This is a genomic window from Synechocystis sp. PCC 6714, assembly GCF_000478825.2.
GTDB lineage: Bacteria > Cyanobacteriota > Cyanobacteriia > Cyanobacteriales > Microcystaceae > Synechocystis.
Window position 1 is genome coordinate 2762848 of the sequence record NZ_CP007542.1, and the last position, 57671, is coordinate 2820518.

The following is a 57671-nucleotide window of genomic DNA, read 5'->3' on the forward strand; positions in this document are numbered from 1 at the left end:
CCTGTGCTCCTAGCTTTTCCAGCTTTCAAATGAACCATTCTGCGGCCCTGGCCCCAAGCTCCAGGGGGATGCTAACAGCTTTACCTAAGCGGGGTTTCTCTTTAGTTTGGCTAATAAATTTCTGCACTTGGTCTGCCCCTCCCCAGGCCTGGAGATACTGGGCGATCGCCTCTAGGTTAGCGAAATAATCTTCTTCCGAGAGGGGAAAGGATGCCTGTTCCAGGTACCGCCACATAATCTGTAGAAAAATACGATCTTTGATGCGCCGCAACTGCACATCGAAGGAGTAGCCCCATTTATCCACAATCCATTGGTGTAACTGTTTACCGGTCATAGTTCCACACCGAAATTGCCCCAGGCGATCGCCGCTTGATGCCCACGCCTAGACAGGTTTGGATTTTTCAGCGACAATTTTCCCTAGTCCCATTAAAGCATTCCATGACTGTCAGCACCGCCACCCCTGCCCCCACCCCCATGAGCCAGGTCGTCAATGGACTATTGGCTGTCAAGCCTTTGTGGAATGTGGCCAAATGGCAGGCCCGCTCCATGATGATCAAACGGGCGGAAAGATTGGGCATTCCCTGGCGGGAAACGGTGAAACATTATCAACAGCAGGACTGGCAAAACCATTGGCGATCGGTGGTGGATGAAGATTTAACCTATCCTGATTATTACAACGCTTCCTTCCATGGCTACGACCAGGGACATATGTGTTGGGACGCGGCCTTTGAATTTGAAGTGGCGGCCAACGCTGTCCACTCCAGCCTTTACCCAGAAGCAGGGGCCCAGGGGGACGCCGAGTTACGACGTAGTTACCACGATGTTTTATTGGCCCAATTGCCCCAAGCCCCCGAAACTATCCTTGATTTACATTGCACCGTCGGCCTGAGTAGCTTTACTTTGCAGAGCTATTATCCAGAGGCAAAATTAACTGGGCTAGATTTCTCCCCCTATTACGTCACCCTCGCCCATCACCATGGCCAGGAAAAGGGAGCAACGATAAACTGGATCCATGCTTTGCCCGAGGCCACTGGGTTAGAAACCCAAAGCTTTGACCTAGTTTCAGCTTTTCTACTGTTCCACGAAATGCCCCAGGAACCCACCCGCCGCATTTTCCGGGAAGCTCGGCGCTTAGTCAAAACCGGTGGTCATTTTACTTTTATGGATATGAATCCCCGTTCCCAAGCCTATCTGACCATGGCTCCCCACATTATGACCCTGCTCAAAAGTACGGAACCATTTATGGACCAGTATTTCGCCTTGGATGTGGAACAGGAGTTACTATCCGCCGGTTTCGACCAGGTGACCATCCAGCCTAATAGTCCCCGGCACCGCACTGTCATCGCTTCCGTACATCCTTAGGGACTATTCCTAACTTCGACCCGTCCTAACTTGCTATGGAAGAAACTTTTGTCGCACCGAACGGAGATAGTGATAGCAATTTTGGCTTGGCTCTGGCCGCACTGACCCAGTCTTTGCAAAAATTGCAGACCCGTTACGACGAAGTTCAGTCCCAAAGGGCCAAGCAACAGCAGATCCAAGAGTATCGGGCCGATGTGGAAACTAAGCTTCAGGAATCCCCCCAGGTGGAGTTAGAAGAGGAATTGGCCCGCATTCAGTCGGAATTAGAAGCGTTATCCTTGGAATTGGAAAGTGAACTGTTAACCGATCGCCAGTTGCAAAAAATGTTTTGGGATGGTCTACGGCGAGGCCTGATGGGGGATGTGTTTTGGCAGATCATTCGCTTTGGGGGCCTGGGTTTAATCCTTGGCTGGGGCCTAAAAAGTTGGTTGGGGTGAGTCTGAAACCGAATAAATCGTCCCATGTGCCCACCCACAACGGTTAACACTCAATTGACCTAGTGGAGGAAATGCCGCACTCCGGTGAAAATCATCACTAAACCCAATTCATTGGCCGCTTGGATGGAATCCTTGTCCCGTAAAGATCCCCCCGGTTGAATGATGGTGGTAATGCCAGCGGCGGCGGCGGTGCGGACGGAATCGTCAAAAGGAAAAAACGCATCACTGGCTAGGCAAGCTCCCTGGGCTTCTATCCCTGCTTGTTTAAGGGCAATTTCCACGGAGCCGACCCGATTCATTTGCCCTGCCCCTACCCCCAGGGTGGTTTTGTTTTTGGTGATGGTGATGGCGTTGGATTTAACGTGTTTGCAAACTTTCCAGGCAAAAGCTAATTCCGCCAACTCTGCCGCACTGGGTTCTTTTTCGGTCACCACCTGCCAAGTGCCGGGATCTTCCCGTTCATCGTCCGCTGACTGCACCAACAATCCCCCGGCGATCGCCTTAATGGTTTGGCTGGGGCCAGTGGCCAGATCGGAGAGGATCAATACCCGCAAATTATTTTTCTTCGCTAAAATTTCCCGGGCTTCAGCATTACAACCAGGGGCGACAATACATTCCAAAAAGGTTTTGACCATGGCCGTCGCCGTGGGGCCGTCCAGGGGTTGATTTAGGGCCACAATGCCCCCAAAAGCGGAAGTTGCATCGGCATTAAAAGCCTTTTGATAGGCTTCTACCAATGTGGGAGCCAAGGCTACGCCACAGGGATTGGTGTGCTTTAGAATCACTGCCGCCGGTTCACTGACATCGAATTCGTTGATAATACGCCGGGCCGCTTCCAAATCCACCAAATTGTTATAGCTCAGTTCCTTGCCCTGGAGTTTCTCCGCCTTAGCCCAACCCGTCGCCTCCCTGCCCGTTTGATACCAACCTGCACTCTGGTGGGGATTTTCCCCGTACCGCAATGGTTGCCGCAATGTACCGCTAATGCCAAATCGGGCCGCACTATCCCCGCTTAAGGTACTGAAATAATTGGCGATCGCCTGGTCATAGGCATTGGTCAGGGCAAAGGCTTCCCCGGCAAATTGTTGGCGCAAAGCCAAGGGAATTTCTCCCTCTTCTTGCAAGGCCCCTAGATAGGCTTCGTACTGGTTAGGGTTGGTAAGGACAGTGGTATGGGCGAAGTTTTTCGCCGTCGCTCGAATCATGGCCGGCCCACCAATATCAATCTGTTCCACTGCCTCGGCAACGGTGACCCCCGGTTTAGCAATGGTGGCTTCAAAGGGATAAAGATTAACCACCACCAAATCTAAAGGCCGAATATCGTTGGCTTGTAAATCCGCCTGGTCGCTGGGCAAATCCCGCCGGGCTAAAATGCCCCCATGGATGCGGGGATGTAACGTTTTGACCCGTCCACCCAAAATTTCCGGCGCCCCGGTGTAATCACTCACTTTAGTGACGGGAACCCCTGCTTCTTTGAGGGTTTTGGCCGTACCACCACTACTGATCAGGTCAAACTGAAATTCATCCACTAGCCGTCGGGCCAGTTCCACAATGCCACTTTTGTCGGACACACTCAGCAGGGCTAAACGGGCCATTGCCTTCTCCTCTTGGTAATTTTTCCATCCCCCATTATCCCCCAGGAGTTTCGTCTGCCCTAAACTTTCCCTAGACTAGGCGGTTGGAAGTGATACACCGCCTCGATCGCCTGGCGACAACCATCGGCCAGACAATTGAGTAAAACCTCTCCTTTTTCCCTAGTGGCTACGGTGGCATCCCCCATCACCCCACTGCGACTAACTTCTTTAGTCAACCAGGCAAAGGGCAAACTTCCCTCCATGCTCAGCAGTTCTCCGTCGGCGGGAATGCCCTGGGGAAACTCCTTAACTAAACGATTTTCCCGGACCAGCTCCGGCCAGAGGGCCATCATCAAACTGGTTTCCGCGTCCCCCGCATGGATGCCATGGGTCATTTCTTTTTTGGTGAGTACATCCGCCGCACAGTGGGGCATCCGCCAGGTAAAAAAGGGGAAAATTTGTAGGTCTGGATAAATTTGGTGCAGATCCCTGGCCGCAATTTCCAACACCTGAATCTGACCACCGTGGGAATTGAGCAGAATCCATTTACGAAAACCTGATTGATACAAACTAGCCGCTACTTCCCTGAGAATACCCAACAAGGTTTCCGCTCCGAGGGTAATGACCCCAGGAAAACCTATGTGTTCATTGGATTTTCCATAGTACAAAGTCGGGAGCACGTAGGCGGGAATTTCCGTTGTTAAAGTCTGTAATGCTTTACCCAAAACCCCTTCAGAAATGGCCGCATCCACCATCAATGGTAAATGGGGGCCATGCTGTTCAATGGAACCCAGGGGTTGAATAATAATGGTTTTGTCCTTATCAGGCAGAGCCTCAATGTCCGTCCAAGTTAGGTAAGCAAAATAACGCTGGGGGGGAATGGCCGCGGGATGGAGCATGGTCTAGCTTTTAGGTATTCTTTAACCTTAACTAAATTTGTTGGTCTTGTCGGCCCTGTGCCTTTATGGCCAAAGTCTCCGTAACATCAACAACGTTTACTCACCAAAGAATTTTTGTCGGCACGATTAGCAATTTTCACTGGTTTCATGGTCAGATTGAATCACTTTTTCTGGATTTTTTTAGGGGAAGAATAGCAGAAAAACGACTACCAATCCCAGGAGTTGAAGTTAATTCAATGTCACCGCCATGGAGTTGGGCCAAACGACGGGAAAGGGCTAATCCTAGGCCAGTACCTTTTTCAGCAAAACCAGGGGGATGGTAAAATTGTTTGAACGGCTGGAATAAATTCTTTTGATCTGTTGGGCTAATGCCGATGCCAGTGTCAATCACAGAAAAGATTAGTGCTTTTTCCTTGGCTTCCACGGTAAGGGTGACGCTCCCTTGGGGAGTAAATTTAATGCCGTTGGAGAGGAGATTGATTAGGATTTGTTTCCATCTTTTTTGGTCCACATAGCAAAAATCAACCCCGTCAGCAATTTCTAAATTTAAATCCAGTTGTTTTTCTTTAGCTTTAGTGTGCACCATGGAAATCACCGAAAGGCACAGGTCTTCCACTGCCACTAATTCGCAGAATAACTCTTCACAATTGGCCTCAATTTTAGACAGATCAAGAAAGTCATTTACCAGAGATAGTAAATGATCGGCAGAGTTTAAAATTCCCCCCACATATTGATGTTGTTTAGGGTTTAAATTGCCATAGAGTTCATCCTCCAACATCCGGGCAAAACCGATAATTGCGCTGAGAGGTGTTCTAAATTCATGGTGGATGTGGCTTAGGTTCATCACCATGGGGGAATGGCGTTGGTCGGAGTCACAATTTTCCCTGGAAGACCATACTTTTGTCGTATTCCGGTGCTGGTAGGCAAACACTTTTCCCACTTCTTGTAAAAAAAAGTATTGATCAAGGTTCCATTGACCATTGGGTAACCCCAAGCAAATACCTCCCACATATTGATCCTGTTTAAAGACGGGTAATAAAAGATAGGGCAAACTACCATTAACTGACCCTAAGTTATGGGAGGAAGCAACATTGTCCACAGTTAACGATCGCCAGTCCCAGTTAAAGTCCGTTACTAAAATCTTTCCCCCTTGAAAATCTTGCTGGCGATCGCCGATAAATTTCTGACAGTTTTCTGGCACCGACCATGGGGGAGGCCCAGATTGGAGAGCAATGGAAACGGTGGGGAAAGTTTCAGCTTTGTCTGAATCAACACCTAGATACCAATAATAAATTTCCGTTGCCGGGATAATGCTCAAAATTAATCTAGATATGGATTGCTCGAATCCATGCCCTGTTGTTGGCAAATCTTTGCTGATGGGGGCATCGGGACCCATAGTCATGATCAGAGCAAAAAAATATTGGTGCCATGAAGCGTACTCGGCGATCGTATCTATATTAACCAATTATCTTGATTTCCGTTCATTATCCCTCCCCTAGCCGCTTTTCCTAAAGAGCGAATGAAAAACAAAAAAACCGCCCCCGGAGGGACGGCTGTAACTAAATCTGTTTATTCAGTTTAGGTAAACTACACCAAACTAAGCTTCGATATATTAAACATTGAATTGACGAACCTCGAAGTTTTCAGTGAGAGGAATTGCACCACCGAAGGTACCGGTAATACCGGTGATTTCCGCGAGGAAATCATCTTGGGTGTTAACTTCACCGACGCCATCGTTGATGAACAAGAACTGACGTCCTGCCAAAGCTCCAGATGTAACATTGATTTGCTGCATCTGAAGGTTGGAAGCCGTAACACCAGCAAAGGCGAAGAATGGGAAGCCCACTTGGGGAACAAATACGGGGGCACCACCAGAGCTAGATGCCGTTGTATTTGTCACTGCCTCAAATACGTTGTTCAAATTATTCGCGAAGGCGTTGGTCACCGTCGGAGCAATATTGAAGGTAGTACCATTGACAGCGATTGGGGAGGGAACAAGGGGCACAAAGGGCAGGGGAGACCAACCAATCACCGTCTCAGCAGGAGTAGCCTGGAGGTTGAGGTTAGCCAAGAAGTTCCCCGCACCAGAAGCAAAGACAAACTGGTCATTGATGGTGTTGAAACCAGTGATAACGTCAACATTAGCGCCGTTACGGGCTGCGTTTTCGGAAGCACCGTTCATGTACCAGAGTTCATTGTTGCCGTTGAGACCTTCCCCAAAGGGATCGGTGATGTTGTTGCCAAGAAGAATGGTGTCTATGCCGCCACCACCGTAATAGATGTCGTCACCTTTACCACCATCTAGTAGGTCTTCACCACCAGCCAGGCTGAATTTGGCAGCGTTGGAAAGGCTAACAAGGTTAGCATCGCCGAAGTCCGCACCGTCATCAATTCGGAAGGCAAAGTCACCAACCAACAGGTCTTCACCATCGCCACCAAGAATAGTGTCGTTACCGCCAATTAGGGTGAGTTTGGTGACAGTTGCAAGGGTAGGAAGATTGTCCGTGCGGAAGAACAAGTCACCAAAGATATTGTTACCAGCATCGCCACCAATGATGAAATCGTTGCCGACAGTAACATCACCAGTATCTAGATCAAATTTACCGAACTTCAATCCATTAATAGTGAGGTCGTCAGAGTCAACAAAGGCATCACCAAATAGGAATTCACGGTTGATGGCTTGACTTACTATCAGGTCATTGCCACCGAACAGGGTGTAATCGGTCAGGGTCACTAACCCGCCAGAACTGATCGACAAGTCACCAAAGATGTTGTTACCACCATCGCCGGTACCTCCCTCAATGATGTCGTCACCACCGGTAAGGGTACTGTTAGTAATTGTGACCGTGCCAGCGCCGATCATGACATCACCGGCAATTTCGTCACTGCCGATACCGCCGACAATACTGTCGATACCACCAGTAAGGGTGCTGTTCGTAATAGTGACAGAGCCAGCACCAATCATCAGGTCACCAGCAATTTCATCATTGCCGGAACCACCGTCGATGAAGTCGTTTCCACCGGTAAAGCTACTGCCCGTAATGGTGACTGCACCAGCACCAAGCCTTACATCACCGGTGATTTCATCATCATCAGCACCGCCGAGAATACTGTCATTTCCGCCGATAACGGAGCTATTGGTGATTGTGATGTTCCCGGCGCCAATCCAGAGGTCACCAGCGATTTCGTCTTCCCCAGTACCGCCATCAATGGTGTCATTGCCACCAGCAAAAGCAAGACCATTTGCATTAACCGCAGCACCGCCGAGGCGCAGATCGCCGACTAGTTCGTCGTCATCAGCACCACCACTGATGATGTCATCACCAAGACCGCCATCGATTTCATCTTCACCAATGCCACCAGATAGAGTGTCATCGTCAAGACTACCAATGATGGTGTCATCACCCACGTTGCCCACAACTGTAAAACCGAAGGTGGGAGGAGGAGTCGCAATAGTGTTAGCGTCAGACAAGTCGACAAGAAGGCCAAGAGGACTAGCAATCTCTAGATTTGCGGTTCCCTTATTCCATGTACCGTTGATGCCACCAGTAGCCACAAAATCGCCTACTACGGCAATGTTGGCAATGGCATTCACAGAAACTTGGAAGCGGTCGTCGTCGGGATTTGTGCTGTTGCCCAGGTCGCCGATGAAGTCAATACCAGCATCAACAATAAACAGGTCAGCACCTTCGTCACCGAACATGGTGTCGTCACCTTCGCCGCCGGTCAGGGTGTCGTCGCCGTCACCACCAATCAGGAAATCATCGTCGTCACCACCAGAGAGGACATCATCACCAGCCGCACCAACGAGAGTATCCTCGCCGTCGCCACCGAAGAAGCTAACGTCGCCGATGCCAGTCATAACGATGAGGTCATCGCCATCATCGCCAAAGGCAATGTGATCGCCATCGCCACTGAGCAAGATTTCATCATCACCAGATCCACCGGTGACAAAGTGACCACCGAAGGACAGAACATCACCGCTAATATCAATGACGTCATTGCCTTCGCCACCATTGACTGTATGACCAGCAAAATCAAATCCGCCAACTGCCTGAGCATCGCCGCTAATATCAATGATGTCATCACCATCACCACCATCAACGCTGTGACCAGCGAAGGCATCACCAAGTGCAGAGAAAGCGATAGCATCGCCACTAATGTCAATGATGTCACCACCACCACCACCATCAACGCTGTGGCCAGCGACCGCAACATCGCCTATAAGAGCAGTTGAAGCATCAGCATTACCAGTAATCAAAACAATGTCATCATCATCGCCGGCATCAACTACGTGACCAGCTTCGGAGTTGATCGCAATGGCATTACCACTGATGTCGATTAAGTCTTCACCTTTACCACCGAAGACAACGTGCCCAGCAGACGAGCCAATGGCATCACCTTCAATGATGATAATGTCGTCACCATCACCACCAACTTCAGCAAAGACGCCACCACCGATATCAAAGCCGTTGACAACGTGACCAGCAATGGGGCCATCAGCAACACCTGTGAGAAGAATAAAGTCGTCTCCCTCACCACCAATAACGGTGTGACCAGCATCAAATGCGCTAAATGCGTCACCAGTGATAGTTAATAAATCATCGCCGGCACCACCATCGAGAATGTGACCAGCGGTTAGAGCGTCCCGAGAGATGGAAATCACATCGTCGCCGGAGCCACTCAGGAAGAGCATGTCACCGCCAGGAGTATCAACGAAGGCATTCAAATCACCTTCGAAGTTAGAAGCATCAACAACGGTGGTAGAGCTTATGAGGGAAGTAGCCAGAGTGAGATTTTCATTTCCAGTGATGCCGATGAATTCAACTGCGACAATGCCGTCAATTTCTACCGTGTTGGTAATGCCTTTCGACGTGGTGCTAACACCAGACTGAATAAGCAAGTTTTCATAGCCACCTGTACCAGAGAAGTCACTGACATTAACGCGGGTATTGCCACCTTTGCTAGCTGTAACTTGGTCAAGGGTTAGCCCCAGAACATCATCATCCCCAGCGAGGAAAGGATCACCAATGGTAACGTTGACATCATCACCAAAGAAGTAATTCTGAACGGTAATGGTTTCCAGAGTGCTTTGGAGATCAACGATAGAAAAGTCGCCGTTGACACTACCACTGGCTTTCAGATTCTTCACATCTGTGACGGTAACGCCACCGGGATTATTCGCAAAGATAAAAAGGTCATCTTGGAGCAAAGTGACGTTGAGGTCTTCCACCCCTTTCATCTGCAATTGGACTAGGTTACTGCCAAAGGTACTTGCCACCCAGCTCACGGTCAGGCTTGTATCTTCACCAATACCAGTCAATCTGTCGCCGGTGTTTAAAGTATTTGCAGTGAGACCACCGATGGCCAACTCAGGAGCAGCAATGAACGTTGTGGCAGAAACGATGTCATTACCAATGGTGAGGTTAACAATACTGCCATCACCGGGACCATCCAGAATAGCGAGACCACCTAGGTCAAACACAGCACCGGCAGCGGAACCGGAGATGGTAACAACAACGCTGAACCCTTCAGTCAACTCAGCAATACCGTCCAGGAAGGGAGAGTAATCGACGGATGCCGAAAGCTCACCAGCAGGAATAATCACCGTAATGGGATTGAACTGACCACCAATGAAGTCGTTCGTGTTGGACTCATCGGTGCCAGTGTCAGGAGCCGTGGGGTCACCAGGAGTCAAGAAGAAGGTTACGGTTGTATCTGTTGCCTGAGCTTCGCTCAAAGTAACGAGAATTTCAGTTACGGAACCCTCATTCACCTGGGGACGGGAAGCCGTAATGTCAACGGTGGTGAAGGTAAAGTCAGCGGCATTAATGGCATTCTGAACCAAGATCTGTTGTTCGTCAGAAACAATGCCGAGATTACCTGGAGCATTGGTCAACTCATAGCCAGTGGAATCAATCAACAACTGGGAAGGAGCATCAGTGAGATTAGCCAAAGTGTCGGCAATGGCATAAATGCCGTCGAAATTGCCCAGACCTTGCAGAGTTTCAGCACCGGCAACGGTCACACCTACACCGGGGTCAGATAGGGAAACACTGGTGGCATCCAGTACCACAGGGGAAGAAGCGTCAGCCAAAATATTCGCCGAAGTATCTTCAATCGCGTAAACACCATCAAACCCAGGAATACCCAGAAGAACTTCAGCCTCAGCAATGGTAACGGGAGTACCAGCATTGGACAGTTCAACACTGGTGGCATTAAGGACCGCAGGGGTAGTAGCGGCAGCCAAAATGTTGGCAGAGGTATCTTGGATGTGGTAGGGACCAACGAAGTTGCCCAAACCTTGGAGGGTTTCGGCACCGTCAACAGTTACAGGTACACCGGGGTCAGACAGAGTCACGCTATCAGCATCCAGTACCGCACCAGTGGTGGCAGCAGCAAGAATAGCAGCGGAGGTGTCTTCGATGTTGTAGGGACCAACAAAGTTGCCCAAACCTTGGAGGGTTTCGGCACCGTCAACAGTTACAGGTACACCGGGGTTGGATAGCTCCACACTTGTGGCATCAAGCACCGCAGGGGTAGTAGCCGCCGCCAGAATGTTGGCGGAAGTATCTTCAATGTGGTAGGGACCTTCAAAGTTACCTAGACCTTGGAGAGTTTGGGCACCAGCAACACTTACGGGTACGCCGGGGTTGGATAGCTCCACACTTGTGGCATCAAGCACCGCAGGGGTAGTAGCCGCCGCCAGAATGTTGGCGGAAGTATCTTCAATGTGGTAGGGACCTTCAAAGTTACCTAGACCTTGGAGAGTTTGGGCACCAGCAACACTTACGGGTACGCCGGGATCGGATAGGATGACACTCTCGGCGTTGAGTACTGCAGCGGAGGTGGCATTACCCAAGATGGCAGCGGAAGTGTCTTCGATGTTGTAGGGACCACCAAAGTTACCAAGATCTTGCAGGGTTTTTGCATCGCCAACGGTTATGGCCACATCGGGGTCAGACAGAGTTACGCTGGTGGCATCGAGGACCGCAGGGGACGTAGCAGCGCCCAGAATGTTAGCGGAGGTGTCCTCAATCGCATAGGGACCTTCAAAGTTACCCAAGCCCTGGAGAACTTCAGCATCAGCAACTGTTACGGGAACCGAGGAATTGGACAGGGTAACGCTGTCAGCACCGAGCACTGCGGGAGAAGTAGCCGCTGCCAGGATGTTGGCAGAAGTATCCAGAATGTTGTAGGCACCACCAAAATTCCCTAGTCCCTGAAGAACTTCGGCATCAGCAACAGTTATTCCCACAAAGGGATTAGAAAGAACTACACTGTCAGCACCAAGTACTGCGGTGGAGGTTGCCGCCGCCAAGATATTGGCGGAAGTGTCCAGGATGTTATAAGGACCCTCGAAGTTACCCAAGCCTTGGAGAGTTTCAGCGCCGGCAACGGTAACGGGGGCAGATGGGTTGGACAGAATGATGGTGTCAGCACCCAGAAGTACAGGAGAAGTGGCGGCAGCCAAGATATTGGCAGAGGTATCGGCAATATTGTAGGGACCCTCAAAATTTCCTAAGCCCTGAAGAACTCCAGCTTCAGCGACAGTGACGGGAGTGGAGGGATTAGACAATACAACACTGTCAGCAGCCAATAGAGCAGGGGATGTTTCTGCAGCCAGAATGTTAGCGGCAGTATCGGAGATGTTGTAAGGACCTTCGAAGTTACCTAAGCCTTGTAGAGTTTCGGCATCAGCAACGGTGACAGCTACTTCGGGGTCAGTAAGCGTAACACTAGTGGCACCAGCCGCAACTTCAGTGTTGGCAAGGATAGCTGCAGAAGTATCCTCAATGTTGTAGGGACCTTCGAAGTTGCCTAAGCCTTGTAGAGTCTCAGCATCAGCAACGGTGACAGCTACTTCGGGGTCAGTAAGCGTAACACTAGTGGCACCGCCCGCAACTTCAGTGTTGGCAAGAATAGCCGCAGAAGTATCTTCGATGGCGTAGATACCGTCAAAGTTGTCTAGACCCACCAATTGCTCGGCAGTAGCAACATCAACAAAGGTGTCGGTGATGCCTACACTAGCGGCACCAGATACAGCATCACCACCATCAAGGACGGCGGTGGCGGAATCGAGAATATCCCAGGTAACACCAGGAGCTAGAGAATCAGCGGTAGCAAGCAGTGTTTCTGCGTCTTCCACGCTCAAAGGAGCGGCTGGGGATTGGTCAGCAATGACAGCGGTAGCTCCAACCACAACGGGGTCAGCAGTGCCAGCAATTAAATTATCGGCGCTGTCACTGATGGTGTAGAGAGGAGGAAGGTTGGGGGTAGCCTCGGCTTCGGCGATGGTAAAGACATTTACGCCAGCCGCTAACTCGATAATTTGGGCTTCCGCAGCCAGAACACTTTCAATGGTGCCATCAACGCCGGAAATGATTTCACTAGCTTCAGCGTACTGTTCGGGAGTGAAGGTGTTAACACCAACACTGGAGAAAACTTCGGCAAAAGACAGGGAGACATCAGTCTTGTTGGTCAGCGCTTCCAGACGGTCAGTCAGACCAGCAGCAGCGGAAGCATTGTTCAACGCGTTAGGAAAGTCTAGGTAGTTGTCCGGAGACAGTGACAACCAGTTGATCCAGTAATCCAACTCTTCCGTGGGGACCAGATCGGTATCGTTAATGTCAATGTTGTAGAGATTGGCAAAAACTTCAGCAATGTACTGCAGCTTGTCCGCTGTCTGGGGTGCTTGAAAAAAGGGATACTTAGCGGCGGCATCGGCGCTGTTGGCAAAGAGGGCAACGGCTTCCTCGTAGGTGATATTTGCTCCCTCCGTGGCCCACCAGTTCAGGTCACTCGCGGATACACCACGGCCGGTGTACATAATCTGCAGAGCCGCAATTACGTTAGGACTTAGTGCCATAGGACCTCTTAAAACTCCTCAGTTTTTACGGTAAAAAATATACAAAACAAGGTCCATCTATGTGTGTCTCGGAGTTGCTTAGGGTAATCATAGCAAGGATTGCCCTACTGTCAAGACTGAAAACAAAGGAATACCGACGGACGGTCCTTCGCCCTCGACTGACATTGTTTTACGGGGAGAAACTTTGCGTTCTTCTCAGTAAATAGGATTAGCAATCCACTGAATCACACACTAGAATTGCTACTTGAGGCAAATTATAGCCTAAGAATCAGGAAATGCAGAGATATTTTTCCATCCAGCGTCTGAAAATCGAAAATGGCTGGATCGGTAGCCAGCGAATTCAGTCCCACGGGAGTTAATTTTACCTAATTCCCCTTGATAGGACAGAAAAACTAGCAAGCTAATAGTACCAACTTGGACTTAGGCCGGCCGCAGTGTTGATAAAAATACAATCTAGGGTGGTCAATTCCCCCTGGGGACCGCGGTAGGGTTCAGAAACGTCCCAGAGACGAAAATTGAGGGGCAATAACCAATGGGCAATTTCAGTCAATAGGGGAGTGGCAGGGCCATAACCCCGGTAGAGCCAGCACTCCAGAAATAAAACGTCAACTCTGGTCAACGTTTGGGTGGCCCCCTGGAGGATGGACAACTCATTACCCTGGGTGTCAATTTTAATGACCTGGGGTTGGGGCAAATTGAGCTTGACTAGGGCCGAATCCAACGTAAGCATAGGAACTGACACCGGTGTGGTGGGGGGACAACCTTCTGGCATGGGTAAGGTAGTGCTACTGGCCGGGTCGTTAAAAACATTGACTGTTACAGTGCCGTCACGATCGCCGAGAGCATATTTATGGAGATGGAATGAGGGATAAACCCGCAACACCTCTGCCATTAAACCTTGATAATCCGGCACATGGTCCACCAAAGGTTCGAACAAGTGGAAATCCGCCTCCTTCACCACTTGGCTCATATAGTAGGACCAGCCGCCATTGGAAGCACCCACATCAAAAATCACCTGGGGTTGGTAACCCAAGCGGGCTAGGCGGCGAAATACCTGGCGGTCTAGCTGGAGCACCTGGCCATCCAGATAATCAAGCATTTTTTGGTAATGGGGAGCAAGGCTGGGGAAAGACATATTTGAATGGGGAGAACCACACTCCCGCCACTGTACAGCCAGTTTGGCCATGGGGGGTACCAAGTTTAAGGATTAGACTGCGCCAAAGGGCAGGATTTTTCGACCCATTTTTTCGATAAAGTGTTGGAGCGGATATTTTTCTAGGGAAGTTCAGTGAATTCTGACATCAGTAATAGTCGTGGGTTGACAACTCCCCGCCCAAGGGAAACGTTGCTTAATCTGGCCCTCTACCGGGGTTTAAAGTGGGGCGTAGTGCGGCCACTGCTCCATGGACTGTTCCAAGCTAAGGTGTACGGACAAGAATTGGTTCCGTCCCAAGGCCCAGCATTGGTGGTAAGCAACCATGCCAGTTACTTCGACCCACCTTTTTTGTCCTGTGCCATGGCCCGCCCCGTCGCTTTTATGGCCAAAGAAGAATTATTTAATGTGCCCCTGTTGGGGCCTGCCATTCGTCTCTATGGAGCTTACCCAGTCAAACGGAGCAGTGGTGATCGGGGGGCGTTACGGGCAGCATTAACGGCCTTGGGGGATGGTTGGTTAGTGGGGGTATTTTTGGAGGGAACCAGAACTGATGACGGCCGCATTCACCAACCAAAATTGGGGGCGGCAATGATTGCGGCGAAAGCCCAGGTGCCCATTATTCCGGTCAGTCTGGGGGGGGTGGAAGGAATTTTTCAGCCCGGTTCTGGCTGGCCTCATCCAGTTCCTTTAACCATTCGCATCGGCCAGGCGATCGCTCCTCCGGCAAAGAATAAGAAGCCTGAATTGGAAGCTGTCACCAGGATTTGTCAGGAGCAAATTAACCAGATGTTGGATCTGGGACGCAATTAGCAGCGGTACCCGAGGAATTTTTTCTGTGGAAAACCACTGCTGAAAATGTGGAAAAACTTACTTTTGTGGGGAAATAGACCGGGGAAATTTTTCTTGGGCTAACCTTGGAGGCTTGCCAATTGTTCGGGGGCAACGGCCCCTTGCTCTGTGATAATGGCGGTGATCAGACTGGCGGGGGTGACATCGAAAGCGGGATTATAAAATTCGGCCCCCTCCGGAGTGATGCGAGTTTCCCCCAGTTGATAAACTTCCGCTGGATCCCTTTCTTCGATGGGAATTTGGGTACCATCGTCCAAGGCAAAGTCCACCGTGGATAGGGGGGCCGCCACGAAAAAGGGGATGGCATGCATTTTTGCTAACACAGCTAGGCCATAGGTGCCGATTTTGTTGGCCGTATCACCATTTCTGGCAATGCGATCTGCCCCTACCACCACAGCATCAATACGTCGTTGTTGCATACAATGGGCGGCCATATTGTCCGTAATTAGGGTAACGGGAATGCCTCCTTGTACACATTCCCAGACAGTCAACTTAGCCCCCTGTAACCTAGGCCGGGTTTCGTCGGCATAGACCCTGGCTAATCTGCCGGCAGACCAAGCGGCCCGGATGACCCCGATCGCCGTACCGTAACCAGCGGTGGCCAAGGCACCGGCATTACAGTGGGTCAAAATGGTCAGCTTTTGGGGATAATCTGGTAATACTTTTAAACCTCTAGCTCCAATGGATTGACAGGTGCGGAGATCATCGAGTTGAATTTGTTTGGCTTGGGTCAGCAGGTTAGCCTTAACCTGTTCAACATTTTCCCCACTTTGATAAGCCACATTTAGCATTTGTTCAATGGCCCAAAAGAGGTTTACCGCAGTGGGTCGGGTTTGGCGCAATTGATCCGCCACAAACTCCAAATGGGCCACAAATTCTCTCAACTCCGTGGTTTGAATTCTCCGGGCGCTCAAATATATACCATAGGCCGCCGCTACCCCAATGGCCGGTGCCCCCCGCACTACCATGGACTTAATGGCATGGCCCATCGCTTCATAATCGGCGATCGCCACCTCCCTATATTCCGCAGGTAAACGGGTCTGGTCAATGAGAATTACCTGATCGTCCCGCCACTGTACAGGATAAATATCAGCAAAATTGGGCGGTTGGGTTTCAGTCATGGACAGCTTTAATTTTGGTCGCGGAAAAAATCCAGAAAACTAATCGTTTTCCCGTCCTAATCATACCTTTCAGCCTTTGATTGAGACAGTCTCTGGTAACTGAACTTTGCCCACAGAATCATCAAGGGGGCACCGCCAGGGATACCATTAAGAATTGTGAAAAGCGCCCGAGAAATTTCCCCCGGGGAAAGCATTGCGTCAGCCAAATCAAATTTTCAGTTCACCTTTGCCCATTCAGTCAACCATTGCCATGGAAAAGCCACGCATCCTTTCTGGAGTCCAGCCCACAGGAAATCTTCATCTGGGCAATTATCTGGGGGCTATCCGTAGCTGGGTTGAACAACAGCAAAACTACGATAACTTTTTCTGCGTGGTCGATCTCCACGCCATCACCGTCCCCCACAATAGCCAAACCTTAGCCCAGGACACCCTCACCATTGCGGCCCTATACCTGGCCTGTGGCATTGATTTGCAATACTCCACTATTTTTGTCCAATCCCACGTGCCCGCCCACAGTGAGTTAGCCTGGTTGCTTAATTGCATCACCCCCCTCAATTGGCTAGAACGAATGATTCAGTTCAAAGAAAAGGCTGTCAAACAGGGGGAAAATGTCAGCGTGGGGCTATTGGACTACCCTGTGCTGATGGCGGCGGACATCCTACTCTACGATGCCGATAAGGTGCCCGTGGGGGAAGACCAAAAACAACATTTAGAACTAACCAGGGACATTGTCATTCGCATCAACGATAAGTTTGGCCGGGAAGATGCTCCGGTATTGAAGCTCCCCGAACCTCTAATTCGTAAAGAAGGAGCGAGGGTAATGAGCCTCGCCGATGGCACAAAGAAAATGTCCAAGTCCGATGAGTCAGAGCTGAGCCGCATTAATCTTTTAGATCCGCCGGATGTGATTCAAAAGAAAATTAAAAAATGTAAGACCGATCCCCAGCGGGGTTTGTGGTTTGATGATCCAGAACGGCCTGAGTGCCATAACTTACTAACTTTGTACACACTGTTGAGCAATCAAACTAAGGAAGCGGTGGCCAAGGAATGCGCCGAGATGGGTTGGGGTCAATTTAAACCTCTCTTGACTGCAACGGCGATCGCCGCCCTGGAGCCAATTCAGCAAAAATATGCAGAGATTCTGGCCGATGCGGGGGAATTACAACGCATTATCCAAGCGGGTAACGCCAAAGCTAACGAAACAGCCGACAAAACCCTCACCAGAGTACGGGATGCCCTGGGCTTTCTAGCCGCTCCCTAGGGAGTGCCGACTTTCCGCTAATTCCTTTAACTGTACTGTGATGTGGAAACCTTAGATTGTGAAGTCTAAAAATCTCCATCCTTTGGGGCGGCAAAAGGTGTCAATTGCTGGTGAAATTGACTGAATTTTTCCCCGTTTGCAATAACCATACCCCCGTAGTGGTTACCCCCGAATTATCCGGTTGGAGCCAGAGAAAATGTAAGCCTTTTGCTTTTTGTTGCCGTTGGCTAAATATCCCCGCCGCGGTGGCCATTTCCCCATCTTTAAAAGTAACCATTACCCATCGATCGCCGCTTTGGCTGTGAAGAACTAGACCCCCGGATTGGCGGGGATCTTCAGCAATATAAACCAGGCTCTTTGGTTTTTGTTCCGTTAACCATTCACCGATGAAACGGCATTGACGACCGCCGTAAATCACCACCCCTGGAATGGGTAAATCCGCCGCCAAACCCAACTCTAGGGGAGATAAATGAATGGGCATGGATTGGTAACGCATGGGGCGATCGCCAAAGTAGGGCCAGAGATCCTGGGCTGGAAGAGCGATAAATTGCCAACTTTCCCCCAACAGGCGATCGGGCAGGGGTTGGGGCGGAGCAGGAAGATTATTGGCCATGGCTTGGATGGGATTTCAAGAAAGCAACTATTGCTTGCCGGTGATTGAGGTGGGCAAGGTGGAGGGCAGTTTGGCCCCCGTTGTTTTTCACGTTAACGTCCATAGCAGGAAAATTATCCAGCAAAGCTTTAACCACTTCCAGGTGTCCCCGATGGCAAGCCCACATTAAAGCCGTGGAACCCGATGGATCAGTTTGGTTGGGGTCAGCGCCGTGGTTCGCCAGCAAGGAAATTAGGTCGGCCAAATTTAAGTTAGCCGCCACCATTAGAGGGGTTTTATCTTCCCATAGGCATTGATTTGCAGAAACCCCCGCCTTGAATAAGGCCTGGACAATTTCCCTTTGGACTTGGCTGCCTAAGCTGTCCATCGTCAAAGCGGTCATTAGAGGCGATTCCCCAGTCACCGAAAAATTGGGATTTGCCCCAGCTTTTAATAACTGCCCCACAATGGCCAATTGTCCCTGGGCGATCGCCAAGATCAGAGGAGTATCCCCAGCCTGATTTACCACATCGAGGGGAGCTTGATGGGCTAACAATATCTGCACCATCTTTTCATAACCTTCCAAACAAGCAATGTGCAGAGCAGTATCTCCCGTGTCCCCAGGCTCTGTTATGGGGTAACCAGCTTCAATCAAAGCTTGCACCGGGGCAATTTTTCCTTCCTCCACAGCGGTAAACCAACTCTCTTGATCCCAGGGAGCGCCGGCCCTGAGCAAACTATCAACGATGTCGTGGTCATCTATTTTGATGGCCAAAGTTAGGGGCAAATTACCGTCCCCATCCCGGAGGTCCAACCGGGCTTGTCCTTGCAAGAGTGCTTGCACCATAGCTAAATTCCGGTGTTTAATCGCCCACTCTAAAGCCGTTGTGCCTTGCCGATCCTGAACTTGGCAGTCCGCTCCTCCCGCCAAGAAGATTTGCACCAATGGAAGGTTATTGCGATAGGCTGCCATCATCAAAGCAGTGGTGCCGTCGTCGTTTTGCCGATTTACCTCTGCCCCAAATTCCAGCAATATTTTGGCCATGCCGCAGAGATTTTCTCGCCTCTGCTCCTGTTTATTGGAGTAATTTAAGTCATTGGTATTATTATGAGGAAGTCCCGCCAGCAACATCAGCGGAGTAATGTCGTGGGGCGGTCGGGACAAATTGGGGTCAACCCCAGCTTGCAGCAATTGTTTGACAGTGGGAACTTCTAGAGCTGTTACGCCATACATCAAAGCTGTTAAACCCCGTTCATCCCTTTGATTAACCTGGTCTAGCGTGGCAGTAAACAAATGTTTTTGCACTAATTGCCATTGACCCTGTTTAGCCGCCACCACAATGGGATTGACCATGGTTTTGTCAATTGTTTAGTAAAAGAGTTTTGATTTTTGGTCAAGTTAAATTATCCATAACCATTTTAGGTCAAGTGGAGAAACCTGCCTCTGGCCCCTGGCTAGTTGATAATATTATCAACTAAATTGAAAGCTATTCTCAATTGTGATAGCCTGCTAAAAGTTCAAAATCAAATAGTTAGCATTGATCTCTGTGTGGGGAGTAAAATTTATGGGAATAATTTCTCAGGGCTTTTTGCGCCCAAATTTAGCATTTCTGGCAATTTTGTTGGCTTTTACCCCAGATGTGAAGGCTCAAAATTTTAATTCGGCAGCATTTGTGGATGATTTCAAGAAAAATCTTTTGCAACAGCAGTTTCCCTATTTGACTGAGACTAGTAACTTGTTGTCAAACTTGGATACCTCCCAGGGAAGCATGGCTCAAATCACCAATGTGTCGGAACTAAGGGATGTGTCTCCCAATGCCTGGGCCTATGAAGCCTTAAAAAGTTTGGTGGAACGCTATGGTTGTATTGTGGGTTATCCAGACCGCACTTTCCGTGGCGATCGGGCCCTCAGCCGTTGGGAGTTTGCAGCGGGTTTAAACGCCTGCCTCAACACGATGGAAAGGCTATTGCAGGAAAATATTGCCATCGTACAAGGGGATCTAGATGCTCTCAAGCGTCTGGCTCAGGAGTTCCAGGGAGAATTGGCCGCTTTGGGGGCCCGGGTCGATAATTTGGAAATGCGCACAGCCTATTTGGAGGACCACCAATTTTCCACCACCACCAAGTTGAATGGGGAAGTAATTCTCGCCCCCGCCAATGCCTTTGGTAGTGAGATGGCCAATGCCGCCCAAAGCCCTTTAGAGAGTCAGTTTACCTTGGGCTACCGTGCTCGGTTGAATTTCGATACTAGCTTTACGGGCAAAGATCGACTAAGAACCCGTTTACAAGCTGGCAATTTGCCTAACTTTAGCCAAGTCACTGGCACTGATATGTCTCGATTATCCTTTGACACCAACACCAACAATAGCGTTGTGGTGGACGAGTTACAGTACCGTTTTCCGATTGGCAATCAAGTGACTGCTTGGGTGGGAGCAAGGGCCCTGAACCTAGACCATATTTTCCCGGTTCTTAATCCTTACCTAGAAAGTGACTCCACCGGAACATTAACCCGCTTTGGCCGCCGTAATCCATTGGTTTATCGGGGACCTGAAGGGGCTGGGGCCGGTATCCGTTATGCTCCTAATCGTCAATTTCACTTTGCGGCCCTATATTTGGCTGATGGAGATACAGCTAATAGCCCGGATGAAGGTCGGGGATTATTTAACGGTTCTTTTAGTACTGGGGCTCAGATTGGCTTTAAGCCCTTTGACAATTGGGAATTGGCGGCCACCTATGTTCACAGCTATCAAACTGCGGAGCGGGTTAACCTCACCGGCAGTACCGGCAGTCCTATTTCCAACCGTCCCTTTGGCCGAGTGCCCACCACAGCGGATCGTTTTGGACTTCAGACCACTTGGCAAATTACCTCCAGTGTCAACGTAGCGGGGTGGGTTGGTTATGCCAATGCCACAGCCCAGGGGGGCAACCGTCAGGGGGATAATGCTGACCTCTGGACTTGGAATGCCAATGTTTCTTTTGTGGACGCATTTACGGAGGGGGGAGTGCTCTCATTAGGTGGGGGAATGCCGCCCCGCGCTCGGGGAGTGGATGGGGGACCCAGTGATCCGGGCACATCCTATATTCTGGAAGCTCAATACCGTTATCCTCTGAGCAAAAATATCACCTTGACCCCTGGCTTTTTTGTGGTGCTTAATCCCAATAACAACAACGACAACAGTGCTATTTGGGTGGCAACAGTAAGAACGACATTTAAGTTTTAGAACAATCCGTGGGATAAAGCCAAAGGCTCACACCAAGATTCCTCGCAACTATGCCCTACCTAAAAGGTAGGGTTTTTTCTGCTCCTTTTTACCGTTTCCCTAATTTCATTTAGTTTTAGTATAGGGATCTACAGAGACGGTGATTAGAAATGGCTGGGATCAAAATTAGGGAATTGTTTGTAACAAAAAGCAACATTGCCACCAAATCTCGATAAAAGTTGCCCTCTATTACTTAGGAACTGCTTTAAACTAGGCTTAATGTCTAATTTTATGGCGATCGCACTCCACCACGAGAGGTAACTACGAGCATGGGCAAACCCACTGGTTTTCTGGAATATACCCGCGAAATTCCCCAAGAGTTAAGCCCCGGCGATCGCCTGAGAAATTGGGATGAATTTCACCTCACCATGCCGGATAAACAGGTGGAAACCCAGGGAGCCCGTTGTATGGACTGCGGCACTCCCTTTTGTCATACGGGAACTTTAATTAGTGGCATGGCCAGTGGTTGTCCCATCAATAACCTAATCCCCGAATTCAATGACCTAGTCTATCGGGGGCTATGGCGAGAAGCTTTGGATAGACTTCACAAAACCAACAACTTTCCTGAATTTACCGGCCGAGTTTGCCCTGCCCCTTGCGAAGGGTCCTGTGTATTGGGCATTAATAATCCCCCGGTGACCATCAAAAATATTGAATATTCCATCATTGAAAAGGGCTGGCAGGAAGGTTGGGTTACTCCGGAACCGCCCGCAAAACGCACGGGTAAAAAAGTGGCCGTGGTAGGGTCTGGCCCCGCCGGTTTGGCCGCCGCCGCCCAGTTAAATAAAGCCGGCCATTGGGTAACGGTGTATGAACGGGAAGACCGCCCCGGTGGTTTGCTCATGTACGGCATCCCCAACATGAAGTTGGACAAGGAAGAAGTGGTACTCCGGCGGTTGAATGTGCTGGAGGCAGAAGGGGTGACCTTTGTTTGCAGTACCGAAATTGGCAAGGACCTTCCCCCAGAAACTTTGCTCAAGGATTACGATGCAGTGGTGCTTTGTACCGGAGCCACTAAACCCAGGGATTTAGCTATTGAGGGACGGGAATTACAGGGCATTCACTTTGCCATGGAGTTTTTAACCGCCAATACCAAAGCTATTTTGAATAAAACCCCTGGCCCCGATTTTATTAGTGCCAAAGACAAAGACGTGGTGATCATCGGTGGAGGAGATACAGGCACCGACTGCGTGGGCACTTCCCTGCGCCACGGTTGCAGAAGCTTAGTGCAACTGGAAATTATGCCTAAACCACCGGAGGAAAGGGCCGCTAACAATCCCTGGCCAGAATGGCCTAAGGTGTACAAAATGGATTACGGTCAGGAAGAAGCCGCCGCGGTCTATGGCCATGACCCCCGCAGTTACCTCACCACCGCCACCAAAATTGAAGGGGATGACCAGGGTCGGGTTAAAGCAGTCCACACTGTCGATGTCCGTTGGGAAAAAGATGATCAAGGGCGATTCATCCCCCAGCAAATAGCAGGTACCGAACAGGTCAGGCCGGCCCAATTGGTACTGCTGGCCATGGGCTTTCTCGGGCCAGAAAGTCAACTTTTGGATGCGATGAAATTGGATAAAGATGCCCGGGGCAATATCAAAGCAGAATATGGCCAGTATGAAACCAGCATTCCCGGGGTATTCGCCGCTGGGGATTGTCGCCGGGGGCAAAGTTTGGTGGTTTGGGCGTTTAACGAAGGTCGAGGGGCGGCCAAAGCCTGTGATCTTTACCTGATGGGAGAAACGGATTTACCCTAAATTTTTGTCCAGTTGACAGTTATTAACCAATATGACGGCCGCTATCCCCCTGGTTATCTTCTGGCTGGGGGATCTTGATGCCAAGCAGCCTGGCAATGGCAGACGTTTGATTAGTAATGTTGAATAATCGAATTAAAAAATATCATAATCCCTTATATTGTCAAAGGGCCCAAGGTTTCCTATGCTTTTCATAGGGTAGATAATCAAATTTTTATTTATCTTCACCAACTTAACCTCAACGGCAGGAAAGGCTATCAAGAGCCGACGCTCAATGTGTCGGGTGTTTGCCCTGGGTTCCTAAAACTCGTTCTGCATTCTCTTGATTTTTCCGTTCACCAAGCTGTTACTGTGGACTGTTAGGCAATCAATCGGGTTCTGGGTTTTGCTCCCTTAGTGGGAATGGCCAGATCCGGCTCTGCCCCTGACCACAGTCAAAATCGCTTGCTAACTTTTACCCGAACTTTCACGATTCTAGGAGACTATCCCCCATGTCCATTGCAGTTGGAATGATCGAAACCCGTGGCTTCCCCGCTGTTGTAGAAGCAGCCGATTCCATGGTTAAAGCCGCTCGGGTTACCCTGGTGGGCTACGAGAAAATTGGTAGCGGTCGGGTCACCGTTATTGTGCGGGGGGATGTGTCCGAAGTACAAGCTTCTGTTTCCGCTGGTATTGAAGCTGCCAACCGAGTCAACGGTGGGGAAGTGCTTTCTACCCACATCATTGCCCGTCCCCACGAAAACTTGGAGTACGTCCTTCCCATTCGCTACACCGAAGAAGTTGAGCAGTTTCGGACATATTAATTCCCTTCCCCTTGGCGATCGGTAGTCAACTACACGGAATGACCGGGACTGCCGAGCTAGACCGAGAGAATTAGATGGGCTTAATTTTAGTTTTTTGATTTGATATTCCCTGGGAGTAACTTAAACCTATGTCAATTGCAGTTGGAATGATCGAAACCCTTGGGTTTCCCGCCGTTGTGGAGGCCGCTGACTCCATGGTGAAAGCCGCCCGGGTTACCCTGGTGGGCTACGAAAAAATTGGTAGTGGTCGGGTTACCGTCATTGTGCGGGGCGACGTGTCTGAAGTTCAAGCCTCTGTTACCGCTGGCATTGAAAATATTCGCCGGGTCAATGGTGGTGAAGTTTTGTCTAACCACATCATTGCCCGTCCCCACGAAAACTTGGAGTATGTCCTTCCCATTCGCTACACCGAGGCGGTGGAGCAGTTCCGGGAAATTGTTAATCCTTCTATTATCCGCCGTTAATTTTCCCTATAATTTGAGCTCAATTAAGCCATGCAACTTGCCAAAGTTTTAGGGACTGTGGTCAGCACCTCGAAGACACCGAACTTGACTGGCGTTAAGCTGCTCCTAGTTCAGTTTCTCGATACCCACGGCCAACCCCTAGAGCGCTATGAGGTGGCCGGTGATGTGGTGGGAGCAGGCTTGAATGAATGGGTGCTGGTGGCCCGGGGAAGCGCCGCCCGTAAGGAACGGGGTAATGGCGATCGCCCTTTGGATGCCATGGTGGTGGGCATTATCGACACGGTTAATGTGGCTAGTGGTTCCCTTTACAACAAAAGGGACGATGGGAGATAGCATTCTCTCCTGATCCCCTTTTATCCCCGACCCAGGGAATGGGGTTTTGCTTGGGACTTATTTTGAACCCGATGCAGTGCTAGCAGTGCCACTAGGCTGGTTTTTCGCTGTATCTAGGAGGAATAATTGCATGGGATCTCGCACCGCCTTGGCTTCCAGGCCTTGGTCTAAACATTTGGCAGACCCCCAGATTGACCCGGCGGCCTACGTTCATTCGTTTGCCAATGTGGTGGGGGATGTGCGTATTCAGCCTGGGGTCAGTGTTGCCCCCGGTAGCTCCATTCGGGCGGACGAGGGAACACCCTTTTGGATTGGCAGTAATGTACTGATTCAACATGGGGTGGTGGTCCATGGTCTAGAAACTGGTCGAGTGCTGGGGGATGATGACCGGGAATATTCCGTTTGGATTGGGCCGGGCACCTGTGTGGCCCATTTGGCGTTGATCCACGGCCCTGTGTACCTGGGCAATAATTGTTTCATTGGTTTCCGTTCCACCGTGCTTAATGCCCGGGTGGGGGATGGGGCGGTGGTGATGATGCATTCCCTGGTGCAGGATGTGGAGATTCCTCCCAACAAGTTGGTTCCTTCCGGTGCCATGATTACCCAGCAACACCAAGCGGACAGTTTGCCCGATGTCCAGGCTGGTGATCGCCGTTTTGTGCAACAGATTGCTTCCATGCAGGGGCAGAGTGCTTCTCCAACCCAGGGAACTAATCCCACCGTGTGTGTTTTACCGGAGTCCCTCCCCGCTGTTACCCCCGTTACCGAAACTCCCTATATAAATTCCATAGACAACATGACTATTAATTCTGACATTACCAACCAGATTCGCTCCCTCCTGGCCCAGGGCTATGGCATCGGTGCAGAGCACGCCAACGAACGGCGTTTTAAAACCAAATCCTGGCAGAGTTGTGGCACAGCTGAAGGTTTCCGCCCCGACCAAGTTATTGCCACAGTGGAAGGTTGGCTCCAGGAGTTTGCGGGGGAATACGTACGGCTGATTGGCATTGACCAGGGGGCTAAGCGCAGGGTAGTGGAAGTGATTATCCAACGCCCCGGCGATGTGCCCGGTTCCCCCAGTCGGGGTACCACCACCACCAAAGCTTTGAGCAGTGGCGGTAGCGGCCGTAGTACCGCTGGCCAGGCAGGCAGTTTAGCGGGAGACGGTGCTAATCAGTTGCGGGCTTTACTCCACCAGGGTTGCAAAATTGGCTTGGAATATGCCACCGCCCGTCGCTTCAAAACCGGTTCTTGGCTCACTGGGGGCACCATCACTAGCCATCGGGAAGGGGAAGCGCTCCAAGAATTGAATCGGTTTTTAGCTGATCACAGTAATGAGTATGTCCGCATTATTGGCATTGATGCCAATGGAAAACGGCGGGTGGCGGAAATTGTGGTGCAGCGGCCCAACGGTAATGGAAATGGTAAATCTTCGGGTTCCAGCAGTTCCATTGGCCATAAATCTACCTCCGTGGGCTCCGCCGGAGGCTCTAAGGCTGGTGGCTTGACTCCGGAGGTGGTGGAAACAATCCGGGGATTACTGGCCAGTGGTTACAGTATTGGCACCGAACACACGGATAAACGTCGCTTTAAAGCCAAATCTTGGGATACTTGCCCCACCATTGACGGCGGCCGGGAAGCGGAGGTTTTGGCGAAATTGGAAACTTGCTTAGCAGACCATGCTGGCGAATATGTGCGGATTATCGGCATTGACCGGGTCGGTAAACGACGGGTGTTAGAACAAATTATCCAACGTCCCGGGGATAGTGTTGCCGCTGGGCGATCGTCATCTTCCGCCAGCACCAGCGCGGCCAATAACTCCCCTAGCAATGGCTTCGGTGGTGGCAATGGTGGTTACAGCAACTCCGCTGTGCGCCTAGATAACAGTGTGGTTACCCAGGTGCGGTCCCTCCTGGCCCAGGGCTACAAAATTGGCACCGAGCACACGGATAAGCGCCGCTTTAAAGCTAAATCCTGGCAAAGCTGTGCCCCCATTACCAGCACCCATGAATCGGAAGTGTTGCGGGCATTGGAGGGTTGCTTGGCAGAGCACAATGGCGAATACGTACGTTTACTGGGCATTGATCCTGCAGCTAAGCGACGGGTGTTGGAAACCATTATTCAGCGTCCCTAGTAGCAACTAGTTGACCAGCCTCCGGATTTTGCCATGCAGTTACCGCCCGTTCACAGTGTTAGTGTTTCTGAATATTTTGTGAGTGGTAACGTGATCATTCACGAAACGGCGGTGATTGCTCCGGGGGTTATTTTGGAAGCGGCTCCAGATTGTCAAGTTACCATTGATGCTGGGGTCTGTATTGGTTTGGGCAGTGTGATTACAGCCCATGCCGGTGATGTGAAAATTCAGGAGCAGGTGGCGATCGCCCCTGGTTGTTTACTAATTGGACCAGTAACCATTGGGCAAGCGGCATGCCTTGGTTCCCGTAGCACCATTTTTCAGCAAAATATCGATGCCCAGGCTCTCATTCCCCCAGGCTCTCTATTAATTAATCCCATTGCCGATATCCGGACAGAAACGGAAACTGTTAACCGAGAAAACCCTCCTCCCGCTCCGGAAGCCATTGATCCCATTCCTTCCCCCTGGGATAGCGAAGCTCCTGAAAAAGAGAGAGATTGGCGGAAAAAGAGACAAAAAGACTCTATTTCCAGTGGCCTCAAGGACTCTGATAAATCTCCAACAGCAGGGCCAACATCCCCAGCTCAAACAGAAAAACAACCTCCACCCGGTCAAAATACTGAAAAACTAGTTTCCACTTCCCCAGTGGTAATGGATACCGCACCGTTAGTTGAAGAAATACAGGAAAAACCCCCAGTGGTGGGGCAGGTTTATATTAATCAGTTGTTATTAACTTTATTTCCGGAACGTAAATATTTTAGTTCTTAATCGAATTCCCAGCTAAGCATAGTTGGCAGTACAAAAGCAAAATTGTTCATTACCATACTATCCACTGCCCATTGTGTGGTTGTGCAGGTGAGGTAATTCCCACAAAAATAGAGTTGGTTGAGGCAGTGTCGAATTTTTGAGCTAAGGTATTTACCATGGGAGGGAATAACCTTTAAAAGTTACTATCTCCCTAAAAATTAATCCCCGTTCGCCGATAGTCATAATTTCCGCATCGGCCCATCACTGTTCTTTGTTTTATGGGCAAAGTGGGTCAATTTCGAGAAAAACCGGTAGTTGCCGGCACTGGTTACCGCAGTCCATTGCGTCTTTCCTGAATTATGTTAATTTGTCCCCAATGCTCCGCCGAAAATCCTAACCGTAACAGCATTTGCCAAAAGTGCGGTGCATCCCTAAAGGAACATCCCTGTGGGCAATGTGGAGAGACGGTACAGTACGGAGAGGCCTATTGTCCTCACTGTGGGGCGATCGCCGGCCGGGTGCTAACGGTGTTGGTTAAGGTACCGGTGGCGGTGGGACCAGACGGAGAACCGGAGCAGGAATTTGCCCCCCAACATATTAAGCTGTACGAAAATTGCATTGATGTAGGACAAAGATATCAGTTGCTGGCACCAGGGGAAGAAAGTACCTTTACCATTGATGACCCTGGCAATGGAGACCAGATTACCTTCCACAGTAGGGTGGTAGATTGCCAACCCCTACAACCGTCAGTTCTAAAAGTGTTGCTTTCCCAACAGGGGGAATTTTTAGCCCAGTGGCCCCAAATGTCCAATGGGGAAATTATTGCCAAGGACATCTGGTCCAGCCTAAATTTACCCAAGGAAATTATTCCCTATTTCCGTTTCCCTGAATTGGTGCCCAAAATTCCCGAAGTCTATGATGCTTGGTGTGATGGAGACCATAGTTTTCTCTTGTTAGAGGATCGCTCCGAATGGGATTTGTTAGTAGACATTTTGCATGACCAGGGTGATTCTCTACCGGGGTTGGAAATTGTCTTTTGGATTAATCAACTCTTCCAACTTTGGCATCAGTTGGCCCCCGCGGGTTGGGCGCGGAGTTTGTTACTAGAGCAAAATCTCCGGGTGGATGAAGACCAAAATATTGCCTTGGCACAGATTTATAGCGATTGCCATACCGAAGTTTCCCTAGAGGAATTTGGCCATTTGTTGCACGGATATTTCAGTCCGGTGCCTTCCGCTGGGGAAGAACTGCTGGCCATATTGGAAAAAGCCGCCCAGGGTCAGTATCAAAATATGGACGATTTATTTACGGAAATTGAAGATTTAGTAATTACCGTAGAGGAAGAAACGGAAGATTTCACTGTCCATGAAGTGGATTTTGAGCAGATACCAGAGGAAGTGTTTGCGGCGATCGAAAGTAGCGAAAATAGTCTATCGAGGGATGAAGGAAACCCCGGCAGTAACCCAATAACCATGCCCGATGTCAATGTATTTGACTCGGAGGAAGTGGATGACATACCCACCGCCGTACTCCCCATGCAGTTAATTAGCTTGGTGGATGCGGGCTACACCGACCGGGGTAGTCACCGGCAACATAATGAAGACTTTTTTGGCATTGCCACTAGTGTGGAAACCCACCGCAATAACCACGGTAAAACCATTAGGGCCCAGGGGATTTATGTGGTCTGCGATGGCATGGGGGGCCATGCCGCCGGAGAAGTGGCCAGTCAAATGGGGGTGAAAAGTCTGCTGGAATATTTTCAGATTGTTATGGCCAGCAAGTTCCCCGATAAAAACACCATTGCTGAGGGCATTAGTTTAGCCAACCAAAAAATTTATGAGGTTAATCAAAGTAATTCCAGTTCCGGTAGTGGCCGCATGGGCACCACTTTGGTGATGATGTTAGTCAAAGACACTACCATGGCGATCGCCCACGTGGGGGACAGTCGTATTTACCGGGTCACCCGCAAGAATGGTTTGGAGCAACTGACGGTGGACCATGAAGTGGGTCAACAGGCTATCCTCAACGGTTTGGAGCCGGAGGTGGCCTATGCCCGCCCCGATGCCTATCAATTAACCCAGGCTCTGGGGCCCCACAGTAGCAGTTATGTCCAGCCAGATGTAAAAATTTCAGAAATCGAAGAAGATTGTCTTATTCTGCTCTGTTCCGATGGCATTTCCGACAATGATTTCGTTGAAGAACATTGGCAAGAATTATTGTTGCCCTATGTTAGCTCCGGTCAAGATGTGGATCGGGGACTAAGGAAATTAATGGAAGCGGCCAACGAGTACAACGGCCACGATAATTTAACCGGCTTGTTAGTGCGGCTTAAAGTTCGTCCACAAATTCCGTTGGATGTCTGGTAGATTCCTCTGTTGCCAATATTTCTGTTGGATTTTTGACCGGGGAAAATTCATCAATCGCCCTAGTGAGAACACAGGCATAGATCAAGGCTTCTTCTAACCGTTGAAAAGAAGGAATAAGTAAACTTTTATTGGCAGATAGAAGTAGGACTTCAGGTTTTCCTTGCCCCACCGCCAACACCGCTTCCACCTCATCGGTAGGGAGTTTTCCCAGGGAATGATTATCCAGGTTAGCCCGGACAAAATGGTGATCAACGGAGCAATGTTTAACTCGACTGAGCCGCCGGCCCCGATAAATCATAATGGCGATCGCCAGTAGTAAGGGTAAGCCGATGCGCCAATCCTGCCAAGGCATAACCAGACCAAAATTGTCAGGCACTTCAACATAAACAATTTCCCCGGCAAAGGCCCGCCGAAAACCATCTAAAATGCCCCCCAATTGCACCATAAACCCCACCATCAACATGAAAAACAAAAGAAAGCCTGATTCGCGAAAAATTTGTCGAATTAGGGACCAGGAATCCTCCCAACGCCAACGGGAAAAAATGTGCCATTTGCGCCCTGTTCTTTTTAGTCCCACTGCCCCCCTTTTTTGCAACAGCCATTCTTCCTCCTGGGCTGGAATGGGGTTGAGGGCATAGGCTCCCAAACCGTGACTATGTTCAAAGCCCACCGGCACTGCTTCCCCTAGAATTTTTTGAATTTTGGCGATCGCCTCCAGCACCCGATCGAGGTCTTGGTCCTCTTCAAAAATCCAATCAGAACCGTCATACAAAAGCAATTGCCCCTGCCACACTGTCGCCAATTTATCCTCAAAAGCACCGCCCCTAATCTCCCGCCTTCGCACACTAATGGCCTGCACTTGTCCCGGATTAAACTCCATAAATAAGGGTGCTTTGTTGGGTAATTGCAGTTGCCAACTCAAATCACCAGTTTTATTTTTTCGTAAATAAACCCGCTGGATGTAATGCCCTCCTTGGAAATTTTTGTAGCTAATGGCGTTATCAATAAACCAAAAAATAAAAAATACAATAAATAGCCATTGACTAGCGGTGCGAAAGGTAAAAGTTAACCAAGAAAGAAAGAGAAAAATCAAAAATAGGATGAGATTGTAAGCTTCTTTTTTTTGCACTTCCTCGGCTAGCAACTCCCGCCACATCATTTTTAGTAGACTGGTGTAGAGAGCTTGAAAGATTTTCTTGAGCTGTACTAGAGGAGAAATGGCCAATGCGTAGGGACTAGGGTCAGGATAAAGAATAGTGCCAACATAGGCCGGCTCAGATTCAGCAATATTTTTGTTGTTCTCCATGGGAAGTCTCGGAGGAAAAGGGGCGTTATGGGAATTATAAGAGCTAGTTTCCAAAAGCTTAGTTGGAAAAAAGTGGGCCATGATGCCCCTATGCCCCAGGTATGGAAAAGCAAGGATAATTGAAGCAATGATGCTGGAATCAGCACTAGAAATACTTTTGCACTTGGGCGGCGATCGCCTTGCCAATTTCTAAAGAAGCAGTGGCCGCAGGGGAAGGGGCGTTGAGTACCTGGAGGGAATTAGGGCCAGGGGCGATTAAAAAATCCTCTACCAAAGCCCCGTCATTTTTCAAAGCTTGGGCTCGGACTCCGGCGGGATTGGGAACAATATCATTCTCCGTTACCTCCGGGATTAATTCCTGTAAACTCCGGACAAACGCCGCCTTGCTAAAGGAGCGGATAATTTCTTGTAAACCTTCTTGCCAGTGCTTACCCACTAATCTCCAAAAGCCAGGATAGGTCATTACTTCAGTGAAATCTGCCCAATTAAAATCCGTTTTCTCGTAACCTTCGCGTTTCAAACTTAGTACTGCATTGGGCCCAGCGTGGATACTGCCATCAATCATACGGGTGAAATGCACCCCCAGAAAGGGAAATGCCGGGTTGGGTACCGGGTAAATTAGGCCTTTAACTAAATATCTTTTTTCCGGCTTTAGTTCATAATATTCCCCCCGAAAAGGAACAATTTTTGCTTCGGGTTTAATGCCCGCCATTTTGGCCAGGCGATCACTCTGCAGACCACCGCAATTAATCAAGAAACGACTGAAAAAATCTCCTTGATTTGTTTGTAAACTATGGCCATCGGTTCGAGTTTCAATCTGATGAACCCGATGATTAAACTTAATTTCTCCCCCCTGGGCTTGAATTAATTCGGCGTACTTTTGACAAACTAGTTTATAGTTAACGATGCCGGAAGTGGGCACATAAATTCCCCCTAAGCATTGCACATGGGGTTCATATTCCCTAACTTGATCAAAGGTTAGTTTTTTGACACTTAGGCCATTGGCTTGGCCACGATTAAACAAGTTTTCTAAGAGGGGGAGTTCCGCTGGTTTAGTAGCAACAATTACTTTGCCGCAAACTTCATGGGGTAGTTCGTGTTCTTGGCAAAATTGCACCATGCTTTGGTTCCCAGCTTTGGTGAACTGGGCCTTAAAACTCCCTGGTTTGTAGTAAATGCCAGAATGAATTACGCCACTATTATGCCCAGTTTGGTGATGGGCAGGCCCGTCCTCTTTTTCCAAAATTAATAGTTTATATTGGGGAAAACGGCGACCAATAAACAGCCCCGTGGCCAAGCCAACAATGCCACCGCCGATAATTGTGATGTCATAGGAAGCCATGTTTCCCCACTCCTTGAAAAAATTACCAGTGAACTATCCTAGCGGTTTACGGCAACGGTGGGATTGAACCACTGAGGAATATTTTGGAATGTTTTGCAACGCCTGCGGTGTTCGCTGACTTTTCCCAAATTACCAAGGACTACTCAGCATGGTAAAAGAGGCCCAATAGTAGGGAGCGGAAAAATCCGCCTGCCCTAGATTGACTAGGGATGGGGGAACGGCGATCGCCCCCCGAGAAAGGCCCGATTGTTCTAAGTCGGCCACTAATTCGCCCCGGAGCATTTTCAGTTGGGCTTGGCGTAGGGCTTCCGCTTTGGTGGGGGTTTGTCCCAATTGTCTGTAAAACTCACTCATTAATACTAGAGTGGCACCATCGTCCACATTCCAAAAGCTGGCTACTACGGATTTGACCCCCGCTTTGAGCGCTAAACCAGCAAAACCTAATTCCGCTTCATCGTCCCCTAGGGCTGTTTGACAGGCACTGAGCACCAGTAATTCCAGCGCAGGGGAACGCCAATTAATTTTACTGACCTTATCTAGCTTTAACCTGTCATCCCAAAATTCGATGTAGGAATTGGCTGGTTTACCGGAACGAAAATAGGAATGGGTGGCTAAATGGACAATACTGGGACGTTTTTCTGCCAATTCAGTCTGGAGGCGATCAATAGTGAAATCTTGGTTGAGAAAAGTATCCCCCTGCCAACGGTCTTCCGTTGGACGATTGATAGCCATGGCCCAAATGACATTGTCCAATTCTAGGGGAACGGCCGGCAGTGGACTCTGGTTAGCAAATTCCGAAGCTCCCATGGCCAAAATATTGCCGGGTTGGAGCGGTTTATAGTCACTATTAATTAAGTTGAAAGCGGGGATATTAGTTAGGCTGTATTTTTCTAGCAAAAACTCCTGGCCGTCAAACAGGGCCGCCATGGGTAAACCCCGGACCCCATTACCTAAACAGAAAAGCAGGGTATCAATGCCTTGGGCTTGCAAAGTTTCAGCGTAGGGAGCAATGATCCATTGATAAAGTTGCTGGGCTGCTGTGCGTCGAGTAACAGTTTGAGAAAACTTTAATTCCTGCTGGAAAGCGGCCACCACTGGTCTTAACACTGCCTCTGGCACATCATACAGATCCACCACAATGGGAGCCAAGTCCGGGGTCACCAGGACTAAATGTAAAAAATCCTTTTCGGGGATTATCCATAGCACCGCCGGTTTTGTCCCTGTTTCCTGGCCAATTTTTTGCAGGGTTTGGGCAATTTCTTCGGGGGTTTGGGTCACTTCACCAAAGCTTTGGCCAAAATAGCCGGCAAATTCCCTTTCCCGAGCTTTTTCCATGGCCACGATCTTTTCACTTAAGGTTTGGCTGAAAGCCGGCGCCACGGCGAAACTAGCGAGGGCTAAGCCCATACCCACCACCATCAGTTTATTCAGCAGAGACTTGGAGAAACTCTGGCGATCGCCAGGGTATTTGTGCGGAGAAATGTTGTGTATGGAAAAGACCATTGTTTCTTGCCCTAATTTTACTGACCAAACTACGCCCCTACCCTTTGCCATAACCCCAGGGGCATCGCTGTTCAACGTTATTAGTTGATTTTGCCAGAAATTTTGCCAACCTTGGAGGTTCCTTTGTTATCTTCGTAGATAATTAGAAAATTTTATAAACCCAGCGCCCACTATCATAATGTCGGAACTTAGCCTGGCCCATCAGGATTACCCCGTTGACGACCTCGAACAATTATTAAGTATTCTGCCTAAACCCATTCAAGCCATCATTGCCGAACACCCCCAGCGGCAACAGTTAGTGGAAGTGGTGATGGACCTGGGACGATTACCGGAAGCCCGTTTTCCCGGCGCCGCTGTCTATTTGGGCCATGAACCGATCGCCAAAGAGGATTTGCAGTATGCCATTGACCGAGTGGGACTGTTTAGCAGTGATAACCGGGCCGGTATCGAAAGAACTCTGCACCGCATCAGCGCTATCCGTAACCGCACCAATGACATTATTGGTTTGACCTGTCGGGTGGGTCGAGCGGTGTTTGGCACTATTAATTTAATTCAAGACCTGGTGGAAACGGGAGAATCCCTACTGCTACTGGGGCGGCCCGGGGTGGGAAAAACTACTGCTCTACGGGAAATTGCCCGGGTGCTGGCGGATGATTTGCATAAACGGGTCGTGATCATTGATACCTCCAACGAAATTGCCGGGGACGGTGATATTCCCCATCCGGCGATCGGTCGAGCCCGGAGAATGCAGGTGGCCAGGCCCGAATTACAACATCAGGTGATGATCGAGGCGGTGGAAAACCATATGCCGGAAGTGATTGTCATTGACGAAATTGGTACGGAATTGGAAGCCTTGGCCGCCCGCACCATTGCGGAACGGGGAGTGCAGTTAGTCGGCACCGCCCATGGTAACCGTCTAGAAAATTTGATTAAAAATCCCACCCTTTCAGACTTAGTGGGGGGTATCCAAGCCGTCACCTTGGGAGATGACGAAGCCCGGCGGCGGGGTTCCCAAAAAACAGTGCTGGAAAGGAAAGCTCCTCCAACTTTTTCCATGGCGGTGGAAATGCTGGAGCGGCAAAAATGGACTATCCATAGGGATGTGGCCCAAACCATTGATAACCTGCTGCGGGGCCGTGCTCCGGTGGAACAATTGCGGTACATGAACGAGGACGGGGAATTACAAATCGAAACGGTGGAAGCCCAACCCCAGGAAAGAACGCCCCAACCGCCCCCCTATTTCTCCCTGGGCTTGGTGGATAATCGCCCGTTGCCTAGCAGACCCACTGGTTTACGCTCCACTGGGCGAATGAAGCCCCAAGCCCCCCTCCACGCCAACGCTGATCAGGTGCGGGATTTTGAACGGTTATTGGAACAGTCCTGGCAACAGTGGGAAGGGGAGGATGAACCAAAAGTCCGGGTGCCGGGGCCCAACGGGGAAGATTTACCGGTATATGTTTACCCCTACGGTGTCGGGCGATCGCAATTGGATCAGGTAATCGAAATTTTGCAACTACCGGTGGCGGTCACCAAGGATTTGCACCAGGCGGATGCAGTCTTAGCCCTGCGTTCCCACGTCAAGGGTAATCAAAAATTACGACAGATGGCTAAGGGCATTCAAATTCCCATCTATGGTGTTAAATCCAACACCATTCCCCAAATTAGCCGGGCCCTGAAACGAATTCTGGGCATGGACGAACCTCATAAGGCCGAAGCGGCGGATCTGCGTTTGTTTACCCGCAGTGGCAGTAACGATGAGTTGGAAGCGCTGGAGGAAGCACGCTTAGCGGTGGAGCAGATTGTCATTCCCACAGGGCAACCGGTGGAATTACTGCCCCGATCGCCCCATGTGCGGAAGATGCAACACGAGCTGGTGGAGCATTACCGTTTGCAATCCGATAGTTTTGGGGATGAGCCGAACCGTCGCCTAAGGATTTATCCCGCTTAGTTGGGTTAACAATTGGGCTGTGGCCCGGGTAGGATTGGTGGCCTCCATGATGGCCCGGACGATCGCCACTTGGGTTGCACCGGCTTCCATAACTTCTGCGAGATTTGACCCATCAATGCCGCCAATGGCAAACCAGGGCACCGGAGAGCTGGTGGCCGCATACTGCACATATTCCAAACCAGCGGGCCGTTTCCCAGCTTTAGTGGGGGTGGCATATACGGGGCCAACACCAATGTAATCTGCCCCTTCGGCAATCGCCTTGGCCATTTCCCCCGGGTTAGTGGTAGAGCGGCCAATGATTTTATCGGGCCCCAGTAGCTGACGGGCCACCGCAATGGGTAGGTCCTGTTGTCCCAAATGCACTCCATCGGCATTGACTGCCAGGGCCAGATCCACCCGGTCGTTGACTAGAAACAGCGCTTCATATTGCCGGCACAACTGCCGTAAATCCCTAGCCCTTTGCCACCGTAACTCATCCTCCGTATCTTTATCCCGGTACTGGACTAACTTTAATCCTCCTTGGAGGGCAGCTTCCACCGTTGCTAGCAGATTTTCCTGGGGAGAAGTGACTAGGTAAAGGGAGCATTGTCTCAGCCTTTGTAGTAATTTGCCCCCCAGCAATTGACTTTCCAAGGTATAAACCCGATACCGCAACTGCTTACAACAGGCTCCCATGGCCGGATCTCGCAGTTTACCGTACTCCTCCAGTACCCTTAACGCCTCTTCTACCCGACAGAGATTTGCTTGTAACAGAGCTCGCACATCAGTGCGCTGAGCTTCCTGGGGATGGGTTAACTGGGTGCCCACATCATTAGGCGTGTCTCGGGCAGCTCGCAGATCATCCTGGTGCCAAGGAGCCAGAGCTTGCCGCAGTTGTTTACATTCCTCTGCTAAATGCTGATGGTTCACCCCAAAACGACACCATTCCTCCACCGTCCGCAACCCTTCCCGGGCTCGGTTCAAATTGGCATCCAAAATTCTGGCGATCGCCGTAGGGGAAGATTTTTGCATCTATTTAGCTTGAATGGGAACAAAAAATGGTTTTTGGGCAATACCAGTCCCTAAAATTGGCGCTAGGGGAACTTTTGGGGCAAAAGATAACGGAATTTTAGGGTTAAAAGCAAATTTTGCCTGAACCATCTAGTTTTTAACAAATCACTGACTTTGTCCCACTGGGAACATCTACCACGGCGGATTTAGTTTGCTTGGCTTTCAATCCCTCATCCATGGCTTCAATGAAGGCGGACACCCGAATCGGATCAATAGCTTCGTTAATACTGCCGTGGCGTTTGAGGGAACTAGCCACAATTACCCCGTTGGCCGCCTGGATTAATTGGCCAATATTGTCCTCATCTGCACCACTACCAATGAAAACTGGGGTGCCTTTGGCGGCGTTGGTGGCCAGCTCTAAATCTTCTAGATTGGGAGGACTGCCCGTGGCCCAACCGGAGAGGATAATGCCGTCGGCCAAACCCCGTTCAATGGTGTCGGTGACGGCGGTGGTTAAATTGGGGGTGCCCAGGGGACGGGCATGCTTGACTAGTACATCGGCTAGGATAGCCACGTCGCTGCCCAATTCCCGCCGATAGCGCAACAGTTCGTGGGCATTGCCTTCAATCAACCCTTGATCCGTGGCCATAACCCCCGTAAGCACGTTAACCCGGATAAATTTTGCCCCCACACAACTGGCGATCGCCAAGGCACTGTGGGCATCGTTACGCAAAACATTAATGCCCACCGGAGCTACAACCAAATTTTGCAGGCGATCGACAATTAAGGTCATGGCACTGACCACCGCCGGATCTACTTTTTGCTTGGGAAAAGGGGCATCGAAAAAGTTTTCCACAATAATGCCATCTACCCCCCCAGCGGCAAGGGCTGTGGCCTCCTGTTCCGCCCGTTCAATGACAGCGGTGAGATTACCTCCCCAACGGGCCGAAGTTGGCAATGGTAGAAGGTGTACAACGCCGATGACAGGATTATGGGTCTGAAAAGTTTGAAATAAATCCACTGCACTCGATCCTAAACGCCCCTGGGTGCCGGTCGGGCCCTCGTTGTCCAAGACAGGCGGGTTGTAAATTAAACAAAACTAAGCCAATTAAGAATTGTACCCTACCGGGGAATTTGACTGGGGGCCATTTCCGCCGTTCACAGCATGATTCCGGGAATATGGCACAATGGGTTTTTGAACTGAGGTTGTAGCTCAGACGGATAGAGCAAGCGCCTCCTAAGCGCTGGGCCGCCGGTTCGACTCCGGCCAACCTCGCTTTTAGCCTGATTCAGATATATTCAACTCGATCAGTTTGATTTTTATCCATCTGCCGCAAACTTTTGCCCCCATAACCATGAGAAAAAAACTGACTCGCTTCCTTTCCTTGACCCTGATGCTAGGCCTACTCTGGTTTGGGACCGGTGCCTGCACCAGTCAACCCCCTTCCCAATTCGAGCAAGCCCAACAGGAAAGCACAGAACGGGGGGCTTCGGCGGTCGTTAAGGAATCCACCAAGGGAGGAGAATTCAATGCCTTTTTTCCCCAGGCTAATGGGGAATATGAGCGGGTTTTTGCCCAAGAGAAGCAGGGGTTTGCGGAAATTAAGCTCAAGCAAAATGGCCAAGATGTGGCGGTAATGTCCATCAACGATGTCAAAAATAATCCGACCGCAGCGGATAAGTTTAAGCAAAGTACCCAAGCCATTGATGGATTTCCGGTGGTACAACAGGGTTCCACTGCCACAGCCCTACTGGTGGGCGATCGCTATCAGATCAAAGTATTGTCCCGATCGCCGTCGTTCACTCCCCAGGATCGGGAGGAATGGTTGGGCAAATTTGACCTGCAGGGGCTAGAAAATTTGAGCAGTAGAAATTAAAACGGTCAATCAAGTGTATCAAACCATAACCAACCGAAAAAACAGGAGTTTTTAGCGTGAGTAAGCCGATTTTTAAGTTAGTCGATGATCTGCCCACCGGTGGATTAACGGTAATGTTGCTCAATTCCCTTGATTTTGTGGTGCCGGGGAAATGGGAAAATTTGGTGGGTTTTGAAAATACGATTAAAAAAGTAACCGGGGAAACCGATCCCGCCTTGGTGAAGCAAATTGGCGATCGGGCGGTGTGGCTGTTCAACGATAAGTCCCAGGGTTACCAAAATGCTCTTTGGCTATACCAAACCGTTGATTCTACCGACAGTGCTTTAGGGGCGGCGGCTTTGGCTAATAAGGTGGGGGAAAGTGTTAATTTCCTCGGCTTTTTAAATAAAATTACCCCCAATCCCCAAAAAGCCCAGGCCATTGACCTTTCGATTAAATTGGTGGCGGAGTTGGTGGCTTTCTGCCAAATTAACGGTATTCCCGGTAATAGCATTGGGGATTTTGTTCGTTCCCTAACGGACTACAGCGGCGAGTCTTTGATGCGGATGGCCGCTCTGATCAGTTTTGATGGCATTATTCCCTTTGGCCCTAGCTTTGTCCTGACCACCATGGACTTTTTGGAAAAATTGACCCCTAAGGAGTTGGAGCAAAATCAGACTTTTAATAAAATTAAGCCCCTCATTCCCGGCAATAGCACCAGCAATCAATTAGATTTCATCGGTGAAAGTTTCGGCTCTGTGCAGGGTTGGATGACCAGTTTTGTCGGCGATCGCCAGCTTACCAGGGAGAAGTTGCTGGGTAAATTGCGGAATTTCATGGAGGTAACGGAGGACAAAATGGACTACTTGGCCGCGTTCATTGATATGTCCACCAATTACTACGAACACACGGGCATCCAAACCCTGGCCCACCGTTTAATTGAACGGGCTGTGGCAGAAATTTAAAGCCAAAAAGTGCCGGTGATGATTGGGTTGATCAACAAAAATGGCCAAGAAACTACTGCTGGTGGGGGGAGGCCATAGCCATGCTTTGGTGCTGAAACACTGGAGCCGTCATCCCTTAGGCAATTTAGAACTGGTCTTGGTGAGTGATGGGGAGCAAACGCCCTATTCCGGTATGTTGCCGGGGCATGTGGCGGGTTTTTATTCCTACGCGGAAAGTCATATTGATTTACCCAGCCTCTGTGCCTCAGCGGGGGCTGAGTTTATCAACGATAGGGCGATCGCCGTTGACCCGGAGCAGAATTTATTGACCACGGAACAGGGAAGACAGTTAAGTTTTGATTGCCTTTCCCTAGACATTGGTAGCACTCCGTTTATCGACGATATTGCTGGGGCGGAGTATGGCATCCCCGCTAAGCCCGTACCCCAATTTTTGGCCGCTTGGCAAGCTCTGTTGGAGAAGATTGACCAGAGTCGACCGGAAAAATTTATTTTGGCGATCGCCGGGGGTGGGGCAGGGGGAATAGAGTTAGCGTTTAATCTACAAGCTCGTTTGGCTCAACTTTTCCCTGCCATGGTCTTAGATATACAAATTTGGCAACGGGGAGCGACCCTGCTACCGCACCACAGTGTCCAAGGGAGAAAAATAATTGGAAATTTGTTGACCAAGAAAAATATTTCTGTGTTACCGAATCACCCCGTCACCGCTATAGAGCCAGAGTTTTCCCCCCATGACAATCCATTAAATCCATTACTCCGGTATAAACTCTGGAGTAATGACCATAGCAAGTCAGTTAATGCTGTGTTTCTAGTGACCCAGGCTAGCCCGGCCCCTTGGTTATGCCAATCCGGTTTAAGGCTGGATGACCGGGGGTTTGTGTTGATTAAACCGACTTTACAAAGCTGTTCCCATGGACATATTTTTGCCGCGGGGGACGTGGCCACCATGAAAAAATATCCTCGACCCAAGGCAGGGGTTTTTGCGGTGCGCCAGGGAAAGCCTCTCTTTGAAAATTTACAGAGATCCCTTACCCACAAACCGCTGAAAGCATTTATTCCCCAATCTCAGTATTTAAGTCTACTCGGTACAGGGGATGGCAGGGCCATGGCCCTTTGGGGACCACTGGCAAGCCACGGTCGATGCTGGTGGTGGCTAAAGGACTACATTGACCGCCGCTTTATGTACGGTTTCGTAGGAAAGATCCGGGGAGACCAGAAACTTAAGCCATGGTGAAGATGTGTCTAGATAGTTTTTTAGAATTACAGGGGTATTTCAATAGATTTATTTCAATGAAAATGGAGGGATAGATTGGTTTGCCCCAGGGAGTAATCAGTTGAGTACTAGTTTTAATAAGGGTTGGCTCTACACTGATGTGGTCACCGCCAAAGGGTCCGGGCAGACGGTGCTGGATTTTTACAGCCAACGCTACACCCATTCCGATCGCCAAACTTGGCAAGAACGCATTGAATCCGGGCAAATTCAAGTGGACGGCCATTCCGTCAAAACCAGTCACCCATTGCAGTTGGGACAAACCCTCACCTATTGGCGATCGCCCTGGGCGGAACCGGAAGTACCTTTGCAATTACCAATTTTGTATCGAGATGAAGATCTCTGGGCCATTGATAAGCCAGCGGGATTGCCGGTGTTACCGGGGGGAGATTTTGTTTACAACACCGTTTTAGAACAACTAAAAATTCAGTATCCCCAGGAGTCGTTATTTCCCCTCCATCGTCTGGGCACTGGTACTTCGGGGCTTTTATTACTGGGTCGTTCCCCCCTGGCCCGTCAGGAGCTTAGCCGTCAGTTTCGGGAACACGTTTGCCGCAAAATTTACCGTACCCTCATTGGCCCCTGTACCTTGCCTGAACAATTTGAATGTCACCAGGCGATCGGCAAAATTCCCTACCCCCAACTGGGATACATCTACGCCGCCACCCCCAATGGTAAGGAGTCCCACAGCTATGGCAAAATCCTGGCTCGATCTGCAGATAAAACCTGGCTAGAGGTGGAAATTACCACTGGTCGACCGCACCAAATTCGCATTCATCTGGCTAGTTTAGGCTACCCCTTACTTGGCGATCGCCTCTACGGCCCCGGAGGAGTGCCCATTGTTCGCGCAACCACTGCCAGGCCCAGTGATGGGGGTTACATTCTGCATAGCCACCAACTGGGCTTTATCCATCCCCGTAGTCACCAAAAATTAACCTTGACTGCTCCTTTGCCCTCGGATTTGACATTTAGCCGCCAAATGGCCAAGGAGTAGGAGTATAACTAGTTAAATTAACTATAGGACACTATGCTACACAGTAGTTACGAATAATTTCATCTATGCTTACACCTGGAGAGGCGTATGTTCTTGCTCTTTTCAATGCACTAAAATCATGCTCTATGTCATTAAGATCTGGCGAGTAGGTAGGTAAAAATAAAATTGTATGTCCTGCCTCTTCCACTATTTTTTTAATCCTAATCTTTCTATGAATAGGCGCATTATTCATAATATAGCATTATACATACTGTTCGCCCCACTCTTATTTCAGTTGGCTATAACTGTCTGCATCATGGTAGTCGAACAAGGGGAATGGGGGAAAGGGAGGGAAGCATCCTGATGACATGGTGAGACTGCTCCCCTGGAAAATTTAGGGAAAATTCAGAAAAACTAAATTAAAGTTTGGCGTGGGCCCCATCACAAAAGGGAGGGTTATTTGTGTGTTTGCAAAGACAGAGGGCAACCTTCTTTTTTTCCTCCAGGGTGAACTTTTGGAGGGTAAACTCCGTGCCTTTATGTTTGCCATCGCAAAAAGGTTGATTGGCCGAATTACCGCAGGTGCACCAATAATAATCCCCAGCTTCTAGTTCCATAACTACGGGTTTGGTGTCAGCAATTGTAGGTTGAGTCATTGTTGTTTTCCTCTCAGGATATTAGTAAAAGTTAGGTGAAATTAAGGCAAGTCAAATAGTAAGAATTCCGTTTCCTGATCTTGACCAATCAAAGTAATAGCTTGCTCATCGCTAATACCCGCCCCATCTCCGGTTTTCAAAGTTTCTCGATTCAGCGTCAGACTGCCCTTTATGATTTGAATCCAGGCCCGGCGATCGCCCATGGCATGGGTTACGGTTTCCCCCCGGGCCAAGACAGAGGCATAGATAAACGCATTTTGGTGAATGGTCACGGAGCCATTACGACCGTCCGGTGAAGCCACTAGTCTCAACTGGCCCTGTTTATCTTCTAGGGGGAAAAATTGCTGTTCATAACTTGGTTCAAACCCAAATTGATTGGGGGTAATCCAAATCTGCAACAGGTGCACAGGCTGGTCGGGGGAAGGATTAAATTCACTGTGGAGGATGCCGGTGCCAGCGCTCATGCGTTGCACATCCCCGGGGCGGATAATCGAACCATTGCCGATACTATCTTTGTGTTCCAGTTCTCCTTCCAGAACGTAGGTGATAATTTCCATGTCTTTATGGCCATGGGTGGCAAAACCTTGACTAGGAGCAATGTAGTCCTCATTGATCACCCGCAAGTTGGAAAAATTCATGTGGGCTGGATCGTAATACTGGGAAAAAGAGAAGCTGAAATAACTATCTAGCCAATCAAGCTTGCCACGACCGCGGGCTGTGGAGGGGCGGAGTGTGATCATAGTGACCTCCGTTAGTTTTTTTATGTTGGGGTTTGTGACCTTGGTTTCTATCTTAGTTTGCATCTCAAATAAAGACAATATGTTAATTTATCTACAGATTGCATCCAAAATAGAGACATTAAATATAATTCCTATAATTCCATGGATAAGCTCGAGAGTATGTATGCCTTTACCCAAGTGGTGCAGGAGGGGAGTTTTGCGGCGGCGGCGAGAAAAATGAATCTTGGGCGATCTGCAGTGAATAAAATGGTGATTGCCCTGGAAAATGAGCTTAAAGTACAGCTTCTCCACCGTAGTACTCGTAAAGTTACCCCTACCCCCACAGGCATTGCTTTTTATCAAAAATCAGTCCAGATTTTGGCGGATTTAGAAGAGGCGGAATTGTCAGTGTCCCAACTCCATGGGGAACCGAAGGGTTTGTTACGGATTAATGCCCCCATGACCTTTGGCACCATGTATGTGGCACCGTTGGTGAGTGAATTTATGGCTTTATATCCCCAACTGGAAGTCCAGTTAACCTTGGAGGATCGGTTTGTGGATGCGATCGCCGAAGGCTATGACCTGTTAATTCGCATTGCCCAACCGGTGGAATCGGCCAGTTTAATCTGTCAACCTTTGTTCGAGACTAAGCTACTACTTTGTGCGTCACCCCAATATTTAGCTATACGGGGAACGCCCCAAATTCCCGAGGATTTGCAGCACCACAATTGTTTACTGTATGGCTATTTCAGTGGGGGGAGTCAGTGGCAATTGCTTGGTCAAGAAGGGGAAAAAGTTATATCCGTAGCTGGTACTTTCTGCTCTAACAATGGCGAGGCTTTGGCGATCGCCGTGGCCCGGGGTTTAGGGGTTGCTTTGTTGCCCCAATTCATTATCCAGCCCTATTTAGAATCGGGAAAAGTACAAATTATCTTGCCAAGTTACTGCCTACGGGCATTGAGCGTTTCGATTATCTATCCGGTTAATCGCCATCTTTCCACCAAAATCCAACTTTTCACGGAGTTTCTCAGGGAAAGTTTCAAAAGTCCTTCAGTATTTTTACAGCTTGAGTGAGCAAACTAAAATTTTGCAGACAGCCTCCCGAAAATCACTATTGCAGATAGGCAATGGTTACTCCGGTTCCCCCCTCATTTTGGGACGCTAGGGCATAACTTTTCACCAGGGGATGGTGAGACAAATATTCCTGCACTCCTTGGCGTAATTTACCGGTGCCTTTGCCATGGATAATCCATAAAACGCCATACTCTACGGCTTGGTTGAGAGCCTTTTCCAATCTTGATTCAGCCCGCTCCAGGCGATCGCCCCGGCAGTCTAGTGTATTTTTTTCTGTACGCACCACAACGGGGGGTGATTTGGTTTCAGTTGGTTGGGGCTTAGCTTTAACTTTTGTCGGCGCAGGTTCCGGTTTGGGGGGCGGCTCCACTTTTTTCCCGTCCAGGGATTCAATTTCCGCCATGGGTACTGTCATTTTCATCAGGCCCAGGGTGACGTTAACGGTTTGGGCCATGGCATTAACTTGAGTGACTTCGGCGGTTTGGCCAAAACTAGGAATGCGAATGCGCTCCCCCACTATGGGTTGATAACCCAAGGGTTTAAGAGCTACTTTGGCCTTTTGTTCAGCTTGGATTTCCCCAAGGGCAAGGGTTGCCTGTTGGGCTTTTTGGGCGGTGGGTTTGCCCCGTTGTAGTTGGCGGATAACCTTGGCGATTTCTTCCTTGGCGGTGGCGATCGCCTGTTGCACTTCCTGGTCTTGATAGGATTTTAAGTCCCGTTCCCGAGCTTGTAAACTGGCGGCTTTTTGGGATACTTGTTGATAGAAAATTTCCGTTTCCTGTAATAACTTTTGGGCTTCGGAAGCTTTGCGTTCCTGTTCCCGCCGTTGGGATTCTAACCCCGCAATGACCTGGTTAATATCTTCGGAAAAACCCCCTAATTTATCCTTAGCTTGGTTAACAATAATTTCTGATAAACCCAATCTTTGGGCGATCGCCAGGGCATTGGAACGACCGGGGATACCCCAGAGTAAACGGTACGTGGGACTTAAGCTTTGGTCATCGAATTCCACTGACGCATTTTCAAACCGGGCATCCTGATATTTCAGCGCCTTCAATTCCCCGTAGTGGGTGGTGGCCACCGTTAAACAGGGCTGGTCGGCCAAATGACGCAATAGGGCGATCGCCAGGGCACTACCTTCGGTGGGATCGGTACCGGCCCCCACTTCGTCCAGTAAAACCAAGGAGGGAGCCCCTATCTGGACTGGGGATTCAATTTCCAGGTCAATACCATCTGATTGACTGGGAAGAGCCTGCAAAATGCGGATAATGCGGCAAATATGCCCAGAAAAGGTGGAAAGATTTTGTTGTAAGGACTGTTCATCACCAATGTCTGCCAACACCTGGGCAAACCAGGGCATTTCCACCGGCTCCTTGGCGGGGATATATAGACCCACTTTGGCCATTAGGGCCACTAAGCCTAGGGTTTTAAGGGTGACGGTTTTCCCCCCTGTATTGGGTCCTGTAATGGCAATAATCCGAATAGTGTGGTCAATGGTTAAAGTAATGGGCACCACCGTCGGGCCGCCCTCTTTTTCCGCCTGCCAATGGAGCAGGGGATGGCGCAATTGTCGTAACGTAATTGGTCTTTCATCCCCGGGGGTCAACCATTGGGGGGAATGGGCCCCCAACCAGAAGCTATAACGGACTCGGGCCGTGGCCAAATCTAAACGGGTGGCGATCGCCAAAAGGTGCTCCAAATCGGGCAGAACTTCTAAAACTTGATCGCTCAGTTGTCGCAGAATCCGTTCTTCTTCCGTTTGCTCCTGGCGACGGGCTTGCCGCAGTTTATTGCCCAATTCCACAATGGCTTGGGGTTCCACATATAGGGTGTTACCACTGGCGGAACTGTCGTGAACAATGCCGGGCATCTGTTCTTTGTAACCCGCTTTGATGGGTAAAACAAATCTGTCCCCCCGTTGGGTAATGACCGCTTCTTGGAGTGCATTGCCTTGGCGCTGGATGATTTTTTGCAGTTTTTGCTGAATTTGCTCCCGCAAACCCTTTAATTTTTGGCGAATTTCCCCTAGCTTCGGGCTGGCCCGCTCCGCCACTTTGCCATCTTCCCCCAAACAATGGTGGATGGTCTGTTCCAATTCGGGTAGGGTTCTCACTTCCGCCACCAAGATTTGCAAAATTTCTAGGTCATCCCGTTCTTCAATCACCCGGCGTAATCTTCTCACCCCCGCTAACGTACTGGCGATCGCCAACAGTTCCGGCCCCGTCGTTAAACCGCCCCGTTCTACCCGGGCCAAGGGTTCAGTAATATCGGCAATGCCTTTAAAATGCCAATTGCTCTCTGGGGAATTCTCAATTAACTCCACCGCTTGGGTTTGGGCCAGCAATTCCCGACTTTCTTTCTCCGTGGTAGGAGGAACTAAATATTGAGCGGCGATCGCCCCTAGGGGAGTTTGGGTAAAGGTAGATAGATGCTGACAGAGCCTAGGCCATTCCAACAACGCCAAGGTCTCCTCCGCAATAGTCAAATTGGTGGAATCGCTCACTATTTCTATTTCTATACTCGTATCTTTTGATATTTTTTCTAAAGCGCTAACTTTCCAGGTCTTCACCTGCTAAATTCACCAGCACAATGGTGATATTATCCGAGCCACCGGCATCCTTTGCTTCTTCTATCAACTGGGCCGCCAACTCATCACAGGAACCCTGGCTAGTTAGGATTTTTTCAATTAGCTCATCGGGTACTTCCTCCGTTAAACCATCACTGCACATCATAAAAGTGTCCCCTGGCTGGGCATCCAAAGCTTCCACTTCGACAAAATTTAAATCCTGTCGCCCCAAACACTGAAACAACACATGGCGCCAGGGGTGAACTTTAGCCTGGACTGGGTCAATATCTCCCATCTTCAAGGCCCGGGCCACCCAAGTGTGATCCTCCGTTACCCGTTCTAGTTGCTCAGCCCGCAAACGATACAGGCGGGAATCCCCCACATGGGCGCGCCAAGCACCATCTTCACGAAAGGCAATTAGCACGGCGGTGGTGCCCATATCGCGCCGTTCCAGGTTGACTTGTTGATCTTGGAGAATGCCTTCGTTAGCATCCATTAGGGCATCTTTGAGCAACTGCGCCGAAGCAATGTCTGATTCCCAGTGGGTATTCAGGTAATCCCGCACCCGCTCCACCGCAATGCGGCTAGCTTCTTCTCCCCCAGCGTGCCCCCCCATGCCATCAGCCACGATATAGAACCGCCCTTCCGGATCAAGGTAGTAACTGTCTTGATTGTACTGGCGCACTAGACCGGGATCCGTTTGCCCCGTGGAATTACGACTAACAACTGATAAATTCACTTCTGTCACAGGCCTTAAAAATGGGGTTAGTTTTAGTTGGCAGAGGGGAAGTACTTATTTTAAAACATCCGATCCTGTCTTTCCAGGCGTTTTAACAACCGCCAGAGGGCAATGGCCGGTACCAATGATATTAATAATACAACCGCCGCCGCCACAAAATAATTATTTACAAACAGCAGCGTGGCCGACAACACCAAGGCACAGGTAAATAAAACATAGTTGGTACCCATCTGCATGGTACCCATCCGTCGCAAAAGGCGATCAGTTTCCGTAGATCTAACCCGGACTCGAATGTCACCCCGGTCCAGGCGATCGAGGCTGTCCTCAATGCGTCGGGGCAAACCCAGGGCACTGTTCCCCGCCTGAACTGCCTGGCGGCCTAGTTCATCCATAATGTTGCCGGCAGGATTGAAACCGTTGGAATTGTTCATAATTTGTAGGGCAAAGGGTTGGGCCACCGCCATGAAATTAAAATCTGGATCTAACCCTTTCCCTACCCCCTCTAGGGTGGAGAATGCCCGCATGACAAAGGTAAAAGTGGCGGGAAAACGGAAAGGTTGATCGTAGGCAATTTCGTAGAGATCGTCGCTAATTTTAGTAATGGATTGTTCCTCAAAGGGTTTGTCCATGAAGTTATCCAATAAAAATTGTACCGATCGCCGGATGGGCCCCATATCTTCTATTTCCTTCAGAGCCCCCAGGGCCACGAGGGAATTGACAATGCGCTCGGCGTTTTTTTCTGCTACCCCAAATAGGGTATCCATGAGTTTATTTTTGGTGTCCGGGGTAATTTCACCCATCATGCCAAAGTCATAGAAAATCAATGCCCCCGCTTCGGGGCTAACGGCCAAATTGCCAGGGTGGGGATCCGCATGGAAAAACCCATGGTTCAACAATTGAAACAAGTATGCCCGGGCCCCCAGTTGGGCCAATTGTTTTCGTTCCAAACCTGCTGCCTCTAAGGCTTCGTAGTGGCTAATTTTAATACCGGGTAGATATTCCAAGGTCAGAATTTGGCTGGATGTGTAGCGCCAATAGACCCTGGGCACCTTAACCCAGTTCTCCCCCCGAAAGTTACGGCGGAAGGTGTCGGCACTGCGCCCTTCCCGCAGATAATCAGTTTCTTGCCAAAGAATTTTGCAACATTCTTCATAAATGCCGTTCCAGTCCCTGCCTCTGCCCCATTTAGGATGATTTTGGAAATACTGGGCAATTTTTTTCAGAATGGCCAAGTCAATGGTGAATAGTTTTTTTAACCCCGGCCGTTGCACTTTCACCACCACATCTTCCCCTGTGTGCAACTGGGCTTTATGTACCTGTCCTAAACTGGCCGCCGCCAAGGGTACGGGATCAAAACTCCGATACAATTTGGCGATCGGTTTGCCTAATTCTCCTTCAATGATGCCAGCGGCTTGTTCGTAGCTAAAGGCCGGCACTTCATCTTGCAGTTTGGAAAGTTCCTCCACATATTCCGCCGGAAAAAGATCGGAACGAGTGGAAAATAACTGGCCAACTTTAATGAAAGTGGGGCCAAGGCTGAGGAGATTTTCTCGAATCCATTTGGCTTGCCGTCTTCTTCTTTGCTGTAATTTTTCTTCGCTGTAGCCCCCCGTATAGCTCCATTTTTTGCCGTTTAACCAAAACTGATAGAGCAGGGTAAGCACAAAACCCCAAATGTCAATGCGTCGCCGGGTAATGGAATAGTTACCTCGATTCCAACGATAGCGACCTTCCGCTTCTAATGGCGATCGCCTTTGGGAGGGCATGGAGTTGGGGTAGGGGGCTGTGGGCTCAAGCTTGGTGGATAGGGCAGACACACTGATATTAAGAAAGGGCTAAAGGGAAAATGCGGGATGAAAAAGTAAGGAGTTATGGTTGGGAAGTTGAGGTTGCTTCCTGTTTTGTCTCAGGAGTGGGATTAGGAGTTACATAGGTGCGACCACTAATAGCTTCTCTGCGTTTTATGTCTTCGTACATTGCTTGCAAATCATGGTTGAATGACTCGGAATAAGCTCGACGAATCCTGCGAATTTCTTCAACAATTTCATCTTTAAACATGACTAATCTCCTAAAAGTTCATAGGGTGTGCACAGTATCGGTAATTTGAATCCAAAATCGTTACTTATTTGTGCCAACTTTTTTTGAATTTGAGCATTCGCAGTATGCCTGCAATTCCATGTTAGTAGGTAGTCAAGGGAGTGAATTGTAGCAACGGCAATATGAAGGGCATCAACATCTGCATCTGGAGGTAAGTTACTTTTAGCTAAGAAATGTAAAGCCAAGTCCACAGCAGTTTGTGTTGCGGGCAATAAAGGAATACCCTTGAGCAACTCCAAACGTCGGGATGCTATTTCAGGATCTCCTTTAGATACCTCTTCTACCACAGACTCCGAAGCATAAAGGTTGAAGTCAGTTCTTCTCAGTTGCCACCTTACCTCTAGGTTAGCTAGTAATATTAGGTTGTGACTGGGTCTAGCAGTGAGATAGCCAAAAATACTGGTTTCTAGGTAAACAGTCTCAGCCATAGAGATCTGGCTAGCCCTAGCCCTGGTTATCCCGATAGGTTTTCAATTCAGATTTGAGGCTGGCAATTTCCGCCCGCAATTTATCCAAAGTTTCTTGCAACTCGTCGGCGGTCACTGGGCCATCCACCGTGGCGATCGCCGCTCCCTCTTGGGTGACATCATTGGCGGCCCGGGATTGCACTTCCGCAATGAACTGGCGTAGGTGTTCCCGCTGTTCCGCATCAAACTTGCCCAACTCACTCAGGGCATTGGTAACGCCGTCTTCTACCTTTTCGCTGAGGACTTCGGCAAAGGCGCGGCCAAGAAAAAAGGCTTGGAGGACTTGGTTTTGCATGGACTCTTTCTATGGTTGCGTTTGTAAAGAATTATAACGCGCTCCATCATTATTCTCATCCTCCCCCTGGGAATCCAAATTCCAGCCCGGTTGGGGGGGGAAACTTTGCTCAGAACGGAAAATACCACCGCCGGTTTGGGGTTCAGTGGGAATTTCCGAGTCCACCAGCACCGTGGGGGGAGCTGACCGCAGAGCCATGCCAAAGCCCATGCCCGCCGCCAACGCAATGCCTGCTGTGAACAATAGAGTTTGCCACAGGGGATTGGGAGCTAAAATACGCATACTATTTAGGTCAAATCAGCTTTTTGCCGACGGTGAAAGAAAAGCCTAGGCATCGGGGAAAGTATTTTCAAAATCTTCAATTAGGTCATCCAATTCCCCCAGGGCCTGGGACACGTCTAGGGAAAGAATGCCCAAATTAGGTTGTGCGGCTAGATCTTCGAGGAATTTACGTTTTTCTTTGATGGTAAGAATCCGTTCCTGCAGGGTGATTTTATCCAACATGATCAAGAATATTAAGGGTTCACCTTTGATTTATAGCCCTTTTCCGTCGGGCTAACAATGGCAGGGCTAGCAAATCCAGGCTGGATTTCCACGGCTCAACTCTACCCTCGATTCACCAGTGGGGGTTACCCAAGGGAATATTGACCCCCGAAAATTGCGCTCACCAACGAATGCGGGGATCCACCAATTGGTAAATTAAATCCGCTAGGCCACTGAAAAAGACGATTAACATTGCATATAAAAAGGTAACCGCCATCACTACGGGGGTATCACTACGGTAAATGGATTCAATTAGCAACGCTCCAATGCCGGGCACCCGGAAAACCTGCTCCGTCACTAGGGCTCCCGTAAAAATGGTGGGTACATCCAGGGCCATGAGGGTGATCAGGGGCAGAGAAGCATTTTTTAACAGGTGATTTTTTAGCATTCCCCAGGTGCCTAAACCCTTAGCGTAGGCAGTGCGGATGTAATTTTGGGGTAATTCTTCCAAGACCGCTGAGCGTACAAACCGGAGAATTACCGCCGATTGATAAAAGACCAACACCGCCACCGGCATCAATAGTTGGCGGATTTGTTCCCCCAAGCTGGCCACGCTATTTACCGCCAAAGTGCTGTCGTAGATGAAGGGTAACCACCTTAGTTGCACGCTAAAAATGAGGATAAATAATAGCCCTGTTAAAAAAGTAGGTAGGGAAAAGCCCATTAAACTGATGCCACTGATCACGGGCTCCCACCACTGTCCCCGATACACCGCCGCTATTATGCCCAAAGGAATGGCGATCGCCAAACTGATAAGGTAAGCGGTGCCCATTAACCAGAGGGTAGTGGGTAATCGTTGGCCAATCAAATCAATCACCGGACTACGGCTGGTGAAGGAATAGCCCAAATCTCCCTGTAGAAGGCTCCATAGCCATTTTAGATAACGGATGGGCAACGGTTGGTCTAAACCCAAACTACGGCGTAAGTTGTCCCGCACCTCCTGGGAAATAGATGGATTGGTGGCCAATTCTCCCAGCGGATTGCCCGGAGCAAGGGCCAGCAAACTAAAAATCACTAAGCTAATCCCCAACAGAGTAACGACGGCGATCGCCAAACGTTTACAGATAAGACCAATGGCGGGGGGCAAAGGGGGCATGGGCATAGACAACAAGGGAGAGCGCCGGTTCAATTAAGCACAAAAAGGGGAATTTTTTCTGTCACTGACAGCTTAGACTTTTGTGATAGGCTATGCGGAATAAATCAATCTAAGCTTAATTTTTCAGGGGATTGCCATGCGTGTGGGGCTGTTATTTGGTGGGTGTTCTGGGGAGCATGAAGTCTCGATCAAATCCGCCCAGGCGATCGCCAAAGCCCTGGCCAGCGGTGATAACCAAACAAAATACCAAGTAACCCCTTTTTACATTCAAAAAAATGGTGTTTGGCTGGGGCCAGAAGTCTCTCAACAGGTCTTGGACCAAGGAATCCCCTCAGGGGACCAGCCCGTTACAGCCGAACAAAGATGGCAGTTTCCCCCCGAAGCGGCCCAAATGGAAGTGTGGTTCCCAATTTTGCACGGCCCCAACGGCGAAGATGGCACAGTACAGGGGCTATTTAGTTTGATGCAGGTACCCTATGTGGGCAGTGGAGTGCTGGGCTCCTGTGTGGGCATGGATAAGCTAGCTATGAAAATGGTCTTTGAGCAGGCGGGGTTGCCCCAGGTTAATTACATGGGAGTAGAGCGGGGAGAAATTTGGTCTAATCCCTGTGTCTTTCCGGCCCTATGTGACCAAATCGAAGCCCAGGTGGGCTATCCCTGTTTTGTTAAGCCAGCTAATTTGGGTTCCTCCGTCGGCATTGCCAAAGTACGCAATCGGAGCGAACTGGAAGTGGCCCTGGATAACGCCGCCAGTTATGACCGCCGCATTATTGTCGAAGCTGGTTTAGCGGATATTCGAGAAGTGGAGTGTGCGGTGCTGGGTAATGAAAACCCCCAAGCCTCGGTGGTGGGGGAAATCACCTATGACAGTGACTTTTACGACTATGAAACTAAATACACCGATGGCCGCTCCCAAATGCATATTCCCGCCGATCTGCCCGGGGAAGTGGTGAGTAAAATTCAGACCATGGCAATCCAAGCCTTTAAAGCCATTGACGCCGCTGGCTTAGGCCGATTGGACTTTTTCTATCAACCCGCTACGGGGCATATTGTCATCAACGAAATTAACACCCTGCCTGGTTTTACCTCTTTTAGTATGTATCCCGAACTGTGGCGAGCTTCTGGGGTAGAATTTCCTAGCTTAGTGGATCGACTATTACAGCTGGCGGTGGCGTACCATGCCCGCCCTAGCCACTAAACAATAGTTCTTGGTTAATCTATAGTCTTCGCTAAACAAAGAAATTTTTCACCCTAAAAGCTTTACCCCCCATCAGTATGGCCCGTTTGTCCCAGGAATTGCAGGATTACTTTTTTAAGGAAGACCGTGGCCCAACGGTGAATCTGGCTCAGGTTTTGGCGATCGCCAAGGAGAAAATTTTTGGCATTGTCCTGGTCATTCTGTCCCTTCCCTCTGCTCTGCCCCTGCCGGCCCCTGGTTATTCCACCCCCTTCGGAGTTTTAATTTTTTTGGTGGCAATTCAACTGATGGCCGGTCGTGAGCAGTTGTGGCTCCCCCTTTCCTGGCAAAGCAAAACCATTAAAACCAGTAATGCACAAGGCATTGTCAAAGCTGGTCTGCCGTGGTTGAAAAGGCTAGAGGCGATCGCCCACCCCCGTTTCCCCTTCGTTTGTCAAAGTCGGCTAGGCAAAGTGCTCATGGGCATTACCGTTGGCTCCATGGCCATTTCCATGATGATTCCCATTCCCGGGACCAATACCCTCCCAGCCATGACCATTTTTATCACTGGCTTTGGTTTACAAGAAGATGATGGTTTGATCACCGGGGCGGGGATGCTTTTTTCTGTTCTAATCGGGGTATTAATGGTGTCGGTCATTTACGTTTTCTTCAACGGTGGCATCACCATCATTGACATTCTCAAAGATTGGCTCAAAATCCAGTTTGGTGGAGCTTAAACCCTTAATCTGAGAGGTTTTTTGTATAGTCTTGCCTAAAAAGACTTCCTAGCTAGACTTTTACTAAATCGGGGCCAACTTTTGTAGATCTTCCTGCCCAAACCTAGTTTCCAGATAAGTTTTTAAGCCTTTTCCAACGGAGCCATGGTCAAGCCCTCCCGCCGTAGTTGCTGATGGTATAACTCCGCTTGTTCCTGGGGGCCCACCCAAACAATGGCTAGGCCGTCAAAGTGCACTTGATTAGTTAATTCCCAAGCCCGATCGCCGGTCATACCGGGGATATATTTAAGCAAACAATCGGAGACATGCTGAAACGTGTTGAAATCGTCGTTGAGGACAATTATCTTAAAGTTGGGATAGGTTTTGCGGACTGTGCTAGTTAGGCGATCGGGGGTGCTAGTGGCGGCGTTACTAATCACGATAGTCAATCCGGTTGCTGAAGATTATGGCCAAATTTTATCCTGATACCCTAATCAGGTCTTAGTCGGTTTCCCCAAATTACCCCAGTGGGTTGACAAAAATTGAATGGCAGGCGAATCCACCAAGTCCACTTTAATCATTGGTTACGGCAACACCCTACGGGGGGACGACGGCGTGGGGCGTTACCTAGCCGAAGAAATTGATCAGCAAAACTGGCCCCATTGTCGGGTTATTTCCACCCATCAACTCACCCCAGAATTGGCCGAGGCGATCGCCGCCGTGGACCGGGTAATTTTCATTGATGCCCAGTGCCATGAGAATCAAGATTCACCTACAGTGGAACTCAAGGCGCTACACCTACCAACACCGGAGCAATTGTCAGGACAACTGGGACATCGGGGAAGCCCTTGGGAGTTAATTGCCCTGGCTAAAATTCTCTATGGGGCCGGAGTGGAAGCGTGGTGGGTACTCATTCCCGCGTTTGCCTTTGACTATGGAGAAACACTGTCCCCCCTGACCGCAGAGGCCCAGGCGGAAGCTTTAACCAAAATTCGCCCATTGGCGCTGGGGGAGATTTAGGGTCGGGGGAAATTGAAAACCAAAGGATTAAGCTTCTACGGCCACAGCTTTGGCTTTTTTCTCTTTTTCCGGCTTTTCGGGGGTGAGTTTAATGCTCAAAAAGCGCATCACATTATCGTTAAGACGCATATCCCGTTCAATTAAAGCAATCTGCTGACCATCGCCATTGAAATTGAATAAAACGTAAATGCCATCGTTAAAGCGACGGATTTGGTAAGCTAGACGGCGTTTACCCCACACCTTCACCGATACTTCCTCGGCGGCATTGTTGGTTAAGAATTCTTGGTATTTGGTAACTTCTTGGCTCACCCGTTCTTCGTTAAGGTCGGGGCGGAGAATTACCATCAGTTCGTAACTATTCACAAGCACATGACTCCTTATGGACTTTAGGGCTTAAACTCGGGCAGGCGTAGCAACCATGATTGTTTGGGCTAGTTCATTCGCCATTGAAGACATTGTTACCGCCTAAAACCATGACTAGCTGACACCAAAGTTTGAGTAAAAGCAAGGATCTTTTATCATACTCGTTAGGGTGGCCGGGGAGCTAGAGGTTAATCCCATAGTTGAGCCTTTACCAAAAGCCGGTTCATGGACTGCAATATCCCTCTGACTCTAAACTTTGGGCAATATTGGATGGTTTGCCGTCCCCCTAATAACTTTTTTTGACACCACCATGGTCCAACGTTACGTTCGTATCCAGGCTAATGCCGGCACTGTCCATTACGGTTTGTTCCAATTGGATCACAGTGTAATTTTGTTAAGCGCGGCACCTTGGTTGGGGGGCCAAGCCTTGGATATTGCCATCAGTGAAGGGGATTATCGTTTACTCGCCCCCTGTGAACCCTCCAAAATTGTGGCGGTGGGGCGCAATTACCGGGCCCATGCGGCGGAACTGGGCAATGACGTGCCAGCGGAACCCCTGTTATTTTTCAAACCCCCTTCGGCGATCGCCGCTGACCAGGAAGAGATCGTTTACCCGCCCCAGTCCCAACGGGTGGACTACGAAGGGGAGTTGGCAGTCATTATCGGCAAACAGGTGAAAAACATTAGCGAAGAAGAAGCGGTTGGGGCTATTTGGGGCTACACCATTGCTAACGATATTACGGCCAGGGATTTACAGCGGCAGGATTCCCAGTGGACGAGGGCTAAGGGCTTTGATGGTTTTTGTCCCCTGGGGCCCTGGGTGGTGCGTCAGATTGACCCCGAGGCCCATTTGCAAACCACCGTCAACGATGAGGAGACTCCCCGGCAAGCTACGGCTATCAGCGATATGGTGTTTACTCCCCCCGTGTTGGTGAGCTACATTTCCCAGGTGATGACCCTCTACCCCGGGGACGTGATTTTGACCGGCACCCCGGAAGGCATTAGTTCCCTCCAGGTGGGGGATAAAGTGGATGTGGAAATTGAGGGCATTGGCAATTTGACTAACATAATCGTTGCGCCCACCCCACCTGCCCCAGAATTACCGGAAGCGGTGGAATTACAAGTAGATAGTTGAATAGTTAATTAGATGGTTGATTACTGCCGGCCGTTGATGTTCTGTGTTGACCGAAGATTTTTCTCTGCCCATGAGTGAACCCAACCTTAACCCTGCCTATACCCTCGACCAGGCGATCGCCAATCTGCAGCAAACAGAAGATGCCAGTGCCCGTTACTATGCGGCCTGGTGGATTGGTCGTTTTCGCGCTGCCCAGCCGGAAACCATTGCTGCTTTGTTAGTAGCCCTGGAAGATGAGACTGATCGCTCCCCGGACGGTGGTTATCCCCTACGACGGAATGCGGCCAAAGCCTTGGGAAAATTAGGCGATCGCCAGGTGGTGCCAGCTTTGATCAAAGCATTGGACTGTGACGATTACTATGTGCGGGAGTCAGCGGCCCAGGCCTTGGAGGGTTTGGGGGATAATCGGGCCATCGAACCCCTGATGGCCAAATTAAGAGGGGGACTGGAAGCGGCCCAACTTGTGGAGGGTAAGCCCCATTTGGCCCAACCCTACGAAGCGATCATTGAAGCCCTTGGCACTCTCCAGGCCACCCCTGCCATTGGACAAATTGAGCCATTTTTAGAGCATTTTTCCGCCAAAGTTCAATACGCTGCTGCCCGGGCCCTATTCCAACTGACGGGGGAGCATTACTACGGTGATCGCCTCATCAGCGCCCTAGGAGGCACAGACCTGCAATTACGCCGTTCCGCCATGATGGATTTAGGGGCCACTGGTTATTTACCCGGTGCCCAGGCGATCGCCAAAACCTTTGCGGAAAACAGTTTGAAGTTAATTGCTTTACGGGATTTGTGGTCAAGTTATCGGCAAGGGCGTTCTGACTCAGAAAGCTTAACCCCAGCCAGTGTAGAAATTTTAACTTTAATGGATAGTTTGCTC

At 49.7% G+C, this 57671-nt stretch carries 50 protein-coding genes, 1 tRNA gene and 1 pseudogene (1 of these 52 running past the window's edge); 24 read left to right on the forward strand and 28 right to left on the reverse strand.

From position 1 onward, the window contains the following. Positions 1-25: 25 nt before the first annotated feature. Complete coding sequence (locus tag D082_RS12640; protein WP_028947296.1) at positions 26-334, reverse strand: DUF3067 family protein; 309 nt, start codon at positions 332-334, stop codon at positions 26-28. A 104-nt stretch (positions 335-438) separates the two neighbouring features. Here D082_RS12640 and D082_RS12645 point away from each other — a divergent pair, with 104 nt between their 5' ends. Both D082_RS12645 and D082_RS12650 read left to right on the forward strand, forming a co-directional pair. After that, the gene (locus D082_RS12645) at positions 439-1362 is read left to right on the forward strand and encodes a class I SAM-dependent methyltransferase (RefSeq protein WP_028947295.1); all 924 of its coding nucleotides are present in this window, start codon (positions 439-441) and stop codon (positions 1360-1362) included. Between the two features lie 35 nt (positions 1363-1397). Next, positions 1398-1799 (forward strand): hypothetical protein, encoded by a 402-nt coding sequence (locus D082_RS12650; protein WP_028947294.1) that lies wholly within the window; start codon positions 1398-1400, stop codon positions 1797-1799. Positions 1800-1858: 59 nt separating this feature from the next. On the opposite strand, the gene purH is transcribed toward D082_RS12650, so the two are convergent. The 5 genes from purH to D082_RS12675 form a co-directional block, all read right to left on the reverse strand. After that, positions 1859-3394, reverse strand: coding sequence for a bifunctional phosphoribosylaminoimidazolecarboxamide formyltransferase/IMP cyclohydrolase (purH, locus tag D082_RS12655; protein WP_028947293.1), 1536 nt, complete (start codon positions 3392-3394; stop codon positions 1859-1861). Positions 3395-3453: 59 nt separating this feature from the next. Beyond that, positions 3454-4272: a creatininase family protein gene (locus D082_RS12660; protein ID WP_028947292.1), complete on the reverse strand. Its 819-nt coding sequence runs from the start codon at positions 4270-4272 to the stop codon at positions 3454-3456. Positions 4273-4423: 151 nt separating this feature from the next. Further along, positions 4424-5737 carry a HAMP domain-containing sensor histidine kinase gene (locus tag D082_RS12665; protein WP_238546725.1) on the reverse strand — a complete coding sequence of 438 codons (1314 nt, stop codon included), beginning with the start codon at positions 5735-5737 and terminating at the stop codon, positions 4424-4426. 147 nt (positions 5738-5884) lie between these two features. Beyond that, positions 5885-13102, reverse strand: a complete 7218-nt coding sequence (locus D082_RS19105) for a calcium-binding protein (protein ID WP_238546907.1) — start codon at positions 13100-13102, stop codon at positions 5885-5887. Positions 13103-13541: 439 nt separating this feature from the next. Continuing rightward, complete coding sequence (locus D082_RS12675; protein ID WP_238546726.1) at positions 13542-14327, reverse strand: FkbM family methyltransferase; 786 nt, start codon at positions 14325-14327, stop codon at positions 13542-13544. Between the two features lie 102 nt (positions 14328-14429). Between D082_RS12675 and D082_RS12680 the strand changes: the two genes are divergently transcribed. Beyond that, on the forward strand, positions 14430-15107 hold the full coding sequence (locus tag D082_RS12680) for a 1-acyl-sn-glycerol-3-phosphate acyltransferase (RefSeq protein ID WP_051738848.1): 678 nt from the start codon (positions 14430-14432) through the stop codon (positions 15105-15107). Positions 15108-15205: 98 nt separating this feature from the next. Here D082_RS12680 and mtnA read toward each other — a convergent pair whose 3' ends face one another. Next, the gene (mtnA, locus tag D082_RS12685; RefSeq protein WP_028947287.1) at positions 15206-16267 is read right to left on the reverse strand and encodes an S-methyl-5-thioribose-1-phosphate isomerase; all 1062 of its coding nucleotides are present in this window, start codon (positions 16265-16267) and stop codon (positions 15206-15208) included. Positions 16268-16517: 250 nt separating this feature from the next. Here mtnA and trpS point away from each other — a divergent pair, with 250 nt between their 5' ends. Next, positions 16518-17528, forward strand: coding sequence for a tryptophan--tRNA ligase (trpS, locus tag D082_RS12690; RefSeq protein WP_028947286.1), 1011 nt, complete (start codon positions 16518-16520; stop codon positions 17526-17528). A 100-nt stretch (positions 17529-17628) separates the two neighbouring features. Here the strand turns inward: trpS and D082_RS12695 are convergent, their stop codons facing one another. Both D082_RS12695 and D082_RS12700 read right to left on the reverse strand, forming a co-directional pair. Continuing rightward, entirely contained in the window at positions 17629-18141 is a 513-nt protein-coding gene (locus D082_RS12695) for a Tab2 family RNA-binding protein (protein WP_051738851.1), read from the reverse strand. Next, a complete protein-coding gene (locus D082_RS12700) occupies positions 18131-19474 on the reverse strand; it encodes an ankyrin repeat domain-containing protein (protein ID WP_028947285.1) in 1344 nt (447 codons plus the stop codon). The genes D082_RS12695 and D082_RS12700 overlap by 11 nt, the downstream gene beginning before the upstream one ends. A 211-nt stretch (positions 19475-19685) precedes the next feature. Here D082_RS12700 and D082_RS12705 point away from each other — a divergent pair, with 211 nt between their 5' ends. From D082_RS12705 to D082_RS12740, 8 genes are all read left to right on the forward strand, one after another. Further along, positions 19686-21341, forward strand: coding sequence for an iron uptake porin (locus tag D082_RS12705; protein ID WP_081857661.1), 1656 nt, complete (start codon positions 19686-19688; stop codon positions 21339-21341). A gap of 308 nt (positions 21342-21649) precedes the next feature. Continuing rightward, positions 21650-23134 (forward strand): glutamate synthase small subunit, encoded by a 1485-nt coding sequence (gene gltD / locus D082_RS12710; protein ID WP_028947283.1) that lies wholly within the window; start codon positions 21650-21652, stop codon positions 23132-23134. A 488-nt stretch (positions 23135-23622) separates the two neighbouring features. Beyond that, the gene (locus D082_RS12715) at positions 23623-23934 is read left to right on the forward strand and encodes a carbon dioxide-concentrating mechanism protein CcmK (protein WP_010871406.1); all 312 of its coding nucleotides are present in this window, start codon (positions 23623-23625) and stop codon (positions 23932-23934) included. A gap of 128 nt (positions 23935-24062) precedes the next feature. Further along, entirely contained in the window at positions 24063-24398 is a 336-nt protein-coding gene (locus D082_RS12720; RefSeq protein WP_010871405.1) for a carbon dioxide-concentrating mechanism protein CcmK, read from the forward strand. A 30-nt stretch (positions 24399-24428) separates the two neighbouring features. Beyond that, positions 24429-24731, forward strand: a complete 303-nt coding sequence (locus tag D082_RS12725; protein ID WP_028947282.1) for a EutN/CcmL family microcompartment protein — start codon at positions 24429-24431, stop codon at positions 24729-24731. A 130-nt stretch (positions 24732-24861) separates the two neighbouring features. Next, positions 24862-26865 (forward strand): ribulose bisphosphate carboxylase small subunit, encoded by a 2004-nt coding sequence (locus D082_RS12730; protein WP_028947281.1) that lies wholly within the window; start codon positions 24862-24864, stop codon positions 26863-26865. Between the two features lie 33 nt (positions 26866-26898). Beyond that, positions 26899-27633 carry a hypothetical protein gene (locus D082_RS12735; RefSeq protein ID WP_028947280.1) on the forward strand — a complete coding sequence of 245 codons (735 nt, stop codon included), beginning with the start codon at positions 26899-26901 and terminating at the stop codon, positions 27631-27633. 338 nt (positions 27634-27971) lie between these two features. Further along, positions 27972-29978: a serine/threonine phosphatase gene (locus D082_RS12740; protein WP_028947279.1), complete on the forward strand. Its 2007-nt coding sequence runs from the start codon at positions 27972-27974 to the stop codon at positions 29976-29978. Here D082_RS12740 and D082_RS12745 read toward each other — a convergent pair. The 3 genes from D082_RS12745 to D082_RS12755 all read right to left on the reverse strand — a co-directional run bounded on the left by D082_RS12745 (position 29941) and on the right by D082_RS12755 (position 34129). Then, positions 29941-31284 carry a hypothetical protein gene (locus D082_RS12745; RefSeq protein WP_028947278.1) on the reverse strand — a complete coding sequence of 448 codons (1344 nt, stop codon included), beginning with the start codon at positions 31282-31284 and terminating at the stop codon, positions 29941-29943. The genes D082_RS12740 and D082_RS12745 overlap by 38 nt on opposite strands. 145 nt (positions 31285-31429) lie before the next feature. Continuing rightward, positions 31430-32626, reverse strand: coding sequence for an L-2-hydroxyglutarate oxidase (gene lhgO, locus D082_RS12750; protein WP_028947277.1), 1197 nt, complete (start codon positions 32624-32626; stop codon positions 31430-31432). A gap of 129 nt (positions 32627-32755) precedes the next feature. After that, the gene (locus D082_RS12755) at positions 32756-34129 is read right to left on the reverse strand and encodes a CHAT domain-containing protein (protein ID WP_051738854.1); all 1374 of its coding nucleotides are present in this window, start codon (positions 34127-34129) and stop codon (positions 32756-32758) included. A 178-nt stretch (positions 34130-34307) separates the two neighbouring features. Here D082_RS12755 and D082_RS12760 point away from each other — a divergent pair, with 178 nt between their 5' ends. Then, positions 34308-36077, forward strand: coding sequence for a R3H domain-containing nucleic acid-binding protein (locus tag D082_RS12760; protein WP_028947275.1), 1770 nt, complete (start codon positions 34308-34310; stop codon positions 36075-36077). Here the strand turns inward: D082_RS12760 and D082_RS12765 are convergent. Next, the gene (locus D082_RS12765; protein WP_028947274.1) at positions 36057-37088 is read right to left on the reverse strand and encodes a thiamine phosphate synthase; all 1032 of its coding nucleotides are present in this window, start codon (positions 37086-37088) and stop codon (positions 36057-36059) included. The two genes, D082_RS12760 and D082_RS12765, sit on opposite strands and share 21 nt — an antisense overlap. Before the next feature lie 136 nt (positions 37089-37224). Further along, complete coding sequence (gene btpA, locus D082_RS12770) at positions 37225-38088, reverse strand: photosystem I biogenesis protein BtpA (RefSeq protein WP_028947273.1); 864 nt, start codon at positions 38086-38088, stop codon at positions 37225-37227. Between the two features lie 181 nt (positions 38089-38269). Between btpA and D082_RS12775 the strand changes: the two genes are divergently transcribed. From D082_RS12775 to D082_RS12795, 5 genes are all read left to right on the forward strand, one after another. Then, positions 38270-38343, forward strand: a tRNA-Arg gene (locus D082_RS12775). A 79-nt stretch (positions 38344-38422) separates the two neighbouring features. After that, positions 38423-38944, forward strand: coding sequence for a hypothetical protein (locus D082_RS12780; RefSeq protein ID WP_028947272.1), 522 nt, complete (start codon positions 38423-38425; stop codon positions 38942-38944). Positions 38945-39000: 56 nt separating this feature from the next. Beyond that, positions 39001-39888 (forward strand): hypothetical protein, encoded by an 888-nt coding sequence (locus D082_RS12785; RefSeq protein ID WP_028947271.1) that lies wholly within the window; start codon positions 39001-39003, stop codon positions 39886-39888. 40 nt (positions 39889-39928) lie between these two features. Beyond that, positions 39929-41119 carry an FAD-dependent oxidoreductase gene (locus D082_RS12790; protein ID WP_028947270.1) on the forward strand — a complete coding sequence of 397 codons (1191 nt, stop codon included), beginning with the start codon at positions 39929-39931 and terminating at the stop codon, positions 41117-41119. A gap of 100 nt (positions 41120-41219) precedes the next feature. Next, positions 41220-42149, forward strand: a complete 930-nt coding sequence (locus D082_RS12795; RefSeq protein ID WP_144428744.1) for an RluA family pseudouridine synthase — start codon at positions 41220-41222, stop codon at positions 42147-42149. 31 nt (positions 42150-42180) lie between these two features. Here the strand turns inward: D082_RS12795 and D082_RS17805 are convergent. From D082_RS17805 to D082_RS12805, 3 genes and pseudogenes are all read right to left on the reverse strand, one after another. Next, positions 42181-42384 (reverse strand): annotated as a pseudogene (locus tag D082_RS17805) (transposase); the annotation flags it as partial. A 163-nt stretch (positions 42385-42547) separates the two neighbouring features. Continuing rightward, positions 42548-42784 (reverse strand): CDGSH iron-sulfur domain-containing protein, encoded by a 237-nt coding sequence (locus D082_RS12800; RefSeq protein WP_028947268.1) that lies wholly within the window; start codon positions 42782-42784, stop codon positions 42548-42550. Between the two features lie 41 nt (positions 42785-42825). After that, positions 42826-43524, reverse strand: a complete 699-nt coding sequence (locus D082_RS12805) for a pirin family protein (RefSeq protein WP_028947267.1) — start codon at positions 43522-43524, stop codon at positions 42826-42828. 141 nt (positions 43525-43665) lie between these two features. On the opposite strand from D082_RS12805, the gene D082_RS12810 reads away from it, so the two are divergent. Continuing rightward, a complete protein-coding gene (locus D082_RS12810) occupies positions 43666-44577 on the forward strand; it encodes a LysR family transcriptional regulator (RefSeq protein ID WP_028947266.1) in 912 nt (303 codons plus the stop codon). A gap of 37 nt (positions 44578-44614) precedes the next feature. On the opposite strand, the gene D082_RS12815 is transcribed toward D082_RS12810, so the two are convergent. From D082_RS12815 to D082_RS12850, 9 genes are all read right to left on the reverse strand, one after another. Beyond that, complete coding sequence (locus tag D082_RS12815; RefSeq protein WP_028947265.1) at positions 44615-47080, reverse strand: endonuclease MutS2; 2466 nt, start codon at positions 47078-47080, stop codon at positions 44615-44617. 46 nt (positions 47081-47126) lie between these two features. Further along, positions 47127-47891 (reverse strand): PP2C family serine/threonine-protein phosphatase, encoded by a 765-nt coding sequence (locus tag D082_RS12820; protein WP_028947264.1) that lies wholly within the window; start codon positions 47889-47891, stop codon positions 47127-47129. A 50-nt stretch (positions 47892-47941) separates the two neighbouring features. After that, entirely contained in the window at positions 47942-49699 is a 1758-nt protein-coding gene (locus D082_RS12825) for an AarF/ABC1/UbiB kinase family protein (protein ID WP_028947263.1), read from the reverse strand. 52 nt (positions 49700-49751) lie between these two features. Continuing rightward, a complete protein-coding gene (locus D082_RS12830) occupies positions 49752-49940 on the reverse strand; it encodes a hypothetical protein (RefSeq protein WP_038530924.1) in 189 nt (62 codons plus the stop codon). Positions 49941-49942: 2 nt separating this feature from the next. Further along, positions 49943-50407, reverse strand: coding sequence for a type II toxin-antitoxin system VapC family toxin (locus tag D082_RS12835; protein ID WP_028947262.1), 465 nt, complete (start codon positions 50405-50407; stop codon positions 49943-49945). A gap of 16 nt (positions 50408-50423) precedes the next feature. Then, positions 50424-50741: a DUF6825 family protein gene (locus D082_RS12840; protein ID WP_028947261.1), complete on the reverse strand. Its 318-nt coding sequence runs from the start codon at positions 50739-50741 to the stop codon at positions 50424-50426. A 9-nt stretch (positions 50742-50750) separates the two neighbouring features. Continuing rightward, positions 50751-51023, reverse strand: coding sequence for a hypothetical protein (locus D082_RS12845; protein WP_028947260.1), 273 nt, complete (start codon positions 51021-51023; stop codon positions 50751-50753). A gap of 45 nt (positions 51024-51068) precedes the next feature. Beyond that, positions 51069-51245, reverse strand: coding sequence for a hypothetical protein (locus D082_RS18765; RefSeq protein ID WP_193386663.1), 177 nt, complete (start codon positions 51243-51245; stop codon positions 51069-51071). 160 nt (positions 51246-51405) lie between these two features. Further along, positions 51406-52380 carry an ABC transporter permease gene (locus D082_RS12850; protein ID WP_038531676.1) on the reverse strand — a complete coding sequence of 325 codons (975 nt, stop codon included), beginning with the start codon at positions 52378-52380 and terminating at the stop codon, positions 51406-51408. 136 nt (positions 52381-52516) lie between these two features. Here D082_RS12850 and D082_RS12855 point away from each other — a divergent pair, with 136 nt between their 5' ends. After that, positions 52517-53578 (forward strand): D-alanine--D-alanine ligase family protein, encoded by a 1062-nt coding sequence (locus tag D082_RS12855; RefSeq protein ID WP_028947258.1) that lies wholly within the window; start codon positions 52517-52519, stop codon positions 53576-53578. Between the two features lie 77 nt (positions 53579-53655). After that, positions 53656-54294 (forward strand): exopolysaccharide biosynthesis protein, encoded by a 639-nt coding sequence (locus D082_RS12860; protein WP_028947257.1) that lies wholly within the window; start codon positions 53656-53658, stop codon positions 54292-54294. A gap of 122 nt (positions 54295-54416) precedes the next feature. On the opposite strand, the gene clpS is transcribed toward D082_RS12860, so the two are convergent. Next, a complete protein-coding gene (gene clpS, locus D082_RS12865; RefSeq protein ID WP_028947256.1) occupies positions 54417-54713 on the reverse strand; it encodes an ATP-dependent Clp protease adapter ClpS in 297 nt (98 codons plus the stop codon). A gap of 106 nt (positions 54714-54819) precedes the next feature. On the opposite strand from clpS, the gene D082_RS12870 reads away from it, so the two are divergent. Next, positions 54820-55293 carry a hydrogenase maturation protease gene (locus tag D082_RS12870; RefSeq protein WP_028947255.1) on the forward strand — a complete coding sequence of 158 codons (474 nt, stop codon included), beginning with the start codon at positions 54820-54822 and terminating at the stop codon, positions 55291-55293. Between the two features lie 27 nt (positions 55294-55320). Here D082_RS12870 and rpsF read toward each other — a convergent pair whose 3' ends face one another. Continuing rightward, positions 55321-55662 (reverse strand): 30S ribosomal protein S6, encoded by a 342-nt coding sequence (rpsF, locus tag D082_RS12875; RefSeq protein ID WP_028947254.1) that lies wholly within the window; start codon positions 55660-55662, stop codon positions 55321-55323. A 304-nt stretch (positions 55663-55966) separates the two neighbouring features. Between rpsF and D082_RS12880 the strand changes: the two genes are divergently transcribed. Both D082_RS12880 and D082_RS12885 read left to right on the forward strand, forming a co-directional pair. Further along, positions 55967-56791: a fumarylacetoacetate hydrolase family protein gene (locus D082_RS12880; RefSeq protein ID WP_028947253.1), complete on the forward strand. Its 825-nt coding sequence runs from the start codon at positions 55967-55969 to the stop codon at positions 56789-56791. Between the two features lie 70 nt (positions 56792-56861). Next, positions 56862-57671: the 5' portion of a HEAT repeat domain-containing protein gene (locus D082_RS12885; protein ID WP_038530931.1), read on the forward strand. It continues 3 nt past the right edge of the window; only the first 810 of its 813 coding nucleotides appear in the window; it begins with the start codon at positions 56862-56864; the stop codon falls past the right edge of the window.

Bases quoted from the DNA above. Each gene is read 5' to 3' on its own strand.
- D082_RS12850 (WP_038531676.1), bottom strand. From the start codon at position 52,380: ATGCCCCCTTTGCCCCCCGCCATTGGTCTTATCTGTAAACGTTTGGCG.
- D082_RS18765 (WP_193386663.1), bottom strand. From the start codon at position 51,245: ATGTTGGATAAAATCACCCTGCAGGAACGGATTCTTACCATCAAAGAA.
- D082_RS12860 (WP_028947257.1), top strand. From the start codon at position 53,656: ATGGCCCGTTTGTCCCAGGAATTGCAGGATTACTTTTTTAAGGAAGAC.
- purH (WP_028947293.1), bottom strand. From the start codon at position 3,394: ATGGCCCGTTTAGCCCTGCTGAGTGTGTCCGACAAAAGTGGCATTGTG.
- D082_RS12840 (WP_028947261.1), bottom strand. From the start codon at position 50,741: ATGCAAAACCAAGTCCTCCAAGCCTTTTTTCTTGGCCGCGCCTTTGCC.
- D082_RS12880 (WP_028947253.1), top strand. From the start codon at position 55,967: ATGGTCCAACGTTACGTTCGTATCCAGGCTAATGCCGGCACTGTCCAT.
- D082_RS12650 (WP_028947294.1), top strand. From the start codon at position 1,398: ATGGAAGAAACTTTTGTCGCACCGAACGGAGATAGTGATAGCAATTTT.
- mtnA (WP_028947287.1), bottom strand. From the start codon at position 16,267: ATGACTGAAACCCAACCGCCCAATTTTGCTGATATTTATCCTGTACAG.
- D082_RS12735 (WP_028947280.1), top strand. From the start codon at position 26,899: ATGCAGTTACCGCCCGTTCACAGTGTTAGTGTTTCTGAATATTTTGTG.
- gltD (WP_028947283.1), top strand. From the start codon at position 21,650: ATGGGCAAACCCACTGGTTTTCTGGAATATACCCGCGAAATTCCCCAA.
- D082_RS12845 (WP_028947260.1), bottom strand. From the start codon at position 51,023: ATGCGTATTTTAGCTCCCAATCCCCTGTGGCAAACTCTATTGTTCACA.
- D082_RS12835 (WP_028947262.1), bottom strand. From the start codon at position 50,407: ATGGCTGAGACTGTTTACCTAGAAACCAGTATTTTTGGCTATCTCACT.
- D082_RS12730 (WP_028947281.1), top strand. From the start codon at position 24,862: ATGGGATCTCGCACCGCCTTGGCTTCCAGGCCTTGGTCTAAACATTTG.
- D082_RS12855 (WP_028947258.1), top strand. From the start codon at position 52,517: ATGCGTGTGGGGCTGTTATTTGGTGGGTGTTCTGGGGAGCATGAAGTC.
- D082_RS12705 (WP_081857661.1), top strand. From the start codon at position 19,686: ATGGGAATAATTTCTCAGGGCTTTTTGCGCCCAAATTTAGCATTTCTG.
- D082_RS12755 (WP_051738854.1), bottom strand. From the start codon at position 34,129: ATGGTCTTTTCCATACACAACATTTCTCCGCACAAATACCCTGGCGAT.
- D082_RS12870 (WP_028947255.1), top strand. From the start codon at position 54,820: ATGGCAGGCGAATCCACCAAGTCCACTTTAATCATTGGTTACGGCAAC.
- D082_RS19105 (WP_238546907.1), bottom strand. From the start codon at position 13,102: ATGTACACCGGCCGTGGTGTATCCGCGAGTGACCTGAACTGGTGGGCC.
- D082_RS12765 (WP_028947274.1), bottom strand. From the start codon at position 37,088: ATGCAAAAATCTTCCCCTACGGCGATCGCCAGAATTTTGGATGCCAAT.
- D082_RS12830 (WP_038530924.1), bottom strand. From the start codon at position 49,940: ATGTTTAAAGATGAAATTGTTGAAGAAATTCGCAGGATTCGTCGAGCT.
- D082_RS12675 (WP_238546726.1), bottom strand. From the start codon at position 14,327: ATGGCCAAACTGGCTGTACAGTGGCGGGAGTGTGGTTCTCCCCATTCA.
- D082_RS12720 (WP_010871405.1), top strand. From the start codon at position 24,063: ATGTCAATTGCAGTTGGAATGATCGAAACCCTTGGGTTTCCCGCCGTT.
- D082_RS12805 (WP_028947267.1), bottom strand. From the start codon at position 43,524: ATGATCACACTCCGCCCCTCCACAGCCCGCGGTCGTGGCAAGCTTGAT.
- lhgO (WP_028947277.1), bottom strand. From the start codon at position 32,626: ATGGCTTCCTATGACATCACAATTATCGGCGGTGGCATTGTTGGCTTG.
- D082_RS12695 (WP_051738851.1), bottom strand. From the start codon at position 18,141: ATGGCCAATAATCTTCCTGCTCCGCCCCAACCCCTGCCCGATCGCCTG.
- trpS (WP_028947286.1), top strand. From the start codon at position 16,518: ATGGAAAAGCCACGCATCCTTTCTGGAGTCCAGCCCACAGGAAATCTT.
- D082_RS12660 (WP_028947292.1), bottom strand. From the start codon at position 4,272: ATGCTCCATCCCGCGGCCATTCCCCCCCAGCGTTATTTTGCTTACCTA.
- D082_RS12780 (WP_028947272.1), top strand. From the start codon at position 38,423: ATGAGAAAAAAACTGACTCGCTTCCTTTCCTTGACCCTGATGCTAGGC.
- D082_RS12700 (WP_028947285.1), bottom strand. From the start codon at position 19,474: ATGGTCAATCCCATTGTGGTGGCGGCTAAACAGGGTCAATGGCAATTA.
- D082_RS12740 (WP_028947279.1), top strand. From the start codon at position 27,972: ATGTTAATTTGTCCCCAATGCTCCGCCGAAAATCCTAACCGTAACAGC.
- D082_RS12790 (WP_028947270.1), top strand. From the start codon at position 39,929: ATGGCCAAGAAACTACTGCTGGTGGGGGGAGGCCATAGCCATGCTTTG.
- D082_RS12800 (WP_028947268.1), bottom strand. From the start codon at position 42,784: ATGACTCAACCTACAATTGCTGACACCAAACCCGTAGTTATGGAACTA.
- D082_RS12715 (WP_010871406.1), top strand. From the start codon at position 23,623: ATGTCCATTGCAGTTGGAATGATCGAAACCCGTGGCTTCCCCGCTGTT.
- D082_RS12810 (WP_028947266.1), top strand. From the start codon at position 43,666: ATGGATAAGCTCGAGAGTATGTATGCCTTTACCCAAGTGGTGCAGGAG.
- D082_RS12640 (WP_028947296.1), bottom strand. From the start codon at position 334: ATGACCGGTAAACAGTTACACCAATGGATTGTGGATAAATGGGGCTAC.
- D082_RS12645 (WP_028947295.1), top strand. From the start codon at position 439: ATGACTGTCAGCACCGCCACCCCTGCCCCCACCCCCATGAGCCAGGTC.
- D082_RS12760 (WP_028947275.1), top strand. From the start codon at position 34,308: ATGTCGGAACTTAGCCTGGCCCATCAGGATTACCCCGTTGACGACCTC.
- D082_RS12725 (WP_028947282.1), top strand. From the start codon at position 24,429: ATGCAACTTGCCAAAGTTTTAGGGACTGTGGTCAGCACCTCGAAGACA.
- D082_RS12745 (WP_028947278.1), bottom strand. From the start codon at position 31,284: ATGGAGAACAACAAAAATATTGCTGAATCTGAGCCGGCCTATGTTGGC.